This is a genomic window from Streptomyces sp. WMMB 322 (assembly GCF_900090145.1).
Taxonomy (GTDB): Bacteria; Actinomycetota; Actinomycetes; order Streptomycetales; family Streptomycetaceae; genus Streptomyces.
Genome location: NZ_FMHI01000002.1, coordinates 170916 through 228586, shown reverse-complemented (window position 1 = coordinate 228586; position 57671 = coordinate 170916). Strand labels below are relative to the sequence as shown.

The window sequence follows — 57671 nt, the reverse complement described above, 5'->3', positions numbered from 1 at the left end:
GTGGCCATCCCGCGGGACGCCCTGGAGCGGTTCCTCGACCGGGTCCCGGACGATGTCCTGGTGGTTCTGGACGAGGCCTACCGCGAGTTCGTGCGCGACGAGACCGTCGTCGACGGCCTGGATCTCTACCGTGACCGCCCCAACGTGTGCGTGCTGCGCACCTTCTCCAAGGCGTACGGCCTGGCCGGCCTCCGGGTCGGCTTCGCGGTCGCGCACGAGCCCGTCGCCGCCGCGCTGCGCAAGACCGCGGTGCCCTTCGGCGTCAGCCAGGTCGCCCAGGACGCGGCGGTCGCCTCGCTGCGCAGCGAGAACGAACTGCTCGAGAGGGTCGAAGGGCTCGTCGCCGAGCGCGCCCGCGTCTCGCGCGAACTGGTCGCACAGGGCTGGACGGTTCCGGCCTCGCAGGCCAACTTCGTGTGGCTGCGTCTCGGGGACCGTACGAGCGCCTTCGCCGGGCTGTGCGAGAAGGCGGGCGTGATGATCAGGCCGTTCCCGGGCGAGGGAGTGCGAGTCACGGTGGGGGAGAGCGAGGCGAACGACATCTTCCTGCAGACCGCCGCGGCCTTCCGCAAGAGCGAGTTCTGACCCCCGGCTTCCGTCCCCGCGGAACGGCCCCCGCACCTGAAGCCTGGTGCGGGGGGCGTTCCGCGTTCCGGGGACCCCCTCGCCGTGTCCGAAAAGCCCGGTCGTACGATGTCTTGTGAATGTGAACGCATTCACGAGTACCTTGTGCGGTCCGGTCACAGCCGTCCGAACGCGGATGAATCTCTCGCCGGCTACCGGCCGCAGCCGCGAGGCAAAGGAGAGAGCCCGTGGAGATGGCAGCACTGGCGCCGGAGACCCTGGCGCGCTGGCAGTTCGGCGTCACGACCGTCTACCACTTCCTGTTCGTCCCGCTGACGATCTCCCTCGCCGCGCTCGTCGCCGGCCTGGAGACGGCCTGGGTGCGCACGGGCAGGGAGATGTACCTCAGGTCCACCAAGTTCTGGGGCAAGCTCTTCCTGATCAATATCGCCCTCGGTGTGGTGACCGGCATCCTGCAGGAGTTCCAGTTCGGCATGAACTGGTCGGACTACTCCCGGTTCGTCGGCGACGTCTTCGGAGCGCCCCTCGCCTTCGAGGCGCTCGTCGCGTTCTTCTTCGAGTCCACCTTCATCGGCCTGTGGATCTTCGGCTGGGACAAGCTGCCCAAGCACATCCACGCGGGATGCATGTGGATGGTGGCTCTCGGCACCGTCCTGTCCGCGTACTTCATCCTCGCCGCCAACTCCTGGATGCAGCACCCCGTCGGCTACCGCATGAACGCCGAGAACGGACGTGCCGAACTCACCGACTTCATGCAGGTGCTCACGCAGAACACGGCGCTGGCGCAGTTCGGGCACACCCTCGTCGCCGCCTTCCTCACCGGCGGGGCGTTCATGGTCGGCATCGCCGCGTACCACCTGATGCGGGGGCGGCACGTGCCCGTGATGCGCTCCTCGATGCGGCTCGGACTGGTCGTGATGGTGGTGGCCGGAGTGCTCACGGCCGTCACCGGCGACCGGCTGGCGAAGATCATGTACGAGCAGCAGCCGATGAAGATGGCCTCCGCCGAAGCGCTCTGGGACACCCAGGCGCCCGCGCCGTTCTCGCTCTTCGCCTACGGCGACGTGGAGAAGGGCCACAACGAGGTCGCCCTGGAGGTCCCCGGACTGCTCTCGTTCCTCGCGCACGACAACTTCTCCGAGGCCGTGCCCGGCATCAACGACACCAACGAGGCGATGCGCGAGAAGTACGGCGACAAGCTCGGCATCGACGACTTCCGGCCCAACATCCCGCTCGCCTACTGGTCGTTCCGGTGGATGATCGGCTTCGGGATGACCTCCTTCGCGCTCGGTGCGGCAGGGCTGTATCTCACCCGGCGCAGGCTCTGGCTCTCACCACGCCTGCGCACCGCCGACGACGAGGTTCCGCGACTGGCCCTCACCCGCGACCGCGAACTCGGCCCCGCCCTCACCCGCTGGTACTGGCGCCTCGCGCTGTACACCCTGGCGTTCCCGCTGATCGCCAACTCGTGGGGCTGGATCTTCACCGAGACCGGCCGCCAGCCCTGGGTCGTCTTCGGTGTGCTGCCCACGGCCGCGGGGGTCTCCCCCAGCGTCAGCCAGGGCGAAGTGGTCACCTCCATGAGCGTCTTCATCGCCCTGTACGCGCTGCTCGCCGCCATCGAGGTCAAGCTGCTGGCGAAGTACGTCAAGGCCGGACCGCCGGAGCTGACCGAATCCGACCTCAACCCGCCCACCCGGATCGGCGGGCACGACAGCGACGACCCCGACCGGCCCATGGCCTTCTCGTACTGAGGAGCACGCGATGCAGCTTCACGACCTCTGGTTCGCGGTGATCGCCGTGCTGTGGACCGGCTACTTCTTCCTCGAAGGCTTCGACTTCGGCGTCGGGGTCCTCACCCGGCTCCTCGCCCGCGACCGCGGGGAGCGGCGGGTGCTGATCAACACCATCGGGCCCGTGTGGGACGGCAACGAGGTGTGGCTGATCACGGCCGCCAGCGCCACCTTCGCCGCGTTCCCCGACTGGTACGCGACGCTCTTCTCCGGCTTCTACCTGCCGCTGCTGGTCATCCTGGTCTGCCTTATCGTCCGCGGAGTCGCCTTCGAGTACCGCGCCAAGCGCCAGGAGACGAAGTGGCAGGACCGCTGGGAGCGGGCCCTGTTCGTCACCTCGCTGCTGCCGGCCTTCCTGTGGGGTCTGGTCTTCGCCAACCTCGTACGGGGCGTTCCCATCGACGCGGACAAGAACTACGCGGGCGGGCTCGCCGACCTCCTCGGCCCGTACGCGCTGCTCGGCGGGCTCGTGACGCTCACCCTCTTCACCTTCCACGGGGCGGTGTTCACCGCGCTCAAGACGACGGGCGGCATCCGTCCGCGCGCCCGGCGCCTGGCCACGGTGACGGGCCCGTTCTGCGGCGTGATCACCGCCGGATTCCTCACCTGGACGCAGCTGGACTCCGGCGACGGCAGGAGCCTCGTCGCGTCCGCGGTCGCCGTGGCCGCCCTCCTCGCCGCCGTCGTGGCGGGCGGCGCCGCCCGCGAGGGCTGGGCGTTCGGTCTGTCCGGGGTGACCGTTGCCGCGTGGACGGCGGCGCTGTTCTTCGCGCTCTTCCCGGACGTCATGCCCTCCTCGCTCGACCCGCGCTGGAGCCTGACGGCTGAGAACGCCGCCTCCAACCCGTACACCCTGAAGATCATGACGTGGTGCGCGGCGTTCGCCACCCCGGTCGTGATGCTCTACCAGGGCTGGACGTACTGGGTCTTCCGCAAGCGCATCGGAACCCGGCACATCGCCGGGAACCACTGAGGGAGCGCCGCCGATGAGGCCCGTCGACCCGCGGCTGCTGGCCCACGCCCGCACCACCCGCGTCTTCCTCGCCGCCTCGGTTGTGCTGGGGCTCGTCTCGGCGCTGCTCGTGATCGGGCAGGCCGTGCTGATCGCGGACCTCGTCGTCCGCGCGTTCGAGGACGGCGCGGGTGTGCACGACCAGCTCCTGCTGCTCCTCGCCGTCACCGCCGGCCGTGCCCTGGTCTCCTGGCTCACGGAACTCGCGGCGCACCGCTCCAGCGCGGCCGTGAAGTCCCAGCTGCGCACACGCCTCCTGGACCACGTGCTCGCCCTCGGCCCGTCCGGGCTCCCGGACCGGCGGACCGGCGAGCTGGCCAACCTCGCCACCCGCGGAATCGACGCCCTCGACGGCTACTTCTCCCGCTACCTTCCCCAGCTCGCCCTGGCCGTCGTCGTGCCCGTCGCCGTGCTGATCCGCGTCGTCGGCGCCGACTGGATCTCCGCCGCGGTCATCCTCGTCACACTCCCCCTCATCCCGCTGTTCATGGCCCTCGTCGGCTGGGCGACGCAGGCCCACACCGACCGCCGGTGGCGCCTGCTCTCCCGGCTGTCCGGCCACTTCCTGGACGTCGTGTCGGGACTGCCCACACTCAAGATCTTCGGCCGCGCGAAGGCCCAGGCCCGCAACATCCGCGCCATCACCGACGACTACCGCCGTGCCACCCTGCGCACCCTGCGCATCGCCTTCCTCTCGTCCCTCGTGCTGGAACTCCTCGCCACCATCTCGGTCGCGCTGGTGGCGGTCGGCATCGGGATGCGGCTGGTGCACGGCGAACTCGACCTGTACACCGGCCTGCTCGTCCTCGTGCTCGCCCCGGAGGCCTATCTGCCGCTGCGCCAGGTCGGCACCCACTACCACGCGGCCGCCGAAGGGCTGTCCCCCGCCGAGGAGGTCTTCGACGTCCTCGCCGAACCGCTCCCGCGCGGTTCCGGCGCACCCGCCCCCGACCTGCGGACGGCCACCCTCACCGTCGACGGGCTCCGCGTACGCCACGAAGGCCGCGCCCACGACTCGCTGCCCGCGACGGACCTGACCCTGCGCCCCGGCGAGACGGTCGCCCTGACGGGACCGTCCGGCGCGGGAAAGTCGACGCTGCTCCAGGCGGTGCTGGGCTTCGCACGGCCCGCCTCGGGCGCCGTCCGCGTCGACGGCACCGACGTGCGCGACCTCGACCCCGGCGGCTGGCACGCCCAGATCGCCTGGGTGCCTCAGCACCCGCACCTGTTCGCGGGCACCGTCGCCGACAACGTCCGCCTGGCACGGCCCACCGCGACCGACGAGCAGGTGACCGCCGCGCTGACCGCCGCGGGAGCCGGCCTCGACCCGGCGACGGCCGTCGGTGAAGCGGGTGCCGGGATCTCCGCGGGGCAGCGCCAACGCGTCGCCCTGGCAAGGGCGTTCCTCACCGACCGGCCGCTCCTCCTGCTCGACGAGCCGACCGCGGCCCTCGACGGCGAGACCGAGTCCTCGGTCGCCGCGACGCTGCGCCGCATCTCCGAGGACCGCACGGTCCTGCTCGTCACGCACCGCCCGGCCCTGCTGGCCACGGCGGACCGGGTGGTCGCACTCGCACCGCCGGTGCCCGCCGCGTCCACGGCCGTTCCGCTGCCGAATGCGACATCCGTGGGCACAACTCACGTGCGTACGGGGTCCGTCGATACGGAGAACGGACAGGGGGACGGACGGGCGGACGCGCCCCGCGAGACCCCCGGGCCGGGCACTGGCGACGATCCCGGCCCGCCCGTGTCCGCGGATGAGCGCGGGCCCGGGGCCCGTCTGACGCTCGCGGCCGTGCTCGGTTCGCTCGCCCTGCTCTGCGCCGTCGGCCTCATGGCCACCTCGGGCTGGCTGATCTCCCGCGCCTCACAGCACCCGCCCGTGCTGTACCTGATGGTCGCCGTCACAGCCACCAGGACCTTCGGTATCGGACGCGCCGTGTTCCGCTACGCCGAGCGCCTCGTCTCGCACGACGCGGTCCTCCGCGTCCTCGCCGACGTACGGGTCCGCATCTACCGCAGGCTCGAACCCCTCGCACCGGCCGGTCTCCGGTTCATGCACCGCGGGGACCTGCTCACCCGTCTCGTCAGCGACGTCGACGCCCTCCAGGACCGCTACCTGCGCTGGCTGCTGCCGGCCGTCGTCGCGGCGGTCACCGGAGCGGCGGCCGTCGCATTCACCGGCGCGCTTCTCCCGTCGGCCGGTGCGGCACTCGCCGCCGGACTGCTGGCGGCCGGCGTCGCCGTCCCGGCACTCACGGCCGCGGTCTCGCGTCGGGCGGAGCGCAGACTCGCCCCGGCACGGGCCGTGTTGACGACGCAGGTGGTCGATCTCCTCACCGGCACCGGGGAGTTGACGGTCGCGGGCGCGCTGCCCGCGCGCAAGGAGGCGGCCCGCGCCGCTGACCGGCGCCTCACCCGCATCGCCGCCCGCTCCTCCGCCGCGGCCGCGCTCGGCTCCGGTCTGACGGCCCTCGCCTGCGGCCTCACGGTCACCGCCGCCGCCTGGGCCGGAACCGCGGCGGTGCACGCGGGACGCCTCGACGGGGTGTGGCTCGCCGCCGTCGTACTCACGCCGCTCGCGGCGTTCGAGGCGGTGAACGGGATGCCCCTCGCCGTCAGTCACCGGCAGCGCGCCCTGCGCTCGGCCCGTCGTGTGCGGGACGTCGTGGACGCGCCGGAACCCGTGCGGGAGCCGGAACACCCGCTGCCCGCACCCGAATCGCCGTTCCCGCTCGTCCTCCGCTCCGTCACGGCGCGCTACCCGGACACGGAGCGCACCGAGCGCCCCGGCACGCTTCGTCCGGACGCTCCGCGCCAGGACGCCGCAAGGCGGCAACCGCCCCCGCCCCTCTCCGGTTTCGACCTGGAGCTCACCCCCGGTCACCGCGTCGCCGTCGTCGGCGCCTCGGGCTCCGGCAAGACCACGCTCGCCCGTACCTTGCTGCGCTTCCTCGACGCGGAGCGCGGCTCGTACACGCTCGGCGGCGCACCCGCCGACGGCGGAGTACCGGCCACCGCACTCAACTCGGACACGGTGCGCCGCTTCGTGGGACTGTGCGCCCAGGACGCCCACGTCTTCGACAGCTCGCTGCGCGAGAATCTGCTCCTCGCGCGCAAGGACGCCACGGACGGCGAACTGCGCAGCGCCCTGGCCGGGGCCCGCCTCGACTCCTGGACGGACCTGCTGCCCGACGGCCTGGACACGCTCGTCGGGGAGCACGGTGCACGCCTCTCCGGCGGGGAGCGTCAACGGCTCGCGCTCGCCCGTGCGTTGCTCGCGGACTTCCCCGTCCTCGTGCTGGACGAGCCCGCAGAACACCTAGACCTGCCCACGGCGGACGCGCTCACCGCCGACCTGCTGGCCGCCACCGAGGGCCGCACCACCGTCCTGATCACGCACCGGCTGAAGGGACTGGAGGCAGTGGACGAGGTGGTCGTGCTCGACGCGGGCCGAACCGTCGAACGCGGCACGTACGGTGAACTGGCCGCCGCCGGCGGGCCGTTCAGCCGGATGCTTGCCCGCGAAGCGGCGAGCGACGCCCCGGCGCGCCGTGACCGCCCACGCCGCCCCGCGCCCCCCGCGGACCGCCGTCCGGCAGCCGTTGCCCGTACCGGAGCAGCAGGTTCTCGATGACCTCGGCGACACCGTCGGCCTCGTTGGAGGACGTGTGGTCGGTGGTGGCGGCAAGCACCTCGGGATGCGCGTTGGCCATCGCGTACGACGTGCCGGCCCAGCTCAGCATCTCCAGGTCGTTCGGCATGTCCCCGAACGCCACGACCTCCTCGGGCCTGACGCCGCGCTGCGCACAGCACCGCGCAAGCGTGCTGGCCTTGCTCACACCCGTACCGCTGATCTCCAGCAGCGCGGACTTGCTGGAGCGGGTGAACTGGGCGTGCGTGCCGGCCACTTCGCGTCCCAGGGCGAGGAACTCGTCCGGCTCCAGCTCCGGGTGGTGGGCCAGCAGCTTCAGCACGGGCTCCTCGTCCTCCGGGCCCAGCAGCTTCTCCACGGGTGCGACGATCCGCACGGGGTCGGGGTGCAGCGCCGGGTACTGCGGGTCGAGGTGGAGGCCGCCGACGCGTTCGACGGCGAAGCTCACGCCGGGAGCCGCCTCGCGGAGCGCTCCGACCACCGCGAGCGCGTCGTACCGCTCCAGCGCCCGTACGTCGACGACCTGACGTCCGCGGTGCAGGTCGACGACCGCGGCGCCGTTCGCACAGATGGCGAGGCCGTGGCCGTGGACGTGGTCGCTGACGACGTCCATCCAGCGGGCGGGGCGCCCTGTGACGAAGAAGACGTCGAGGCCCGCGGCCTCCGCGGCGGCGAGGGTGGCGACGGTGCGTTCGGAGACGGTCTTGTCGTCACGCAGCAGCGTGCCGTCGAGGTCGGTCGCGATCAGGCGGGGCCGTACGGGGTGGGCCGGGGCGGACACGGACACGACCGCGGGAGCGGCGGCGCGGACCCGGGCGGCCCGGGGGGAACCGGCTGCCGGATCGGCGGGGGGAGCGCTGGGTGCGCGGAATGCGGGCGGCTCAGTCACAGCGACCATCTTCCCGCATATGCACGCACACCAGTGCGGAGGGCTCCCCTGATGAGCGGCGAACGGGGCATGTGCCCTCCGCGGCGGCGGGAGCGCCTCCCGGCCGGCGTCCCGCACTGCCCCCGCGTGGTTCTCGCACCTCGCGCGGCTCGCGCACTGCCCCCGCGGTTCTCGCGCTGTGGGTCTACTGCTGTGCCGCCGGGCTCCTGAGCTGCGACGGGCCCTCGGTGGCGATGCGCTCGAAGACCTTCTCGTCGGCGGCGAACTGCGAGTCGGGAATCGGCCAGTGCAGCACGATCTCGGTGATGCCCGCCTCCGCGTACTTCCCGGCGAAGTCGACGAAGGCGTCCACGGAGTCCAGGGGCGTACCCGGCACGAACCCGGTGAGCAGGACCTTCTCCAGCTCCGACGCCTCCCGTCCGGCCTGGTCGCAGGCCGTGCCGAGCCGCTCGATCTGGTCGCGTACGGCCTGGAGCCCCTCGGCGGGGGTGCCCGTCGCGGCGATGCGCGGATCGCCCGTCGTCACCCAGGCCCGGCCGTGGCGCGCGGCGAGCAGCATGCCGCGGGGGCCCGTCGCGGCCACTGCGAAGGGCAGGCGGGGGCGCTGCACACAACCGGGGATGCCGCGCACCTCGTCGGCCGAGTAGAAGGCGCCCCGGTGGGAGACGACCGGTTCGCGGAGCAGCCTGTCCAGCAGCGGCACGAACTCCCCGAAGCGCTCCGCGCGCTCCCGCGGCGTCCACGGCTCCTGGCCGAGCGCCGTCGCGTCGAAGCCGTTGCCGCCCGCGCCGATGCCCAGGGTGAGGCGGCCGCCGCTGATGTCGTCCAGGGACATCAGTTCCTTGGCCAGCGTCACGGGATGCCGGAAGTTGGGCGAGGTGACGAGGGTGCCCAGGCGCATGCGTGATGTGGCCGACGCGGCAGCGGTCAGGGTCGGCAGGGCGCCGAACCACGGTCCGTCGCGGAAGTTGGCCCGCCACGAGAGGTGGTCGTAGGTGTAGGCGGTGCCGAAGCCCAGTTCCTCGGCACGCTGCCACCGGTCGCGTCCGCCCTCGTGCCAGCGCAGTACGGGGAGGATCACGGTGCTCAGTACCGGGGCGGACCCGGCCTGTGACCCGGCCCGCGAGGGACGCGCTCCGGGCGGGGGGAGAGGGGAATCGGCCATGGCGCCGAGCGTACGGCGGGCGGCCGCCGGCCGGTAGCGGCGGGTCAGGTTCCGGCTCCTTTCCGTCATTCGCCAGAACGAAGGTGAAGAGTGGACAATTGCCTCATAAGTGGCGTGCTGAACGCGGCTCGAGCCTGCCGCGGGCGCCCGGCCCGAGGCGGGAAGAGCGGTACGGCACAGCCAGGAAGCGCGGGGATCCGGCGCCCGCCGGGCGTCGTCCGGACCGGCACCCGCCGGTGGCACCGTTGCCCCGCTTCCGCAGAAGTGAGGGAGGAGCGTCCGTCATGGCAGCAGCTCGTGGGCGGTATGTCGCCGACCGTGGACTGACCAGCCGCATGGTGATCACGATGTTCCTCATCGGGCTGCTGTACGTGCTGCTGGTGGGCGTGCTGATCGCACTGCTGGGCAACGCGTGGCCGCTGATCGTGATCGTGGTGGGCGGCCTGTTCGTCGCCCAGTTCTGGTTCAGCGACCGCATCGCGGCCTTCAGCATGGGGGCCCGTGAGGTGACTCCGGAACAGGCACCCGAACTGCACGGTGCCGTCGACCGGCTCTGTGCGCTCGCCGACGTCCCGAAGCCCAAGGTGGCCATGGCCGAGAGCGACGTCCCCAACGCCTTCGCCACGGGGCGCAGTCAGCGCAATTCGATGGTCTGCGCGACGACGGGCCTGATGCGGCGCCTCGAACCGGAGGAGGTCGAGGGCGTCCTCTCGCACGAGCTGTCGCACGTCGCACACCGCGACGTCGCCGTGATGACCATCGCCTCGTTCCTGGGCGTACTGGCCGGCGTGCTGACCAGGGTCGCCCTGTGGAGCGGCCTCAGCGGAGCCGGACGCAACGACCAGAGCGGCCTCGGGATCATCCTGCTGGTGGTCCCGCTGGTGAGCATCGTCGTCTACATCCTCAGCTTCATGCTGACCCGGCTGCTCTCGCGCTACCGCGAACTGTCCGCGGACCGCGCGGGCGCGCTGCTCACGGGCCGGCCGTCCGCGCTGGCCTCCGCACTGACCAAGGTCACGGGCCAGATGTCCCGCATCCCCACCCGCGATCTGCGGAAGGCCGAGCCCTTCAACGCCTTCTTCTTCGCGCCCGCCTTCTCCGGCGAGACCGTCGCCACGCTGTTCTCCTCGCACCCGCCGCTGGAGCGGCGCCTGGAGCAGCTGAGCCGCATCTCGGCGCAGCTCGGGCAGCAGTGATCAGAAACCGCCGCGCACCAGTACGAGGGACGTGAACTCCGTGGGCCTTCTCGACGCACTTCTCGGCCGCAGCAAACCCGTGCGCCCCGACCTCGACCAGCTCTTCGCTCTGCCGTCGGCCGCCATCACCCTTCAGGCCGGTGCGGACCTCGTACCGACGGGGCTGGGGTCGGTGTGCTTCGCGAGCGTGGAGGGCGGCGCCTTCAAGCAGTTGCAGCGCGACGTGCGGCAGCTGCTCGACACCGACCGTGCCGGGAACTCCTCCCGGGCCGGAGGCACAGGGGGAGGGACCGGGGCCGGCGGTGCGGGGGATGCGGGGGGAGGTGTCCCCGTGGAGTTCAGCCGGGACGAGTACGGCTACACCTGGCTCGTGGCCAGGCACGAGCCCGAGGAGACGGTCGAGCTCGTCAACGATCTGCACGCCGTGAACACCCTGCTCGAAGAGAACGGGTTCGGGCCCCAGCTGCTGTGTTCGCTCGTGGGCTTCCGGGGGGCGGAGGAGACGGAGAGCGAAGGGGCCGCGGCGCGCTCGCTCGCCCTCGTCTACCTCTACAAGCGCGGCACCTTCTATCCGTTCGCCCCTCGGGCCGGGCGGAAGGAGAAGCGGGACAGCGCACTGGAGCTGCAGATACGCGGGCTGCTGACCGACGACCTGCCCGTCGAGGAGGACCTCGGCCGCTGGTTCCCCGTCTGGGGAGCGCCCGGCCTCTGAGCCCGCTCCGCTCGGCGGGGATTACGGGGCCGCTCGGCCGGGATTACGGGGCCGCTCGGCGGGGCGGGGCCCTGAGGGGGCTCTACGGTCCTGAGGCGGCTCGGCCCCGGGCTCCGGACGGCCGGAGAGGGGCCACCGGAGAGCGGCCACCGGAGCTGGTCTCCGGGACAGGAGCTCCGGGACAGGGTCTCCGGAGCGGGTCTCCCGGACAGGGTCTCCGGAGCGGGTCAGGGGCGCCGCCGTGCGCGTTCCTGCGCCACCACCTCGTCCAGGTCGGCGATGCGGTGGAGGTTGCGCAGCTGCGGAGCGATGCGCCAATTGCCCGCCAGCCGGGCTTCGTTGCGGGAGAGGAACCACCAGTACCCGGCGGTGTACGGACACGCCTCGTCACCGGTGCGCGCCGTCGGGCGGTAGACGCAGTCGTGGCAGAAGTCGCTCATCCGGTTGATGTAGGCCCCGCCCGCCGCGTACGGCTTGGTGGTGATCCGGCCGCCGTCCGCGTACTGGGACATGCCGATGACGTTGGCGGCCATGACCCATTCGTAGCCGTCGACGAAGCAGCGGTGGAACCAGTCGCAGAGCTCGGCGGGGTTCCAGCCGCGCTGCAGGCCGTAGTTGCCGAGGATCATCAGGCGCGGGATGTGGTGCGTCCAGCCCCGGTCGCGCACGTCCCGCAGCACGGTGGACAGACAGCGAGCCCGCACGTCCTCGGCGTCGAGCCCCGCGAACCAGTCCGGCAGGCGCCGTCGTGCCCGCAGCGCGTTGCGCTTCGCGTATCCGCGTCCGAAGTGCCAGTAGGTGTGCCACATGTAGTCACGCCACCCGATGACCTGACGGATGTAACCCTCGGCGCTGCGCAGCGGCACCCTGCCCTCGCGCCACGCCTTCTCGGCGGCCCGCACGCACTCCATGGGATCCAGCAGGCCGAGGTTCAGGGCCGCGGAGAGCCTGCTGTGGCTCATGTCGGGATCGCCGGCCAGCATGGCGTCCTCATAGGGGCCGAAGGTGGGCAGCCGCTTCTCGACGAAGGACCTCAGGGCTCGACGGGCCTCGGCCCGGGTCGCGGGGAACTGCCGCGGTCCGTCGCGGCCGACGAAGGCGACCTCGCCCCTGCGTTCGGCCTCGTCGAGGTCCGCGCGCACCTCGGCGTCGATGTCGTCCTCCTTCGGGACGTACGGCGGGGGAAGGGACAGCCGGCCGGCTTCGGGCGGCGGCTCCCTGTTCTCCTTGTCGAGGTTCCACTGCCCGCCGGCGGGTTCGTCGCCGTCCATCAGGAGGCCGGTCGCTCTGCGGGCGCCGCGGTAGAAGTCCTCCATACGCAGCTGGCTGTCGCCGCGCCGGGCCGCCCACTCCTCGAAGTGGTCGCGGCCGGTGGCGAATCCGCGTGACGGGAGGACTCTCACTCCGTCGAGACTCCGCACGAAGTCGGCGGCGGCACGGGACGTGGGCCCGCAGACCGTCAGCGGTCCGCGCACGCGAGCGAGCGCGTCCCGGTAGGTGTCGGCCCGGACGAAGAGTGCCTGCTCGCCCAGCTCCGCGGCCCTGTGCCGCAGCGCCGAGAGCACCAGATGGGCCTTCTGCCGGTGGAAGCGGCGGCGGCGCAGCACCGCGCGCGACTCGATCAGCAGTACCGGCTGGTCCTTGCCGTCCAGGAAGTGCGGGCCCAGCTGGTCCGCGAAACACCAGCGGCGCTCTGGATCTGCCATCCACCCACACTGCGGCAGCACGGCGTGCTCCGCACACGCGGACGGTCCACCGGAGGGTGGCGTGCGCGGCCCAGGTGGGGCGGCCCGCGGCGAGTGGGGCGGCCTCCGCTGGGGCGGCCCGCGGCGGGGAAGCTCCGGCAGGGGGCGGGAGACCTACGGCAGGGGCGGGGGACGCCGAGGGTGAGGCGCAGGTTCCGGTGGGGTGGAGTGGGACGACGGGCGAGGGTGCGGTGTGGGGGAGTGTGTGCGGCGTGGTGGGGGTGGTGGCGGTGCGGTGTGGTCGGGTGCGGTGCGGAGGGTAAGGGTGCGGGTGCGGGTGCGGGTGCGGGTGCGGTCGGGCGCGTGCGGGTGGTCGAGGCTGCCGGTTGGCGCTAGCGGGAACCCGGCGTTCGTCCGGCCGGGGTCTCGCCGATGCCTGCGAGGCGGTCCATGGCGCGGGCCCGGACCTCGCGCTCGGCCGCCGCCGCTATGAAGGCGGCGGCCTGCTCGGCCCCGACCAGTTTCCTCACGGCGGCCAGAGTCGCGGCGGGGAGCCGCACCGGCTCCCCGGCCGGCGCTTCCGTGCCTGGTGTTCTCGTCTCCGCCGTTTCCGTGCCCGGTGTTTCCGTGCCCGGTGTTTCCGTGCCCGGTGTTTTCGTGCCCGGTGTTTTCGTGTCTGCCGGTTCCGGGAGCGTCGCTTCTGCGCCTCTCATCACTGGGGCGGTCGCATGCGGGGCGGACGCATGCGTTGCCGGCGCTTCCGTGCCCGCCGGTTCCGGGAGCGTCGCCTGCGTGCCCGGCGCTTCTCCGGCCGACGTGCCCGGCGCTTCTCCGGCCGAGGTGCCCGGCCCGGCGCCGTCGGGCCGCACGTCCTCCCGCCCGTACCCGTCCCACTCCACCCCACCCGACCCCGCGTCCTCCACCCCGTCCGCGGCCCGCCGCAGATGTTCGCGAAGGCTGCGGGAGGCGAACGTCCGCATGGCGCGGGCCAGTTCGGCGTCGACGGTCTGCTTCGCCAGTGGGCGCAGCCGCCGTACGAGGCCTGCCGTCTCCGAGGCGTCCTCGTCCGAGGGGTTTGGATGCAGGCAGCGCCGGAAGATGTGCTCGTCGGTGAGTTCCATGAAGCGGGCCGCTATGCCCTCCACCTGGGTGCGCAGTTCGCGCAGGTGCTCGGTGAGCGCGAGCAACGGCACGCCTGCCCGGTGCAGTTCGGCGGCCACGGCAAGTTCCTGCGGGCTGGGGAGGAGATACTCGCCCGGCCTTTCCGGCAGCGGCACCAGCACCCCCAGCTCGACCGCCTCGGCCACGGCGCCGTCGGTGTCGCCGGAACCCCCGCCGAAGAGTTCGTCCAGCTCGGAACGGGTCATGCGCTCCGGCTCCTCGTCGGTCCACGGCCCCTCGACTTCCGAGACGAGCCCCAGGACACCGCTCAGCCCGCGGCCTTCGTCCCACGCCTCCAGCAGTTCCTTGATGGACGCGAGCGTGTACCCCCGCTCCAGCAGTGCGGATATCTGTCTGAGCCGTGTCAGGTGGGTGTCGTCGTAGACGTTGGCCCGTCCGCGTCTGCCGGGCCGGGGGAGCAGGCCCCGGTCCTGGTAGGCGCGGATCGTGCGGACGGTGGCCCCGCTGTGCCCGGCCAGGTCCTCGATGCGGTACCGACCTCCGGTGCTGCGTCCGGCGAGGCCGTCACGGCCCACCGTCACAGCGGTGGCTCGATCCGCGCGATGCCCCGCACTACGCGCGGAGCCACCCGGGAGAGCACCCGGACGACGCGGGCCTCCGGCGTCACCGGGGCCACCGCCTGGTTGCGCACGACCGCCCGCATGATGGCCTTCGCGGCCTTCTCCGGAGGATAGTTGCGCAGCTTGTACAGGCGGGCCACCCGCTCCCGGCGGCGTTGCTGCGCCGCCTCGTCGAGGCCGACGAAGCGTGCCGTCCTGGTGATGTCGGTGTCGACCGGACCGGGACAGACCGCGGTGACACCGATGCCCCGCCCTGCCAGTTCGGCGCGCAGGCACTCGCTGAGCATCAGGACCGCGGCCTTCGACGTGCCGTACGCGGGCAGCAGCCGCGTGGGCTGGTAGGCCGCCTCCGAGGCGACGTTGACGATGTGCCCGCCCTGGCCCCGCTCCGCCATCTGCCTGCCGAAGAGACGGCAGCCGTGGATGACGCCCCACAGATTGACGTCCAGTGTCCGCTTCCAGTCCTCGACAGTGGTGTCGAGGAAGGGACCGGAGACGCCTATGCCGGCGTTGTTGACGAGTACGTCGAGGACTCCGTGGTCCGCCGCGACCCTGGCGGCCAGCTTCTCCATCTGGTGCTGGTCGCCGACGTCGGCCGTCTCGGCCCAGGCCCGCGGGGCTCCGGCCCGCTCCGCCGACTCGGCGGTGCGCGCGGCCCGTTCGCCGTCGACGTCGACCGCCACGATCCGCGCACCGGCAGCGGCGAAAGCGAGGGCCGTGGCTCTGCCGATGCCGCTTCCCGCCCCGGTGACCAGCACGAGTGAACCGCCGAACCGCTCCGCGTACGGGCCGCCGCCCGGGTACACGCGCACGGGCTCGTCGGGGCCGGCGGCCCTGCCGGACTCCTGCGCGTCGACGAAGTCGCCGATCCAGACGGCGAGTTGATCGGGCCGGCTGCGCGGGATCCAGTGCTTGGCGTCCAGGGTCCGGCGGACGAGGCCGGGCGCCCACGACTCGACGTCGTCGTACAGCCGTTCACTCAGGAAGGCGTCGCGGGTCGGGATGATCATCTGGACGGGCACATGGGCGTGGCAGTCCTCGCGGGGGTGCCGCAGCCTGAAGCGGACGTTGTCGCGGTAGAGCCATGCGCCGTGCGCGGCGTCGCGCGCGAGCGAGGACGTGGGGTAGCCGTCGGCCGGAAGCTTCTCGGCCCTGCGCAGCAGCTTCGGCCAGGCCCGCGACAGCGGCCCGCGCCACGCCAGTTCGGGCAGCACCGGGGTGTGCAGCATGTAGACGTACCAGGAGCGGGCACCCTGGCCGGCGGCCTGCGCGAGCCGCCGCGGGGCGGGCCGCCTCACCCGCTTCCTGAGCCAGTGGCCGAAGTGGTCGAGGGACGGGCCCGACATCGAGGTGAACGAGGCGATACGGCCCCTGGTCTCCGCCGAGGTGGCGAACTCCCAGCCCTGCACGGAGCCCCAGTCGTGCCCGACCACGTGCACGGGCCGCCCGGGGGACACCGCGCCCGCGACGGCCAGGAAGTCCTGCGTCAGCTTCTCCAGCGTGAAACCGCCGCGCAGCGGCTTCGGGGCGGAGGAGCGGCCGCAACCGCGGACGTCGTAGAGCACCACGTGGAAGCGGTCGCTCAGCCGGGAGGCGACCCTCGACCAGACCTCCTTGCTGTCCGGGTAGCCGTGGATCAGCACCACTGCGGGGGCCTCCGGATCACCCAGCTCCGCCACGCACAGCTCGACGCCCTCCGGCGTGCGCACCCGTCGCTCGCGCGCGCCCTCCAGCCCCTCCTCCGCGTCCGCGCGCGGGCCCCGACCCGCACCCGTGTCCGGCCCCCCGGAGGGAGGCTCCCTGCGCCGGCCCGTGCCCTGCTCCCCGCCCGCTCCGCCGCCCCCGCCGCCGTTCCGCTCGCCCACAGTTCCCCCAGCCCTTCGAGGCGGGACAGGACCCACGCCCCACCCCGCCGCGTATCCGACACCGGTCAATGTGACAACGGACGATGGCGGAGTCAACAGGCCGCTCAAGCCTGTGGAAAACAGCGGTGATCCATTGGCGGGCCGCCTGGCCCACGGGGTTTTCGCCTGCCTTGTCCTACGACCCCCTTAAGGGAGCATCACCCTTCGGTACCAGTCGCATCCAGCCCCCCAGAGGGACGTGACACACGGCCCCGAGGCCATAGCGTCTGGAGGGTGACTGTGATTGCTATCGAAAGCCTGACCAAGCGGTACCCACGGGTGACCGCGCTGGACCGGCTGACCGTGGGCATCACACCGGGTGTTACCGGCCTGGTGGGCGCCAACGGGGCCGGAAAGTCGACCCTCATCAAGATCCTGCTCGGTCTCTCCCCCGCGACCCAGGGCGGCGCAACCGTCCTCGGACTGGACGTGGCACGGGAGGGCGAGGCGATCCGCGAGCGCGTCGGATACATGCCCGAGCACGACTGCCTGCCGCCCGACGTCTCCGCGACGGAGTTCGTCGTCCACATGGCGCGCATGTCCGGGCTCCCCTTCACCGCCGCACGTGAACGCACGGCCGACACCCTGCGCCACGTGGGTCTGTACGAGGAGCGCTACCGCCCGATGGGCGGCTATTCGACGGGAATGAAGCAGCGCGTGAAGCTCGCGCAGGCTCTCGTGCACGACCCGAAGCTGGTGCTGCTCGACGAGCCGACCAACGGCCTCGACCCCGTCGGCCGCGACGAGATGCTCGCGCTGATCCGCCGCGTCCACACGGACTTCGGCATCTCCGTGCTCGTCACGTCCCACCTGCTGGGCGAGCTGGAACGCACCTGCGACCACGTCGTCGTCATCGACGGCGGCAAGCTGCTGCGCGCCTCCAGCACGGCCGACTTCACCAAGAGCACCGCGTCCCTGGCGGTGGAGGTCACCGACACCGACGCCCACCCGGACGGGACGGAGGCGCTGCGCTCCGCGCTGGCCGCCGCCGGGCTGTCCGCGCAGCCCCCCGGCACGGCGGGCGCGCCCGGGGCAGGACATGTGCTCATGGTCGACGCCACCGACGAGTCGGCGTACGACACCGTCCGCGACACCGTCATAGAACTCGGCCTCGGCCTGGTGCGGATGGAACAGCGCCGCCACCACATCGCGGAGGTCTTCAACTCGGAGCCCGGCGCCGGGACTTCCGCCCACGCCGACCACTCCGCCGATGCCGCGGCCGGCTCCGGCGCTCCCGCGGCCGGCCGTGAACTCCAGCCGCAGAAGGGAGGCAGCGGCGATGTCGCCTGAGCCTCACGGCAGCACGCCCGTCGCGACCGCCGGCAAGCCGCCGGGGCAGCGCGGCGAGGACGTCATCCACAACATCGGCTACCGCAACTACGAGGGCCCGCGCCTGGGCCGCGGCTACGCCCGGAAGTCCCTCTTCGCGCAGTCGCTGCGCGGCGCCTACGGACTCGGCCGGTCGGCCAAGTCCAAGGTGCTGCCCATGATCCTCTTCGCGGTCATGTGCGTGCCCGCCGCGATCGTCGTCGCCGTCACGGTCTTCACCAAGGCCAAGGAGATGCCGATCGACTACAACGCGTACGTCATCCAGATGCAGCCCGTCATCGGCGTCTACATCGCCGCCATGGCACCGCAGGCCGTCTCCCTCGACCTGCGCTTCCGCGTCGTGCCGCTGTACTTCTCGCGTCCCATCCGGCGCGGGGACTACGTCGGTGCCAAGTACGCCGCGCTCGCCGCCGCGATCTTCGTCTTCACGGCGACGTCCGTCCTCATCCTCTACGTCGGGGCGATGCTGGCGAAGCTCGACTTCGGCGACGAGACGAAGGGCTTCGCGTACGGACTCGTCTGCTGCGCCGTCTTCTCGGTGCTGCACGCCGGCCTCGCACTCACGGTGGCCGCGGCGACACCGAGGCGCGGCTTCGGGGTCGCCGCCATCATCGCCGTGCTGACGATCCCCTACATGCTCGTCAGCGCCCTGCAGGGGATCACCGCCTCCCAGGACAACACCTCCGCCATCGGCTGGATCGGCCTGGCGTCGCCGGGTTCGCTCATCGACGGCCTGCAGAGCAAGTTCCTGGACGGCACCCACGCCTTCCCGGGCGGCCCGCCGGACCTGACGAACGCGCAGGCGGCGGCGTACGCCGTGCTGACCGCCGTACTCGTCGCCGGCACGTACGCCCTGCTGCTGCGCCGCTACCGGAAGGCCGGGCTGTGAGGCCCGGCCGGTTGCCCGCCGTCATCCTCGGAAGGAACGGGCCACGCCCATGACAACGCTGCATATCGACCACACCTCCCGCTGGTTCGGGAACGTCGTCGCCGTCAACGACATCACCATGGACATCGGCCCCGGCGTGACGGGCCTGCTGGGCCCGAACGGTGCGGGCAAGTCGACGCTGATCAACATGATGGGCGGGTTCCTGCCGCCGTCGACCGGGACCGTCACGCTGGACGGGGCGCCGATCTGGCGCAACCAGGCGGCCTACAAGGAGATCGGCCTCGTCCCCGAGCGTGAGGGGATGTACGACTTCCTCACCGGCTGGGACTTCGTACTGGCCAACGCCGAACTGCACAAGCTGTCCGACCCGGCGGCGGCCACCCGCAGGGCGCTGGCCACCGTCGAGATGGAGCAGGCGCAGGACCGCAAGATCTCCACGTACAGCAAGGGCATGCGCCAGCGCGTGAAGATGGCGTCCGCGCTGGTGCACGACCCCTCGGTGCTGCTGCTCGACGAGCCGTTCAACGGCATGGACCCGCGCCAGCGCATGCAGCTGATGCAGCTGCTGCGGCAGATGGGCGACGCGGGCCGCACGGTGCTCTTCTCCTCGCACATCCTGGAGGAGGTCGAGCAGCTCGCGTCCCACATCGAGGTCGTCGTCGCCGGCAGGCACGCGGCCAGCGGCGACTTCCGCAAGATCCGCCGCCTGATGACGGACCGCCCGCACCGCTACCTCGTGCGCTCCAGCGACGACCGGCGCCTCGCGGCGGCCCTCATCGCCGACGACTCCACGGCGGCCATCGAGCTGGACTGGAACGAGAAGGCTCTGCAGATCCAGGCCATCGACTTCGGCCGGTTCACTCAGGTCCTTCCCCGGCTCGCCCGCGAGCACGGCATCCGGCTCTACACGGTCTCGCCCTCGGACGAGTCCCTGGAGAGCGTCTTCTCGTACCTCGTCGCGGCCTGAAGGGAGCCCTCTCGATGTACAACACGACAGTCGCACGGCTCACCTGGAGGGCCCTGCTCGGGCGCCGCCGCGCACTTCTGCTCTGCGCCCTCCCGGCGCTGCTGCTCCTCGTCGCCGTGGCGGTGCGCCTGCTCGGCGACGTGGACGACGACGTCACCAAGCAGCTGCTGGGCGGCTTCGCGATGGCCACGATCGTGCCGCTCATCGGCGTCGTCGCCGGTACGGGCGCCATCGGACCGGAGATCGACGACGGCTCGGTCGTCTACCTGCTGGCCAAACCGGTCAGGCGATCCAGCATCGTCGTGACGAAGCTGCTCGTCGCGATCGGTGTGACGGTCGCCTTCTCGGCCGTCCCGATGTTCCTCGCCGGCTACATCCTCAACGGCAACGGGCAGCAGATCGCCGTGGCCTACGCGGTCGCCGCGGCCGCGGCATCCGTCGCCTACAGCGCGCTGTTCCTGCTGCTGGGCACCGTCTCACGGCACGCCGTGGTGTTCGGCCTGGTCTACGCCCTGATCTGGGAGGCCCTCTTCGGCAGCCTGGTGCCGGGGGCGCGTGAGCTGTCCGTGCAGCAGTGGGCCCTGACGCTGGCGCAGAAGGTCGGCGGCAGCGGCGCGGGCATCACCTCGGAGGTCGGCACGGCCACGGGTGTGACGCTGCTGGTCGTCGCCACCCTTGGGGGTGCCTGGTACGCGGCCCGCAGGCTGCGCGTCTTCACCCTCGCCGGGGAGGAGTGAGACCGCCTTCCCGCCGTCGGCATCCGGCGGGACGGCGAACGGGGCAACGGTCACGCGACCGTGGCCCCGTTCGTCTCGCGCTGTCGCCGCCGCCGAACGGCAGCCGTCGTGCAGAAGCCGCCGAGCGGCTGCCCTCGTGCGGCTGCTGTCGTGCGGCGCGGGCGCCTCGCGTCAACGAGCGCCCGGCGGGTCGCCCGGCTGGTGAGACGCCGGAAACGCTCCGTCGCCGGCGCGGCTAACGTGGGCTCATGTCATCAGCGAGCCGCTACACGTACCTCGGTCCCGAGGGGACCTTCACCGAGGCCGCCCTGCGCACCCTCCCGGAAGCCGCCACCCGCGAACTGATCCCGATGGTGTCCGTGCCCGTGGCCCTCGACGCCGTACGCAACGGCGAGGCCGCGGCGGCCTTCGTGCCGATCGAGAACTCGGTGGAGGGCGGCGTCACCGCGACGCTCGACGAGCTGGCGAGCGGCCGCCCGCTGATGATCTACCGCGAGGTCCTGCTGCCCATCGCCTTCGCGCTGCTGGCCCGCCCGGGCACCCCGCTGGAGAGCATCAAGACCGTGACGGGTCACCCGGTGGCGCAGCCGCAGGTGCGGCGCTGGATGGCGGAGCACATCCCCGATGCGCTGTGGGAGTCCGCGGCGTCCAACGCGGACGGTGCGCGGCTGGTGCAGGAGGGCCGCTACGACGCGGCGTTCGCCGGTGAGTTCGCGGCGGCCACGTACGGGCTGGAGCCGCTGGTGACGGACATCCACGACGCGGACAACGCGGCGACCCGCTTCGTCCTCGTGGGACGCCCGGCGCGGCCGGCGGCGGCGACCGGTTCGGACAAGACCTCGGTCGTCTTCTGGCTGCGCGACGACCATCCGGGTGCGCTGCTGGAGGTGCTTCAGGAGTTCGCGTCGCGCGGCGTGAACATGATGCGCATCGAGTCGCGGCCGACGGGCGAGGGGATCGGCCGCTACTGCTTCTCGGTGGACTGCGAGGGCCATCTGCAGGACCGCCGGGTGGGGGACGTGCTCATGGGCCTGAAGCGCGCTTGCGAACAGGTGCGCTATCTCGGCTCGTATCCGCGTGCCGACGGCGGTCACGCGCCGGAGCGTCCGGGGACGACGGACGCGGAGTTCGTGGAGGCTGCCGACTGGCTGACGCGGTGCCTGGACGGGCGGGGCTGAACGAGGCTGTGCGCGGCGCTGTGCAGGGACATCCGTGCGGCGCCCAAAGTTATCCACAGGCTCTCGGGTGGGTTGTGCACAACTAGCGGGAACGAAAAGGGCGTTACGGACAAAACTACATGGAGACCACAAACGCGTCCCCAACGCGTGGCGTGCGGTTTCGTCACTGCAATTCCCTCAGGTCCCTCTTCCGTGTGAGTCAACCCCCCTCGAATGAGTGCTTATTACAGGTTTGTTCCGGGATCTCCCGGGTGGCGGCGGATTCCCAGGAACGATCTCCTCCGCAATCCACAGCCCCTCGGCATCTCCTGTGGATAACAACGCGAGGGGTTGCATGCTCTGTGGATAAGTTCTCCGCCCCGCCGCTGTCCGACGCTTCCTCAACTCCCTTCGTGCAGCGGTGAGATGGCAGGTGAAGGCGCCCGCGGCCGTCGTCTGCGCCTGCCTTCGGCGATGTCCCCGACGGCCCCGCGCACCGCGCTCGACTCCGTTGCGGCGTGCCCGTTTCCGCGAATCCCGGGGGCGGGTACTCGGTCGAGCCGGCGCGGTCCCACCGGTACCCTGGCGGGGTGATTGACCTCCGACTCCTCCGCGACGACCCCGACCGCGTCCGCGAATCCCAGCGCTCCCGCGGAGAGGACGTCGGCATCGTCGACGCCCTCCTCGCCGCCGACGAACGGCGAAGGTCGTCCGGTGTCAGGTTCGACGAACTGCGCTCCGAGCAGAAGCAGCTCGGCAAGCTGATCCCCAGGGCGGACGGCGACGAGAAGGCCGAACTGCTCAAGAAGGCAGGCGAGTTGTCCGCCGCCGTGAAGGCCGCCGACGCCGAGCAGAACGAGGCTGCCGAGGAGACCCAGCGCCTGCTGCGCCGGCTCGGCAACGTCGTGTATCCCGACGTACCGGTCGGCGGCGAGGAGGACTTCACCGTCCGCGAGACGATCGGCTCGCCCCGCGACTTCGCCGCGGAGGGCTTCGAGCCGAAGGACCACCTCGAACTCGGGCAGCTGCTCGGCGCGATCGACGTCGAGCGGGGTGCGAAGGTCTCCGGCTCGCGCTTCTATTACCTCACCGGCGTCGGCGCCCTGCTGGAACTCGCCCTGGTCAACGCCGCGATCGCGCAGGCCACCGAGGCGGGCTTCACGCCCATGCTGACCCCGGCACTCGTCAAGCCGCAGGCCATGGACGGCACCGGCTTCCTCGGCCAGGCCGCGCAGGACGTCTACCACCTGGAGAAGGACGAGCTGTACCTGGTCGGCACGTCCGAAGTCCCCCTCGCCGGCTACCACATGGACGAGATCATCGAGGCCTCGCGGCTGCCGCTGCGCTACGTCGCCTTCTCGCCCTGCTTCCGGCGCGAGGCCGGTTCGTACGGCAAGGACACCCGCGGCATCTTCCGCGTCCATCAGTTCGACAAGGTCGAGATGTTCTCCTACGTCGCGCCCGAGGAGTCCGAGGCCGAGCATCTGCGCCTGCTGGAGTGGGAGAAGCAGTGGCTCACCGGGCTCGGGCTGCCCTTCCAGGTGATCGACGTGGCGACGGGCGACCTCGGCTCCTCCGCGGCCCGCAAGTACGACTGCGAGGCGTGGATCCCGACCCAGGGCAAGTACCGCGAGCTGACCTCGACCTCCGACTGCACCGAGTTCCAGTCCCGGCGGCTGTCCGTCCGGATGCGCGACGGCAAGCAGGTGCGCCCGCTGGCGACGCTCAACGGCACCCTGTGCGCCGTGCCCCGCACTATCGTCGCGCTGCTGGAGAACCACCAGCAGGCCGACGGTTCCGTCCGGGTGCCGGAACCGCTCCGTCCCTATCTGGGCGGGCGGGAGCTTCTGGAGCCGGTGAGCGAGTGACCGCGGAGACGGGCGTGCACAGCCGGTCCGGCGGCTCGGGAGCCGAGGGCCCGTTCCCGTACCGGCTGATCGCGACCGACCTCGACGGCACCCTGCTCCGGGACGACGCGACCGCCTCACCCCGTACGGTCGAGGCGCTCGCCGCCGCGGCGGCGCGGGGCGCGGCGCACATCGTGGTGACCGGCCGGTCCGTGCCCTGGACGAAGCACATCCTGGCCGACCTGGGTTACACGGGCCTGGCGGTGTGCGGACAGGGCGCGCAGGTCTACGACGCGGGCGCGGAGCGCGTACTGACGTCGGTGACGCTGGACCGGAGGCTGGCACAGCTGGCCATCGCCAAGATCGAGGCGGAGACCGGCCCGCTGGCGGTGGCCGCATCGCAGGACGGCATGGACGGCGAGGTGCTGATCGGCCCCGGCTACCGCGAACAGGGCAAGGGCCTGCCGGTCGTCATGTGCACCCACCGGGACGAGCTGTGGGCGCAGCCGCTGAACAAGCTGTATCTCCAGCACCCCGGCCTCGGCACCGACGAACTGGCGAAGGCCGCGAGCATGGTGGCGGGCGACCTCGTGAGCATCACGATGTCCGGCGAGGACCTGGTGGAGATGATTCCGCTGGGACTCAGCAAGGCGAAGGGCCTGTCGATCGCGGCGCGGCGGCTGGGCGTCCGGGCACGCGAGACGATCGCGTTCGGCGACATGCCGAACGATCTTCCCATGCTGGCGTGGGCCGCCCACGGTGTCGCGATGGCCAACGCGCACCCCGAACTCCTCGCTGTCGCCGACGAGATCACCGAATCCAACGAGGCGGACGGCATCGCCGTGCTGCTGGAGCGGCTGCTCGCCGCCTGAACGGGAGTCCGGCGGGGAGTCCGGCAGGCCCGGCGTGCCCTACCGGCAGCCCTGGTCGTCCCTTCCCGCCCCGCCGTACAGGGCGGTGAGGGACGCTGCCGCGCCGGCGAGTTCGGTGCGGGCCTCCGCCGGTCCGGTGACCTCGACGTCCGCGCCGAACTGCAGGAGCTGGCGGACGGCGGACAGCACCGGGTAGGCGACCTCGACGGGCACCCACTCGTCGTCGCCCGGTTCCGCCGCCTCCTCCCCGGCCGCTGCCCGGTCGTGCACGTCCAGCACGAACGGGCCGACGATCCGCCGGAACATCTCCAGGCGCCGACGGCGGACGCGCGCCTCGATCCGTACGTTCGCGGGCCGTTCCTCCACCTGGCGCCGCAACACCTCCCAGGCGTCGGCGAGTTCGACGCCCTTCCTCCGCTGCACCGGCGCATCCGTCACGGTCGCCTCCAGGACGCGGTCCGCGCGGAAGAGCTGGGCACGGCCGCGCCGGTCCGCCACGAGATACCAGGTGCCGGCCTTCGCCACCAGGCCGTACGGGTCGACCGTGTAGGTGTGCGCGGTGGTCTCGCCGCCGTGCCTGTAGCGGATGCGCAGCCGCCGGTCCGTGAAGACGGCGGTGTTGAGGGTGTCGAGGTCGACGGACGGCCGCGGCCGGGCCAGCCACCTGTCGGGGTCGACGAGGATGCGGCGGCTGGTGAGTTCCGCGGCGGGCCTGTGCGGGGCGGGCAGCGCGGCCATGACCTTGCGCAGGGCGGAACCGAGCGCGCCGTCCAGACCCAGTGCCGAGTGTGCGCCCTGTGCGGCGAGTACGAACAGCGCGCGAGCCTCGTTCGAGGTGAGGCCGGTGACGTCGGTGCGGAACCCCGCGAGCAGCGAGATGCCGCCGTGTCTGCCGCGTTCCGCGTAGACGGGGACGCCGGCGGCGGAGAGGGACTCGACATCGCGGTAGATGGTGCGGGCGGAGACCTCCAGGCGGCGTGCGAGCTCGTCGGCGGGCACGCGGCCACGGGTCTGGAGAAGCAGGAGAATCGAGAGCAGGCGGTCCGACTTCACATTCGCCAGCATGCCGGAAAACTTGACGGCCGGTGTCAGGAAAAGACGGGAAGGTCTCAGGGTCCGCAGGCCGGAGCGGCCGGTACGACCCGCACCGCAGGCCGAACCCAGGCCCGTGGCGTGCGGCTGCGCGTCACGGAACCCGAGGACGGCCGAGTCCGTGCCCCGGCTTCCGGCACATCTGATGCGTCCGGTCCGCCTGCCCGTGCCGCCCGACCTTCCGAGTCCGAACGGAGCCCATCCCATGAACGCCGATTCCGCCGCCCCCCGGGACCCCGCGACCGATCCCCGGCCCGTCCACGAACGGGCAGCCGAACAGATGGCCCGCCTCTTCGACGCGGTCGGGCCCGGAGACCTCACCGCCCCCACCCCCTGCGCCGGGTTCGACGTGGGCAGCCTGCTCAGCCATGTGGTCGGAGGCACGCTCCGCACCGCACAGGCCGGTGAGGGCGGCGGCCCCGGCGAGGTCGACCCGGACGCCCGGGTCGACTCGGGGCTCTCCGGCGTACCCGAGAAGGGCTGGCGGGAGCCGTACGCGCAGGCCCGCGAGCGGTTCGCGGCGGCCTGGGCCGACGATGCGAAGCTCGACGCACCCGTCACCGTCCCGTGGGGCACCATGCCGGGCCGGGTCGCGCTGGCGGGCTGCGTCATGGAAGTCGTCACGCACTCCTGGGACCTGGCACAGGCGCTCGGACGGCAGGACCTGCTGGACCCTGCACTGGGCACGTTCGCGCTGGGCGTGGCCCGTCAGGCGGTCCCGGAGGAGCGCGGTGAGGGCATGCCGTTCGGGCCCCCGGTGAGCGTTCCCGAGGACGCGGACGACTACGGCCGCCTGGCGGCGTGGCTCGGCCGCGAATGGGATGCGGGCGCGAGGACCGGCGGCGACGGCCCGGCCGGCCGCCCGGAGGAGAAGCAGGACGGCGCGCGTGGATGACGGTTCGCCGACGGCCGCATCGCGGGCGGAAGTTCCCGCCTTTCCCGCCGGACGCGTCCGCGGCCCGGTCCTGCTGCCCTCCGACGAGCGGTACCTCGCGGAGGTCTCCGGCTTCCAGTCGGGTTACCGGCACCACCCCGAAGTGGTCGTCTGCGCGACGGACGCCGCCGACGTCTCGGCCGCCGTGGAGTACGCGGCGGCGCACCGGCTGCCCCTGGCCGTGCAGGCGACCGGCCACGGTCTGTCCGTGCCGCTGCCGGGCGGTGTGCTGGTGAGCACCCGGCGCATGACGGACGTGCGCGTGAATGCCGGCGCCCGCACCGCGTGGATCGGAGCGGGGGTGCGCTGGGGCGAAGTCGTCGAGGAGGCCGGGCGGTTCGGGCTCGCCCCGCTGAGCGGCTCCGGTCCCGGGGTCGGCGCGGTCTCGTACACGCTGCACGGCGGCGTCGGGCTGCTGGCCCGCGAGTTCGGCTACGCCGCAGACCACGTGAGCGCCGCCGAGGTCGTCACGTCCGACGGGCGGGTGCGGCACGTCACCGCGGACAGCGATCCGGAACTCTTCCGGTCGCTGCGCGGCGGGGGAGGCAGCTTCGGCGTCGTGACGGGTCTGGAGATCGGGCTGGTACCCGTCGAGCGGTTCTACGGCGGCCAGTTGATCTTCGACGGCGAGTCGGCGGGGGACGTGCTGGAGGCGTGGCGGTGGTGGACGGCGACCGTTCCGGAACGCCTGACCTCGTCGGTGACCGTGATGACCTACCCTGACATCCCGGTGCTCCCCGGCGGTCTGCGCGGCAGACACGTGGCGCAGGTGCAGATCGCGTACGACGGCGACGAGGCGGACGGTGAGCGGCTGGTCGCCCCGCTGCGCGCGGCCGGCCCGCGCATCGCCGAGACGTTGCGGACGATGCCCTGGACCGAATCCTGGAGCGTCTACAACGAACCGGACCGGCCGCACCCCTACGAGGGCACCAACGCGCTGCTCGGGAAGGAGTTGCCGGACCGGGCGACACTGCGTTCCGTGCTGGAGGCGACCGGCCCGGACGCGCGGGGGATGGTTGTGCTCGCCCTCCGACACATGGGCGGCGCCCTCTCGCGGCAGCCCGCGGTGCCGAACGCCGTGGGGGGACGCGACGCGGGCTATCTGCTGGTGGTGCTGACGGTGCCGGCCGGTTCCTCGTCCGGAGAGGAGCTGCGCCGGGTCCAGGAGCGGGTGCTGGAAGCGGTGGCACCGTGGACGGTCGGCTCGAACCTCAACTTCCGCTACGGGCGTTCAGCGGGGGCCGTGCCCGGTGGAACGGCGGCTGCGTTCTCGCCGGACGACCACGCGCGTCTCACCGGGCTGAAGGCTTCGGCCGACCCGTCGAACCTCTTCCGCTTCCACCATGTGCCCCTGGCCCGCGATCAGCCGCAGGGCCGGCACGGTCCATAGCGCCGGGACGGCGACAACAGAGCAGCGCGCCGGGACGGCAACCCTGGACAGGCCGTCCCGGCGCGCTGCGGTCATCCCTCCAGCAGGCGCTCCCCGACGTACTCGCCCTTGGCGGGGCCGCCCGGGACGGCGAACAGTCCGCTGGCCTCGTGCCGGATGAACCGCGACAGCGCGTCGCCGCGGTCGAGTTTCCGCTGCACCGGTACGAAGCCCCGCTGAGGGTCCGCCTGCCAGGCGATGAAGAGCAGGCCGGCGTCCGGCGCACCGTCGTCGCGGAAGCCGTCGTGGTACGAGAAGGGGCGCCGCAGCATGGCCGCTCCCCCGTTCGTCTCGGGCGCGGCGACCCGCGCGTGGGCGTCGGCGGCGATGACGGGGGTGCCGTCGGCGCTCCGCGCGTCGAGATCGGGCTCGGTCTTCTCGGTGCCGCCGCTGAGCGGGGCACCGTCGGACTTGCGCCGGCCGATGACCTTCTCCTGCTCCTTGCGCGACTTCTTGTCCCAGTCGTCGAGGAGCATCCGGATGCGGCGCACGACGGCGTACGAGCCGTCCGCCATCCACGCAGGCGACCCTGAGGAGGGTACGAAGATGCGCCTGTCGAAGTCAGGTTCGGAGCGCTCGGGGTTGTTGGTGCCGTCGACCTGGCCCATCAGGTTGCGCATGGTCATCGGGCGGCGGGTGGCTCCGGGCGTGCGCGTGAAGCCGTTCATCTGCCAGCGCACCCGTGCCGTTCCCTCGGCCTGACGCTGGATCTCCCGCAGCGCGTCGAAGGCGACCAGCGCGTCGTTGCTGCCGATCTGCACCCACAGGTCGCCGTCGGAGCGGCTCTTGTCGAGGGCGTCGCCGGAGAAGTCGGGAAGCGGCGCCAGTTCGCGGGGCCGCTGCTTCTCCAGACCGGTGCGGGAGAAGAAGGAGCGGCCGAAGCCGAACGTGATGGTGAGCGAGGAGGGCCCGGCGTCGTAGGAGATGCCCGTCGGGTTCGCGGTCGGCTTGTCCGCCATGAGTTCGCGTGCCGTCCTCGACCAGCGCTTCAGCAGCGCGGCGGCCTGCTTGCGCCTGGCGCCGGCGACGAGGTCGAAGGCGAGCAGATGGCCGACGGACTGCAGCGGCGTGAGGATGCCGGCCTGGTGCTTTCCGTGGAAGGCCACGCGCGTCGAGCCGACGGACGTGAGCGGTTTCGGGGCCGCGCGGTCGTCCCGGGCCACGGCCTGCGCGACCGCGCCGCCCGTCGCGCCGACGGCCAGACCGGTGGCGCCCGCCGCTCCGACCGTGCTGACGAGCCGGCGGCGCGAGACGCCCTGAGGTTCGTGGTCGTGTTGTGTCATCACTGCTTCCTGGCGTCGTCCGGCGTGTGTGCGGGGGACGTGTGTACGGGTGGGGGGCGTGGGCCGCGCTCGTTCATGTGTGCACCTGCTTCTCTCCTCGTGCCGGACCAGGGCACCTGGACGTCGCGCACTGTGGATGTCGCGCACCTTGAACGTCGCGCTCGTGATGTTCAGCTATATCTCGGAACCAGCCGGAGTTCACATGGTTCGTCCGTCTGTGTCGGGGTCACGGTGTCCGGGGCGCCTCAGTCGAGCTGCACGGTCTTGCTCTCGGTGACCTGGTCGATGTCCGAGGTGCGGATGGTGACGGAGGCCTTCCACCGTCCGGCCACCGGTAGCTGGACGATCTCCGAACGCCAGCGGCCCTTCGCGTCGTTGATCCGCTCGAACTCGACCTGGAACGGGCCGAGGTCCTGTTCGGGGAGGGTGAGCGCGGCCTTCACCTCCTCGGTGCGCAGCTGCTTCCCGTCCGGGTCCTTCGTCATGATCCGCAGGGCGTTGCCCCCCGCCTGGCCGGGCGTGATCCAAAGCACGGCCGTGCCCTTGCCGTTCGGGCCGCCGGTGTCGAAGGGGATCTTCTGCTTGAGGTTGAGGCCTTCCCTCACCTGCCCGGTGGCGGCCCCCGGGGTGCCGCCGGACTTCGTGAGTTCCTCCGTGCGGCCGGGCTGGGTGTCGGTCAGGGCCGTCGTCACGACGAGCAGCACGACTGCAACGGCTGCCTCGGCGAGTACGGAGCGGCGCAGACCGGCACGCTCGGGGTCCGCCTCGCGCTCCTTCCTGCGGCGCTCGCGGGCCACGGCGGCGCGCTGGCGGGCGAGTTGGGCGGCACGATCGGTGGACGCCGTGGCCGCGGGGGTTGCGGCGGTTCCGGCGGGCTCAGCTGCCGCGTCGCCGGAGCCGGCGGCCTCCGCGGCACCGGCGGAACCCGCACCGGAACCGGGCTCGCCACCGTCTGCGCCCGCCTCTTCGTGGGCGCCGGTCCCGGGCGCCGTGCCGGGGGCGGTGCTGCGCGCAGCCGCGCCGACGGTCGCCGGCGCCTCCACCCGTACGGCGGCCTCCCCGGCGGCTTCGGCCCCGCTGGCTTCCGCCTCGGCGGATTCGGCGGCGGTGTCCTTGCCCGTCCCGGCGCGCACCTCTCCCAGCCGTGACGTCCACTGCCGCGAGACGTACGCGAGGCCGACGAGCAGCACGACGAGGCCCACCTTCGTCAGCAGGAGCCGCCCGAACGACGTACCGGTGAGCGCGGTGAACGTGCCCAGCTGCCGCCAGGACTGGTACAGCCCCGTGACCGCCAGCACCACCACGCTGCCGAACGCGACCTGCGAGAAGCGCCGCACGACGGCGCGCCCGGGGGACGGCCCACGGTGGAGCACCGTCAGAAGGGAGGCCAGCCCGCCCAGCCACGTGGCGACCGCCAGCAGATGGACCACGTCCACGGGCATCGCGACCTGAGCCTGCGGCCCCGTGGAGGCGTGCTCGGCGACGGCCCATGTCGTCGCGAGCCCGACGGCGACCACGCCGCCGCCGAGGGTGAGTCCCAGCGTGACGTCGCGCCCGCGGTCCTCCTTCTCCCGCGCCCCGCGTTCCTCTTCGCGCCGCTTCTCGGAGGGTGCCTCGCGCTCGCCCTCGCCCTCACCCTCGTGCTGTCCCTCGTGCTGCTCCTCGTGCTGCTCCTCGGGGTGTTCTTCGGACGCCCGCCCGTCGCTGCCGGACCCGTACGAGCCGAAGAGCACCGAGATGATCACTGCCGCCGTCCCCAGCAGCAGCAGCCTGGCGGCGAGGGAGGCTCCGGACTTCGAACCGAGCGCGTCCTTCAGACCGCCCAGGTCGAAGACCTCGCTCAACTGGCCCGTGCCCGTATAGGCGTTGCGCAGCAGAAGCATCAGCAGGGTGGCTCCGGTGAGCGTCAGCCACCCCGTGACGACGAGCCGTTGGAGCCGCCGCACCGCGGCCCTCTCGGGCCTGCACACCAGGACGAAGGCGGCCCCGCCGACGAGCAGGATGAAGCCCGTGTATGCGGCGTAGCGGCCCACCTGGTAGAGCGCTCCGGCCGGTCCGCCGCCCGTCCCCTGACTCTCGTCCGAGACGTTCGCCGACGTCTGCGAAGGGTGTCCGACGGAGAACGTGAACGCCCCGGAGACGGGGTGGCTGTCGTCCGAGACGGCCTTCCACGCGACGGTGTAGGTGCCCTTCGGCCCGTCGGGCTTCAGGTCGACGGCGCGTGTGTTCGCCTTGCCGGGCACCTCGCTGACCTTGTTCGTGTCGAGGCGCTTGCCGTCCGGTCCGAGCACACGTATCGAACCGTCCGACATCGAGACGCCCTCGGAGAAGGTCACGGTGACCTTCTCGGGGGCGCTGCTCACCACCCGGCCCTCCGCCGGCGTGCTGTCGGTCTGCACGGCGTGGGCCGCTGCCGGACCGGCGGTGACGACCACGGTGAGCAGCGCGCACAGCGCCGTGCCCAGCAGCGCGAGGAACAGCGCGGCGGGTGTGGCGCTGTGCGCGGCGGCGCGCCGGCGCGGGCGGGGACGCCAGGTGGTGAGCGGCACGGGTCAGTCCCTCATTTCTTCGGTACGAAGTTCGTCGCCTCGACCGGCATCGAGACGTCGATGTCGCCGGACTTGCTGAAGTGGAGCGTCACCCGCACCTTCTCGCCCTCGACCGGTTTCCGCTCCGGATTGAGGAACATGATGTGGTTTCCGCCCCGGCTCAGCCGCAGCGTTCCGTCCGCGGGCACCTTCAGCGACTTCACGCGGTGCATCTGCTGACCGGAGGTCTCGTGCAGTTGCGCCTCGCCGAAGGCGCCGCTCTTCACGGAGGTCAGCCTGTCGGCGGTGCCGCCGGTGTTCTTCAACGTGAGGAAGCCGCCCGCCATGTCCTTCGTGACCGGCTCCGGCATGTAGGCGCCGCTCACGGACAACTTCGGCACGGAGCCACCTGAGCCGGAGCCCCCTGAGCCGGAACCCGCTGACCCGGAGTCCGGGCCGGACGCCGGGCCCTGGCCGGAGCCGCACGCGCCGAGCGCGAGCAGTCCCGCCGCGACGGGCAGCACGGCGGCGAGGCGGCGGCAGCGGGAGCTGTGCGTCACGGGTTCTCCCCCTTGATGATCGCGGGGAGTTCCTTCTCCAGGATCTGCGGGGCGGTGTTGCCCTCGGTGTAGAGGACGTGCGCCTTGTCGTCCTTCGGCGAGAAGGCGAGAAGCTGCGCGCCGTGGCTGGAGACGACATCGCCGTTCTTCTTCTTGTAGGACGGCTCGATGCTGACGCCGACCGTGCGCGCCCCTGCCTGGATGGTGTCGAAGTCGCCCGTCAGGCCCGTGAAGGAGGGGTCCTGGCCGCGGAGCCAGCTGCCCAGCTCCTTCGGGGTGTCCCGCTTGGGATCGGAGGTGACGAAGACGACCCGCAGCTGCTTCTTCTGCTCCGCCGTCAGCTTGGACCTGGCCACGGCGATGTTGCTCATCGTCAGCGGGCAGACGTCCGGACAGTGGGTGTAGCCGAAGTACAGCAGCACCGGCTTGCCCTTCGTCTCCTCGATCAGGTCGTACTTCTCTCCCTTGGTGTCGGTGAGGGTGAGGTCGGGCTTCTCGAAGGGCCTGTCGAGCACGACTCCGCCCTTCTTCTGCGGTGCGCCGGAGGCGACGGCCTTGTCGCTGCCGCCTGACTTTCCGCCTTCCTCGGCGCTGCCGCCGCATCCAGCAAGGGCGAGGACGCCCGCCGCGGCGAGGGCCACGGCACCGATGGTTGTGGTGTTACGCATAGAGCACTGGCTTTCTGACTTGTCGCTGCTCGGCAGCACTGACGCCGCACGGACGCGGCTCCTGGGATTTCGCCGTACGGACCGGTCGACCGGTGAGGCGGGCGCCCGTACCGCATGGGCACGGGCACCCGCACCGGACGGGCTGGGCCCGCTCCGGCCGGTCTCCCCGGGCCCGCGAGGCCGCGGGCCCGGTTCCCGGAGACCGGCGCGGAGAAGCCCTATGAGCTGCGGCGCCGTCCGGCGAGCACGCCGAAGGCGACGCCGGCGACCCCGGCGACGATGCCGACGACGCCGAGCACGCGGGCTGTGGTGTCCGTCCCGCCGCCGGCCGCCGCTTCGTCGTCCGAACCGGCCTGCGCAGAGGCCTTTTCCGAGCTCCCGCCCTCGCCGCCCTTGGCGTCGCCGACCGCCGCCGACGTCAGCTTCAGCACCGGGGCCGGGCTCTCCGGTTCGGGTTCGCCCTCCTTGGGCTCCTCGATCCAGCGCACGACCTCGTCGTTGTCGTAGGTCTGGAGGGTCTTGAAGACGAGCTGGTCGGCGTCCTCGGGCAGTTCACCCATGGAGACGGGGAACTGCTGGAACTCGCCCGGCTTCACCTCGCCGCCGGTCCAAGTGATCTTGGTGACGGCCTCTTCGATCTTCTCGCCGTGCACCTCGACCGGCTTGTCCAGCTTGGACTTGGTGACCTTGGCCTCCCAGCCCGGCACCGGCTGCGGCATCGCGGACGTGAGCGGGTGGTCGGTGGGGAGGCTGACTTCGAGCTTCGTCGTCGAGGCGTCGTCGCGCTCGTTGGGGACCTTGAAGTTCACGACGCTGTAGCCGCCCGGCTCGGCGGTCTCCGGGTCGACGGACACGTGCGCGAAGGCGGGCCCCGCGCACAGCAGAACGGTCGTGGCTGCGAGGGTGCCTGCCGCGGTCAGACGGCGGCGCGTACTGGTCTGCATGGTGGTGCTCCTGATCGACAGGACGGAACGCGTGACGGACGTATCCGGGCGCACAGTGGGTGCGCGGCTGGGCCGCACGCCGTCGTTCCGTCCTTGGGCGCCGTGCGTCAGGCCGCGAGTGCGAGGTTCTCCTGCTGCGTCCCGCGCGGCGGACCACGCCTGTTGACCGAGTGCTGAAGCAGAACGGAACGAGCCGTTCCGTGCCGGTGCGCGTCCAGGAGCCCGGCCCCGGCCGGCATCTTCGGAACCGCTCCGCCACGCAGGGCCCGCACGTGCGCGAGCGCGGCACCGAGCGACGCCCGCACGTGCCGGACGGCCGTGCGGCACGTGCGGGCCGAGAGCCGCACGATCCGCCACAGCGCCGCCTCACCGCGGTGCAGGAACCAGCCGAGTGCGAGGGCGGCGAGGACGTGGCCCAGGAGCATCGGGCCGTCCGTCAGACCCATGACGGCATGCGCCGCGGTGCGCAGGCACTCCAGAGGGGTGTCGGCCCAGGCGGCGCCGCCGCCGGCCGCCTCGTGCCCGGCGTGCCCGTGCCCGCTGCTGCCCGGGTGGCCCGCCTGCGCCGCGCGGCTTCCGAGCCGCCCGGAGTCGAGCCCGGCCTCGGAGACGATCTGCCGCGCCCGTGAGACGCTCATGCGCCCCGCGGACTGCTCGTCGCACAGCAGCCGAGCCGCGAGACTGCGCAACTCGGCCCCCTGACCGCCCGCGTGGGCCCCGTGCGCCGGCGGTGTCGCGGCGGCAGCAGCGCGGGCGGTCCCGGCGGCCGGGCGTTCGCAGGCGAACAGGGTGTGCAGGGCGACCTGGCCCGCCGCGAGCAGCGCGGCTATCCCCGGAAGGGAGCGCTCCCTGCCCGCCAGTGGCGCCGCGACCGCGAAGACGACGGCGAAGCCGAGGCCCAGGGACCACAACGGCATGCTGTGCCCGCCCGTCAGCGAGTGACCGGCCGCGGACAACGCCACGCAGACCGCGGTGAAGACCGCGGCCCGCAGGAGTCTGAGATCCGCCCCGGCAGTCATGGCGGCGTCATCATCTCACCGTGCCCGCACCCGCATCCGCCAGGGGTCGAAACGCCCGGAATCGTGCGCCTTCCGCCCGTGCGCGAGAGCGCGGCGGCTCAGCCGGACGGCCTCGCGTCCTCCGAACGGACGGCATGCGCAGACACGGGTGCGTACTGCCCGCACAACCGGCAATACGTATGCGCATGGCCGGGGTGGTCCCTTCGGGGGCCGAACCGTCGAGCCTCGGCCTGTGGAGGGTTGAGCATGAGCATGTGGTGGTGTCTCCGGTTGAGGCGCGAAGCTGCCAGCGTGCCGCTCGCCCGGCGGCTGCTCCTGGATTCCATGGACAGCGCCGGCGTGGACAGCGAGGTTTCGTTCGAGTTGTCGATCGCGCTCTCCGAGGCGTGTGCCAACGCCGTCGAGCACGGCCGGGGCGAACACTCGGACGCCTACTGCGTGACCGCCTACCTCGACGGCGACCGGTGCCGCATCGAGGTCGCCGACTCCGGTCCCGGGTTCCGCACCTCCGCCCTGTCGCCCAGCGTGCCCCTGGACTCCGAGAACGGCCGGGGGCTGTTCCTGATCGAGTCCCTCGCCGACCACGTACGCGTACGGAACCGCCCCGGCCGCGGGGGAGCCGTCGTCACGTTCGACAAGACCCTCAAGTGGCAGCACGCGGAGGGAGGTCCGGGCAGCGGTGCCCGTGCGGCCGGGAGCGAAGGAAGCCCGCTGCTCGCGGCGGGGTGAGACCGACGGCCGGGGCGGACCGGCGCGCGCCTCGGGAACGCCCGGGACCGCGACCGTGCCCGGGTGACGTCACCGGCCCCGGTAGCGCAGCAGCAGCATCGCGGCGTCGTCGTGCGGCGGGCCGCCGACGTGATCGGCCAGGTCGAGTCGCACGGCCGTCAACGCCGCGTCCGGATCGGGGTCCTTGAGCAGGTCGCCGCGCTCCTCCAGCGGGTAGAAGCGGTTGGCGCGGTCGCGGGCCTCGCTCACTCCGTCCGTGTAGAAGAGAAGCTGGTCGCCGGGGACGAACGGCACGTCGTGCGGTGTCGGCGCCGGGCCGTCCTCGAGGTCCAGACCGAGTGGCAGGGCACGTTCCGGGGGTTCGGCGTAGTCGACGGAGCCGTCGGGACGGATGATCAACGGCGCGGGGTGGCCGAAGTTGAGGAGCGTGGCGCCGTCCCTCTCCTGCACCTCGGCCAGCACCGCCGTCACGAACTTCTCGCCGAGCAGATGCCTGGCGAGCGCCCGCTCCAGACGCTTGCCGACCGCCATGAGATCCGGTTCGTCGTACGCGGCCTCGCGGAAGGCGCCCACCACGACGGCCGCCGTCTCCACCGCCTCCAGGCCCTTGCCCTGTACGTCGCCCACGATGATCCGCACGCCCGTCGGCGACGTCACCATCTCGTACAGGTCACCGCCGATACGGGCGTCGGCCATCGCCGATGTGTAGGAGACCGCGGCGCGCAGCTGACCGGCGTTGCGCGGCACGGGGCGCAGCAGTACGCGCTGCGCGGCCTCCGCGATCGAGCGCACGCTCGCCAGTTCGGCCTCGCGCCGCTTGCGCATCGACGTCGCGGCGACACCGGCGACGGCGACCCCCGCGACGGCGATGAGGGTCGTGTAGCCGCGGCGGTTGTCCACCTGGGCGTTGTAGATGCTCAGCATCAGCGTCAGGGTCAGCGCTACCGCGCCGATCACCACACTGCGGCGCACGTTCCCGATGAGCCCGGCGAACGCCGGCCCCAGCGCCATCATCGGCAGGAAGCCGACCGCGGGGCCGGAGATGAAGTCGATGACGGCCACGATCCCCATGGCGACGTAGGGGAGCGCGGCCAGGATCCGGGGCCGGAACTGAAGCGTGACCACCCTGAGCTCTCCTCCCCCGTCGAAACGGATGCCCGACACGTGCAACATTAGGCATCTGACCCCCGATTCCGGACCTCTATGTGACGAACCGGGTACGGAAACGGTTGTGCCGACCGCCCCGCCGCGCCTCCGGCGCCGGTGCGCGGCGGTCGGCGGCCCCGGCCCGGCGAGGGTCAGCTCCTGAGACGCGACATCCAGGACTCCACGTCCGAGCTGCTGCGCGGCAGTCCGTCCGAAAGGTTCCGGTTGCCCTCCGCGGTGACGAGGATGTCGTCCTCGATGCGTACACCGATTCCGCGGTATTCCTCCGGAACTGTCAAGTCGTCGGGCTGGAAGTACAGGCCGGGCTCCACAGTCAGGCACATGCCCGGCTCCAGCGTGCCCTCGGCGTAGGTCTCGCGGCGGGCGGTGGCGCAGTCGTGCACGTCCATGCCGAGCATGTGGCCCGTGCCGTGCAGCGTCCAGCGGCGCTGGAGCCCCAACTCCAGAACACGCTCCACCGGACCCTCCAGCAGGCCCCATTCCACGAGCTTCGTGGCGAGGACGCGCTGCGCGGCCAGGTGGAAGTCGAGGTACTTCGCGCCGGGCTTGACGGCCGCGATGCCCGCCTCCTGGGCCTCGTGGACCGCGTCGTAGATCTTCCGCTGGAGCGGGGTGAAGCTCCCGCCGATCGGCAGGGTCCGCGTGACGTCGGCCGTGTAGAGGGTGTCCGTCTCGACACCCGCGTCCAGCAGCAGCAGTTCGCCGGAGCGGACGGCGCCGTCGTTGCGCACCCAGTGCAGCGTGGTGGCGTGCGGTCCGGCGGCGCAGATCGAGCCGTAGCCGACGTCGTTGCCCTCGACGCGGGCGCGGAGGAAGAACGTGCCCTCGATGTAGCGCTCGGACGTGGCCTCCGCCTTGTCCAGCACCTTCACGACGTCCTCGAAGCCACGCACGGTCGACGCGCAGGCCTTCTCCATCTCCCCGATCTCGAACTCGTCCTTCACCAGGCGCATTTCGGAGAGGAAGACCTGGAACTCGTTGTCGCGCTCGGCGGTGACCTTGTCGGTGAGCGCCTGCTCAACCGCCGCGTCGTAGCTGCGCACCACCCGCACGGGGCCCGTGGCCGTGCGCAGCTCGGCCGTCAGCTCGCGCACGTCCGCGCACTGGATCCCGTACAACTGCTGGGCCTCGCTGAGGCTGTGCCGCCGGCCCACCCACAGCTCGCCCTGGCCGTCGAGCCAGAACTCGCCGTTCTCGCGGTCCGAACGCGGAAGCAGGTAGAGCGTCGACTGGTGTCCGCTCCCCGCGGGGTCGGGCTCCATGACGAGTACGCCGTCCTCCGTCTGGTCCCCGGTGAGGTATGCGTACTCGACGGACGCACGGAAGCGGTACTCGGTGTCGTTGGAGCGGGTCTTGAGGTTGCCCGCGGGGATCACCAGTCGTTCACCGGGGAAGCGGGCGGAGAGGCGGGCACGCCGGTCCGCCGTGTGTCCGGCCTGCGGGACGGGTTCGAGACCGCGCAGCTCGGTGTCGGCCCAGCCGCTCTTCATGTTCTCGGCGAGCTCGTCGGAAACGGCCGGGTAGAGGCCGTTCTTCCGCTGCTTGATCGGCTGCTCGTCGGCGGATTCCGCCACGTCTGCCTCCTGATTCCGGTGTTTCGACCGCTTTCCATCGTATGGGGGCCCGGGGGTGCGCGGAAGCTGGTCAGCGGGGCCCGAGGGCGTGGCCGGGGGAGGCGCCCGGCGCCCTGCGCGGGCCGGTGGCGGGCCCGTGTGGGCCTTGTCTCAGAAGCGTGCGGCGAGCAGGACGACGTCCTCGGCCCTGCTGCCGGGCCCGCCCGGCCGTCCGGTGCCGCCGGAGTCCGGGTTCTCGCCGGACGGCAGGGCCGTGCGCAGGACGTGGTCGACGAGTGCCTCGGGGTCGGAGCGTGCGGCGGGAGGCGCGCACGCTGCGGCGGAGTGCAGCCGCGCGAACGCCCGGTCCATCTCCTCGCCGGTGCGGTGCAGCAGCCCGTCGCTGTACAGCAGCAGCGTTTCTCCTTCGTACAGCGACAGCGCGACGCTCGGCGCCTCCCAGCAGGCCAGCATGCCCAGCGGCGCGGAGAGCGTCGTCTCGACGTACTCGGTGCGGTGCTGCCCGACGATCAGCGGCGGGCAGTGGCCGGCGCCGGCGAGCAGGATCCGGCGCACCGACGGCTCGGCGTAGGCGAAGAGCGCCGTGGCGGACCGGGCGGGTTCCGTCAGGCGCAGCAGCAGCTCCAGGTCGGAGAGGACGGCGACCGGGTCCTCGCCCTCCATCACCGCGTACGCGCGGAGCGAGGCGCGCAGCCGCCCCATCGCCGCGACCGTGCCGGGGCCGCTGCCCGTGACGCCGCCGACCGAGAGCCCGAGGGCCCCTTCGGGAAGCGGCAGCGCGTCGTACCAGTCGCCTCCGCCGCCCGGCCCGGTCAGGTGCCGGACGGCCAGCGCGACGCCGGGAACCCGCGGGAGCCTGGAGGGCAGCAGCCCTTCGCGCAGGGCGGTCAGTTCGGCGCGGGTACGGGCGAGTTCGAGGTGCCGGGCGATCTGCTCGCTGGCGCAGCGGAGGTAGAGGCCGAGCAGATGGCGCTGGCGCGCGGTCGGTTCGGCGGGCTCGTCGTACAGCCAGACGGCGGCGCCGATGCGCGGGGCGTCGGAGGTGGCGATGCGGGTCGCGTAGCTGGCGGCGTAGCCGAGGCGGGCGGCGACCTCGCGGTGACGGGGGTCGAGGGTGTCGTCGGTGGCGATGTCGGGGTGGGTGATCTCGGGGTAGCCCCGGTTCCCCTCGCGGCCGGGGACGAGGTCGCCGTCGTCGTCGGTGGGGGTGCCCGCGTCGCGGGCGCGGACGCCGTCGGCCGGTTCCGGGAGGGACGGGAGGCCGTCGAGGATCCGCGCGTAGGAGGAGGAGCTGCGCGGCACGGTCTCCAGCTCGCCGATGTCGGCGCGGCCGAGCCCGAGGCCGATGGTGCGTTCGGGGCTTTCGCTGTCGACGGAATCGAGCGCGACGAGCCCGCGGCGGGCCCCGACGAGGGTTGCTCCGGCGCGGAGGGTCTCGCGCAGCGCGTCGTCGAGTGTGGGGGTGCCGGACAGCCGTTCCGCGAGTTCCTGAAGGGTCGTCAGGTCGGTGACCCAGCTGGCCAACCGGTCGTGGACGGCGGCGAGCTGCTCCGACGACGCGTCCGAAGCGGGGGGCGCAGTTTGCTGTGGCGGGGAGATCACGGGTTTGAATCCGGCCACTTTCGACCGCTGCGAGGCGCTCATGGGTGCGTTCTCCCGCAGTGGTTCCTCTCTCTGCATTGCATCGCAAACCCCCATGTCACGCTGCTCCGCTGGCAATGCACAAGATGTACACGTAGCGATAACAGGATGTCCAGCATCGTCCTTGCACTACGAATGGTGTCCGCTTGCCGTTGTTGACTTAAGGGGGGCGGGCCGCGGTTGCACGAGGTTGGCGTAAAATCGCCTGTGAGAGACGGCATTTGCTGTCGACTGGAGCAGCCCCGCACATCTGCTCGCTTCCACGACCCCGAGGAAGCGCAGGCCGGAGCATCGGCACAGCTGTCGCGGGTACGGAACCCGGTGAGGGAGCAGCACGTCTTACGAGGCAGTTGGCCTCCCCCTTTCCGGTCGGCGACACGCACAGCCAGCACGGCCGGCACAGGCGCAATACCAAGCGTTATCCAGGGCACCAGCACAGGTGGCGGCAGGGCGACCGAGCTCGGACGTCGCATCGCCCACCGCTGTGTTCCACGCTCGACTACGGCATGACCGCGGTTTTCCTACGCGCAGTGAGCAGTGAGTGACGTGTTGTGATGGGCTGAACGATCTCTGTCGGGACGATCTGTTGGCGTTCACGGAAAGGAACGAGCGCACATGCGCGAGATCCTCGGAAGGCGACGCATGAACCGGTCTTCGCTGCGCAACGCGGCGCTGCACTGTGCCACCCACTGGCAGTGGCCCGTACTGCCCGGAGCTGCCCTTACCCCTCCCTCCTCCGCTTCGTCCTCCTCGTCCGCCAGTGCGCACCACTCCAAACGTCCGCTCACCACGGTCTGCTCGTGCCCCGACGCCGACTGTGTCGTACCCGGTGCGCACCCCTTCGACCCCGTGCTCCTCGCCGCGACCACGGACCCGCGGATGATCCACTGGTGGTGGACCAACAGGCCCGCCGCACCGCTGATTCTGGCCACCGGCGGCCGCGCGCCCTCCGCGCTGAGCCTGCCGGCGATCGCGGGCGCCCGGGCGCTCGCCGAACTCGACCGGCGCGGGCAGCGGCTCGGACCGGTCGTGGCGACGCCCACGCGCTTCACGCTTCTCGTCGCGCCGTACGGCCTGGAGGAGCTGGGCGAGCGGCTCTACGCCCATGACTGGGTGCCGAGTTCGCTCCGGTTCCACGGCGAGGGCGGCTACATCGCGCTGCCGCCGTCCCACACGGGCGCGGGCCGCGTGCGGTGGGAGCGGGAGCCCGCGGCGGCGGACGGCAAGGACGGCCCGGACGGCCGGGACGGCGCAGTCCGCAAGGCAGCCCGGCGGGGCACCTTCCGCGGCTCGCGGGCCGCGCGGCGCGGCGGCCTCACCACCGCCGTTCCGTTTCTGCCCCGCATGGAGAGTGTGCTCGACGTCCTCGTCGAGGCGAGCGCCACGGCACCCGATTCCGGGACGAGCCTCACGTATTGAGGCCGGTGCCGGCCGCCCGCTCCCCGGAGCGCAGCGCGGCCGGCTGGTCCGCTTCACTCGTACGGGTACGAACTGGCAGACGCCGTACGGGGAATGGACGGTCACGCGGGGGAGCGGGTCGCTACCGCCCGATATGTTCGCCTCACCGCCTCCGGTGCGCCCCGCCCACCCCGGGCCGGCACCGGCACCTCCTCCCCCGCCAGTGAGCCTTCCTCCATGCTTCAGCAGCAGCCGCGGCCCCGTACGTCCGCGTCGCATCTCTCCCTGACCGCACTCGCCTGCACGGTCGTGCTCGCCGGCGTACTGCCCATCGCGGTGGCAACCGCCGGGCCCGCCGCCGGTCCGGACGAAGCGTCGGGACCGGCTGCAGCAGCGCACGCTCCGGCGGCGTCCCCGCCGGACGGGCCTGTGCTCGGGGGCCGTACGGGGCACCACGTCCGCACTGTCGGACCAGGTCGCGCCGAGGCCGCGGCCGGGAAGTCCATGAGCCGGGCGCCGGCGTCGTGCGGTCCCGAACTCACCACTCCGGAAAGGCTGTCGGCGCAGACCTGCGTCCTGTCGGAGGGCGGCCGCACGTGGGCGCGGACGTACTACCGCAACTCCACCGGCTCACCGCTGAGTGCCGCGCTCACGCTCACGCGCCCCGACGGGAGCGCGCTGAGTGCCCGCTGTGCCGTGCCGTCCGGAGGGAGGCCCGGAGTGTGCGAGACGCCCCGGGAACTCAGCCGCGCGGGCGGCCGTCCGTACGCCGCGACGGCAGAGGCGGGAACCGCCGACGGGGACCGGCTGCTGCTGCGTTCGGCGAGCAACCCCGTTGCAGGCTGAGCGAGTTGGGGAGGCCGCAAGCACCGGCACCGGAAGCGCACATGCAAGAACCCGGTCGCTGGCGACGGGGGATGCACCAGCGACCGGGCTCCTAGAAAGGTAACAAGAGATCCGGCGTTAGCAAATTCGATCGCGCAGATCCGGACGTCGATTTACCTGCCGGTATGCGCATTCATAAGTCAGTTGTGACGCGTGTCACGTCACACTTTCTCCCTGACCTCATTGCGGAACGGTCGCCTCCGTCAACTCAGAGTGATCTGCCGGTTCATGAGACCACTGCGGGCGCGCCGCTCGTCCGCGGTCAGCGCCGCGTCCGAGGAGAGCGCCTCCGCCAGCCGCTCGTTGAACCCGGCCGCCGGCTTCTCGCAGTCCTCCGAGGTCATGCTGCGCGGCAGGTCCCACACAGGCACCATCAGTCCGTGCGCGCGGAAGGAGCCGACGAGACGCGTGTCCTCACCCAGCGAGGAGGCACCCGCCGCGTGCAGACGCGCCAGCGCGTCGAGCAGCTTCTCCTCCGGGTGCGTCATCACCCAGCGCAGGTGATTCTTCTCCGGCGTCTCGCACCAGTACGCGCCCTGCCCCACCGACAGCCTGGCCGTCGGGATCGCGGCCGAATTGGCACGCTCCAGGGAAGCGGCGACCTCGCCCGTCGCGCTGTCCGAACCGTCCCCCAGCCAGAACTCGAAGCCGCTGTGCACCTCCGGTGCGAAGGGGGCCTCGGGATCGAGCAGATCCTGAAGCCGCGGCCCGTCCGGGGCGGCACGTCCCGCGTCCACGGGGGAGCCCGGCTCGGCGTCGAAGGCCCGGGTGAGAGTGTCCGCCAGGTCGCGGCTGATGTCGCCGGAAGAGGTGTCGTTCTGCAGACCCAGCAGCACCTCGCCGTTGTCCCGGCGGAGCGCGGGCCACGCCATCGGCAGCACCGTCGCCAGCGTCACCGCCGGAACCCCCTCCGGCAGGCCGCCCTTGAGCGTGAGCTGTGCCGTGGCCGCGGGCACGAGCTCGCGCAGCGCGACCCAGTCGGCCTCTCCGGCCAGCCCTTCGAAGGGGCGCTGCACCAGCTCCGTGGCGGCGTGCGAGGCGGCGCGCCCGTGGCACGCCTTGTAGCGGCGCCCTGAACCGCAGGGGCAGGGCTCGCGCGCACCGACGACGGGCACCTCCCCGTCGACTGGTTGCGGTGCTGTCGCCTTGGACTGGGGGCGGCGCTTCTTGGCCATGGCGTGCGGTTCTCCAGGTCTGCGGTGGTCGGGAGGGCGGCCTCGGGCCCGTTGGGGACGTTCGGCGCCGGTGTCCTTGCTGCTCGGTCTGCGGGTCGTTCTGCGGGTCGTTCTGCGGGTCGGTTCGTCTGCTCGGTCCGTGCTCTCGGCGCTCTCGCTCCGCGCGGCCGCTCGCTGCGGCTCGCGCCGGGGCCGCCCCCGGTCGGTGTCCGGGGCCGCGGCTCCGTGGCGGGCGACCGGTGCCCGCCCGCGCGGGAGACGTGCGCCAACTGTCGCCGCGAGCCTAGCCGGTGGGCTCCGGTGCGTAAGGCGTTCCGCGTGTCGGTGCCGTGTGCGCCTTGTGCGCCGTCGTCCGGCACGCGGCCGCGCCGGGACCGACGGGACCGACGGACGGCCGGGATCGACGGTTATGTGGACCGACCGTACGGCCGGGACCGACCGGACCATCCGACCGGACGGCCCGGATCGCTGCGCAGGTTCCGCACGTCGCACGTCGCACGTCGCACGTCGCACGTCGCACGTCGCACGTCGCACGTCGCGCGCCCGTGCGCCTCGTCGCGGTTCAGCGCACCTCGTCGGCGGCCGCCATGTCGAACGCCAGGCTCTCCTCCAGCAGGCCCCGGCCGACGCCGGAACCCGCCGACAGCACCACCCAGACGGTGACACCGCTCGACGGCTCGGTCTCCGACTGCCTTACTCCGCCCGGGAATTCGTGCCGCTCCTCCCGCACACCCCAATCACGTGCGAGAGCACCGATGATGGCGAGCCCGCGGCCGCCCCGGGCACTGACCGAAGGAGTGGCGGGAAGAGGCCGGGTGGGACCACCGCCGTCGGTGACGGAAATCGTCAACTCGCCGTCGCCGCCGTGGTTCCAGCTCGCCCGTACGGAATCGTCGTGACTCAACGGCCGCGCGTGCCGGCACGAGTTGCTGAGCAGTTCGGAGAGGACCAGGACCGCATCGTCGACGACCGATTCCGCCGCCCCGCTCGCAAGCAGGTCGGCGCGCATCCTGCGCCGAGCGGCCCCCACTCCGGCGGGACCGTGAGGCACGGTCATCGTCGACGAAGCAGGCACGTTCTGTGCCATAACGAACGCCACCCCCGAGACCTCCTTTGCCCCACGCCAATTCGATGAATGCCCACCGAACGTCTGGCGGAAACCGGCCACGCAAGGCTGCTTGACGCATTTCGCCGGATCGAATACAGGGCGAATGCACCCGTGCGCCGCAGGTAAGAGGCATGGAACGAGGGCGAATTGAGTCCGCCCGGCACCCGCCGCAGAGCGCGGCGTGTGTCGCACATAACACGAAGACGACAATTCGGTGCCTCAGCGCAGCTGGGAGAGCACCTCCTGTGGCCGGTTCGTGATCACCGCGTCCACCCCGAGGCGCACGCACAGCTCGACGTCCTCGGGCTCGTTCACCGTCCACACGTGCACCTCGTTGCCCTGCCGGTGGGCACGCTCCACGTACTCGGGGCGCGCCCGCAGGATGCGCAGGCTCGGCCCGGCGATCCCCACGCCGGGCGGCAGCCGTCCGTCACGGTGCCGCGGCAGCAGCAACTGCATGAGATAGACGGTCGGGATGTGCGGTGCGGCGGCCCTTATGCGGTGCAGTGAGCGCGCCGAGAAGCTCATGACGCGCACGGAGGGGACGACGTCCCGGTACTTCTCCAGCAGCTCCAGCAGGCGGGCCTCCACCTGTCCGGCCCAACGCGAGGGATGTTTGGTCTCGACCGCGAGACCGACGGGCTGCGGCGCCTCCGCCACGAGCTGGAGCAGACGCTCGAGAGTCAGTACCGAGGTACGGTCACTGGTCTCCTGGTCGGGGGACTCGTACGGGTCCTCGTCCGGACCTTCCTTCTTCCACGAGCCGAAGTCGAGGGCGGCCAGATCGGCGAGCTCGAGAGCGGAGACCGCGCCCTTCCCGTTGGAGGTGCGGTTGATCCTGCGGTCGTGGACGCACACGAGATGACCGTCGGCCGTGAGCCGCACATCGCACTCCAGGGCGTCCGCGCCGGCCTCGATCGCCTTGCGGTAGGCGGCAAGCGTGTGCTCGGGAGCCGCCTCGGACGCACCACGGTGCGCGATGACGGCGACCGGGCGAGAAGGGGAGAGCCGAGACCCGGGGCTGCTGTCAGTGCTCACCGGGTTATCGTGCCACCCGGGCAGAGGCGGCCGCGGGGGCTCTGGCTGAGGGAGTGCCCGTAATGTCCGCATGTAAGGGACGGCTTCCCCGGTCCGGGCGGCGTCTTACGCCCGTCTGACGCACCATGGGAAAGGCTGTGGACACGGAAGCCGGGATGCGGATCGGCCCGGCTTGCGACGGCGTGTAGCTGATGAGGAGATACCTGTGAGCACCGAGAACGAGGGCGCTGCCGCCACGCCGGCGGCGGGGCCTGAACCCACGCCCCCCACGGTGCAGGACAGAGACGCGCACCGAGCTGCTGCCGGCGCCACCGAGCCCGAAGCCGCCGACCGTCAGGGGCAGAGCATGAGCAAACCCGAGTCCACTCCGCCTGCACCGCCCGCCCCCGCCGGGCCCCCGACGCCGCCCCCCGCGCCCTCCGGGCAGCCGACACAGCCACTGGCCGGCTTCGGCGACGCGGGCACACCGGGCGGCGGCCACGGCCAGGGCGCCCAGCCCCCCGGCGGCCCCTGGGGCAGCGGCGTTTCCGGCCAGTCCCCGTACGGCGGTACCGGGGCGGGCGACTCCGGCCCGGGCGGACCGGGCGCCGGGGGACCGCAGTACCCGTGGGGCGCCCCGCCGGCGCCGCCGGGTCCGCCTCCGGGCGGCAAGCGCGTCTCGACCGGGCTCGTCACGGCGATCCTCGTGGGTGCGCTCGTCGCAGGAGGCATCGGAGGCGGCATCGGCCAGTGGGTCGCGAACGAGCAGGACGGCTCGTCCACCACGATCAGCTCCGGCTCCGACTCCAGTGCACTCAACCGCTCCCCCAAGTCCGTCGCAGGTATAGCCGGCAAGACCCTCCCCAGCGTCGTGACGATCGAGACCCAGGGCGGCGGCGAGGAAGGCACCGGCACCGGCTTCGTCTTCGACAAGCAGGGCCACATCCTCACCAACAACCACGTCGTGGCCTCCGGCGCCGACGGAGGCGGCCTCTCGGCGACGTTCTCCGACGGCAAGAAGTACGAGGCCGAGGTCGTCGGCAAGGCACAGGGGTACGACGTCGCGGTCATCAAGCTGAAGAACGCCGACGACCGCAAGCTCTCGCCGCTGCCGCTCGGCAAGTCCAACGAGGTGAAGGTCGGCGACGCCACCATCGCCATCGGTGCGCCCTTCGGCCTCTCCGGCACCGTGACCACGGGCATCGTCAGCGCCAAGAACCGTCCGGTGGCATCCAGCGACGGCCAGGGCACCAACGCCTCCTACATGAACGCGCTGCAGACCGACGCATCCATCAACCCCGGCAACTCCGGCGGCCCCCTGCTGAACGCTCAGGGCGCGGTCATCGGCGTCAACTCCGCCATCCAGTCGGCCGGCGGCGGCGACGGCGGGCTCGGCCAGGGCCAGTCCGGCAGCATCGGCCTGGGCTTCGCCATCCCGGTCAACCAGGCCAAGCGGGTCGCCCAGCAGCTGATCAAGACCGGCACGCCCGTCTACCCGGTCATCGGCGCCACGGTCACCATGGACCAGAAGGGCGGCGGCGCGGTCATCTCCGACCGCGGCGAGAACGGCCGGAGCGCGGTCACCAAGGGCGGCCCCGCCGACAAGGCCGGCCTGAAGCCCGGCGACGTCATCACCAAGCTCGACGACACGACGATCGACAGCGGGCCCACCCTGATCGGCACGATCTGGACGCACACCCCGGGCGAGAAGGTCGAGATCACGTACAAGCGGGACGGAAAGGAGTCCACCACCGAGGTGACTCTCGGCTCCCGCAAGGGCGATCAGTGACGGCTCCGCCCATTCGCTAGGCTGACCCCCGCGTCGACCATGACGGGCGACGCGGGGAGGTGTGCCCGAGCGGCCGAAGGGAACGGTCTTGAAAACCGTCGTGAGGTAACCCCTCACCGTGGGTTCGAATCCCACCGCCTCCGCAGAGGTCAGAGAACTAGCAGGTCAGAGGGCGCGTCTCCGGGTTGGAGACGCGCCCTCTGCGTTGCGGTCTGTCTCACCCAGTTCCCCGTGTTTCTCGGCCTTGGCCAGCCTGTGTGGGCCATCTGTGGGCCAGGATCGCCGCCTTACGCACCGTCATCGGTCCCCTGCGCCAGCTGCTTTCGGCACCAAGCGTTGACATGGCTGTGCATGGTCATATTCCGTCTGTGTTCAGTGACTTGGTGTTGGTGTGGCCATTTGCGGTTGGTCGGGGCAGAGGATGTGCAGGTTTGGGGTTTATGTCGGACTCAGAGAAAGTCAGTAGTTGCGGGCTCTGCGCCATGTAAAGAGCCTGGTCAGTGAGTGTGCTCCCCGCGCCCGCGGGGATGGTCCCCCAGATCACCCACGCCGCAGACGCCTGGGTCTCGTGCTCCCCGCGTCCGCGGGGATGGTCCCGGGCCCGGACAAGCCGACCCGGAGGACTTGTAGTGCTCCCCGCGCCCGCGTGGATGGTCCCTGCAAGGGCGCCGCGGAGGTGAAGATCTAGGCGTGTGTCGGCGGGGGAGGCCGGAAGGGCTACCCATCCGGGACGGGTAGCCCTTCATTTGTTCACCTTGGGGCCCGGGGGATCGCCTCAAGCATCGCCATTGAGCCGCTCCTCGATGAGTTGATTTGCACGTGTCTGCTCGCCGCGGAGGATCTTCATCCAGTTCCTTCGCCGCGTCGAGGGCTACCCAGAGCAGCTCAGCAGGTCACGCACAACTTCTGTTGAGTTCAGGTGAGTTGCTGCGTACACCGCTATGGTGGGGGGTGATCGCGGCGCTGGCCCGATCAGGAACGAACAGTTCGGTGATGAAACCGGCTGTTTGCAGAGGTTTGGGGGGACCTTGCTACCTGTGCTGTCCGTGCCAAGTCTCAGACGGCTGACTCTCCCGGCCAACGCTCGTGTGCGAGCCCGCCGGTGACTGGGATGACGACCAATGGCCCACGCAGAGAAGTGCTGTCGCGGATCCTGGCCGGCGGAGCCCGGATCGACGGTCAAGAGGTCTCCTTACTCGGTGACTTGACCGGTCGCCTCAGCAACAATCTTCGTCAGGCCGGTGCAGGCTCGGGAAGCCTGGTCATCCAGGCCGGCTTACAGGGCCGTGAGCTCTTGATCGCCACATTGGCGACCTGGGCGGTGGATGCCGTGCCGCTTCCGTGCTCCAAGCCACCGCAGATGGATGTGACGCGGAGCGCCTATGTCATGGATCAGGCGGGCACCGTCCGGGCACCGGCCGTGGACGCGCCCGTGGAGGAAATGGACTCCACCCTTGCCCTGCACCTGAGTTCGGGCAGCACCGGCCGGCCCAAGGCAGTCCGCCGCGGAACAGCGAGTGTGTTGGGCGAGGCCCATGGATACCGCGTCAAGCTCGGGATGGGGCCCGCCTCCCAGGTCCTCGTACCGATTCCTCTGATGCACTCCTTCGGTTGGGGATTCGCGGTGAGTGCGCTGCTGAACGGCGCAGATGTGGACGCCGAACCGGTGGTGCGCATGTCCCGGCTGGCCGGAAAGATCGATGGAGGCTGGGGCGAGGTGCTCGGCTTGACCCCACCTGTCGCCCGGCTTCTCACGGACACCCGTCCAACTGGGACCGCGGGGCGCCTTCGTACCGCGATGGTCGGCGCGGGGCCCGTCAGTGAGGGGTTGGCCGTCCAGTTCCGGAAGCGTTTCGGTGTTCCTCTGTCCCGGGGATACGGCTCGAGCGAAACCGGCGCGATCTTCATCGGGAAGCAAGGCATCGGCAACCCCATCCCGGGCGTTGAGATCACCCACCCGGCACCCGGTGCGCGCGGTGAGCTGCGTCTGCGGATGGACGCACCCGTCCAGGGCTACCTGGGCGAGGAGCCGGACTCCGCCCACGAGTGGAACACCGGGGACATCGTGGATCACCACAGCGGCGGGGAGGTCCACTTCGTCGAACGCGCACGTCCGGCGCTGCGGCTCAACGGTCGGTTCGTCGACGTCAAGGAGGCGGACGAGGCGCTGAGGGCCCTTCCGGGTGTCGAGGACGTCTATCTCTTCGCGCTTCCCCGCAAGGAGACCCCTGAGCAGGAGGACTTCTGCGCGGTGGTCGCGGGACCGGATGCCGACCGGGCGGAAGCCGAGCGGGTTCTGCGCCGGCTCGTCGACGGCTTGGCGGCGCCACGTGTGGTGCTCTGCGAGAAGCTGCCTGTGGACATCGTCGGCAAACCGGACCGCGAAGAACTGAAAAGACTTGTGACCCGGGGGGATTAGCTTCATGCACATCGCATCTTCGGACGGGATCCGTCTGCTCGAACTGGAACGTCTGGTGGCACGCCTCGTGGCCCGGCGTCTGTCCGGAACCCCCGGAATCGGAGCCGAGGAGGCCGAGTCCTTCCTGGCGCAGATCGACGAACAGCGGAACACGGACCTTTCTCTTCTCGGCCTCAGTTCGCTCGACTGGATGGCACTCGCGACCGAGGTGGAAGAACTGAGCGGGACCGAGCTGGCCGACGAGGTGCTTCTCGACCCGGGGAAGCGCACCGTGGCCGGCTGGGCCGGCTGCCTCTGCTCCGCCGGTGCTGAGATCACTGAAATGCCTGGCTAGGAGTGGTGCAGCCCGGCGCAACCCGCGGCACCCGCAATCCGTCGACGCCTGGGAAAGGGAAGCCAGTGGCCCAAGCGGCCGAGCGACTTCTGTCGCTGATGACCGGTACGTGGATCTCGCAGTCGGTGTACGCCGGAGTGCGGACCGGCGTCCTCGACGTTCTCGGTGAAACTCCCCGCAGCGCCGCGGAAATAGCAAAGACGGCAGTGTGCGACGAGCAAGCCGTATCGCGGCTGCTCCGGCATCTGTCAGGGCTGGGCCTCGCGGAGCGGAACGCGGAGGACGCCTACACGGCCACCAGCCTGACCCGTCTGCTCCAACCGGGCGGCAACTTCCGGGACTTGGTGGTCTTCTACGGTGAAGACTGCTATTCGGCATGGGCCCATGTGGCCAACTCGGTCCGGACAGGAGGAACGGGGTGGCTGCAGGAATTCGGACAGGAGCAGTTCGAGTATTTCGGCGCCGATGCTCTCCGGGCGCGGCGCTTCGACCGCGCCATGGCCGCCTGCGCACAGATCGTCGCGCGCGAACTGTGCAATTCCTATGACTTCTCGGGGGTTTCGCATGTCGTGGACATCGGAGGCGGCAACGGGGAGCTCCTGAAGTCCGTTCTCGAGGCCGCACCACGAACGACCGGATGCGTTGTCGACCGGGACCACGTTGCCGAGGGACTGAACCGTGAGTTCGCCGATCACTCGCTGAAGTCCCGGCTCGGAGCAGTTCCCGGGGATTTCTTCGAAAGACTCCCGGAGGACGGCGACCTGTATCTTCTGTCGCGTGTTCTCCACGATTGGGACGACATCCGATGTGAGCGACTGCTCGATGTCTGCCGGGCTGCCATGTCACCTGGCGACAAACTCCTGATCATCGAAAGGCTTCTCCCGGAAGACGACTCCCTGTCCCTCGCCTCCTGGTGGGACATGCAGATGCTTGTCGTCACTGGTGGCCGCGAGCGATCCCGTTCCGAGTATGTCTCCCTGCTCGAGGGAGCCGGCATGCGGTGCACGTCGGTGCGTCCGCTGGCCTTGGGGACCTTCCTGCTGGAAGCGGTGCTTCCGTAAGGCACCCCGCGACGACTCGGTTCTCGCTGGAAAATCTTGATTCGCGCCGACAACTGGAATAGCCGACTCCGTTACCCGCCGGAGTTGCGCAGATGGAATGAGAACCTCCGTTCCGATGTCGAATCACTCTCCCTTCCCGGATATGCTCGGCTCCGTTTTCCTCACTTATTACGTGCCCGTCTGGTGGCCGAATACAGCCGTCGACTCCGGAGGTATTCGAGCCGACGCACCGCGGATTATTGGATTCCGCTCCCACCGCGGTTGCTTGCCTTCTGTGGTCTCCGGGTGAGGGGGGGGGAATCGCAAAGTGACACCAGCAGCTGACCACGCGCTCATGAGCAGCGATTTCATCGCGATACCGGCCGGTCGGGCCGGCACCGGAGGGACGCTCGATTTCCCCATCGGGCGCGGCGGAAATCGCGATTCCTGCAACACCGCACGGCCCCCTGGAGGCGGCTCCAACAGCTGCCAGGGAAGTGGATATCCGGCCATAATTACACGGTTGACGCCATGTGGAGCACTAAGTACTTTGACATTTCAAGGGAGAGCATCTTCAGCCCTACGAAGGAGATACGAAAATGGCTGTTACGGCCACAACTCAGTTCACCTCCGAGCAGGTAGCGGAGGCCGAGAAGGCGGCCCTGGCACTCGAGGCACTGGTGTCTCGCCTCGGTTCTGACAAGGCCTTCGCAGAAGCGCTGCAGGAGAACCCGCGTCAGGCTCTCAGCGACGCCGGTCTCGTCCTCGTCAAAGAGTCGATGGAGGCGCTGATGCTCGTCGACTCCGAGCGTTTCGACAAGGCCTGTGAGTCGCTGTTCGACTTGGTCGACTCCGACTTCCTCATCACCATGAGCACCCCGTCCTGCGGCTGACCGAGGCCGCTTGACCGCGGATCTGCGCAAAGCGGCTGAAGCATTCCGCAGATTCGAGTTCAACCGCTCAGCTGGGGCACAGGGTGTTCGCTGCTATTCGGCGGCCCTTGTGTCCCAGTCATGTCCGCAGGCGAAAGGTTCAACATGTCGCGCGTGGTGTTGGTCAACCTTGCGAGTCTCCCCATGGCCGGCAACGAGCCGATCTTTCCCATCGGTGTCCGGTGCGTACAGGACGCATTGGACCGTGCCGGACACGAGACGCTGCTGGTGGATTTCGTCCAGACGCCGGACCAGCTGACCAGTTTCGAGTGGCTCGACCGCGACTGGGACGTGATCGGGTTCACCATACGAAACATCGACCCGATCGAAATCGCCTGCGACACCCACGTGGACAACTACGTCTCATTCGTGCAGCGGGTGAGGGAAGAACTCTCCCGACGTGCTCAAGACCCTGTACTCATCGGTGGTGGGCCGGGTTTCAGTCTCTTTGCCGGCACACTGGTCGAAAGACTGGGACTCGACGCCGGCGTCATCGGGCCGGGCGAGCAGGTCATGCTCGACATAGCCCGGCACCCCGGCTCGTTCCGGGGGCGGAGCCTGGTCCTGCAGGGCAGACGGCACGCGGAATTCCTGACGGATGTCCTTCACCATCCCCCACTCCTCATGGGCGCCTACTCGGATTCGCACAAGGCGATGATCGGTGTCGAGACCCGCAGGAAGACCTGCTACCAGGGTTGCGCCTACTGCCCCTACGCCTACATCGACGGCGACAACAGCGGGGATCTCAAGCCGATGGACGTGCTGGCCGACGAGATCCGCGGCATCCACCGTGCCGGGTACCGGCGGGTGTTCTTCACCGACGGGATCTTCAACAGCGAACTGCGCTACGCGAAGGAAGTCGTCCGGCTGGTTCACGAGCTCCGGCTGGAAGGGCTGACGTGGTCGGCCTACTTCACGCCGAAGCCCTTCGACGACGAGTTCGCCGGGCTGCTGACCGACAGCGGGGTGGAGAACGTCGTCGTCTCGCCCGACAGCCTCGACGACGAGGTGATGGCCAACCTCGGAAAGTCCTTCCGCACCAGGCACGTCTCACGCTTCCTGGACAGAAGCCGGAGGCACTCGCTGCCTGTGAGGGTGAACGTCGTCTTCGGCGGCCCGGGCGAGACGAGGGAGACGGCACGTAACAGCGCCCGGTTCATCAACGACAATCTCGAGGACGACGAGCTCGTGATGCACGTTGGATACCGCATCCTTCCCGGTACCGGACTCTCGCGTCAGGTGCGGATGGCGGAGTCCAGTCTGCTCTACCCCACTTACTACCCGTTCGACCTCGGAGTCTTCCACTGGGTGATCCAGGATCTGGACTCCCGCTTCGTGACCCCCCAGCTGATGATGAACCTGCTGGCCGGCCGGACCGCCGCGCGGCGCATGCTCGAGGTGGAGGGCACGGCCGACACCGCGCCGCCGCCAGGAACCACCTTCATCGCGCTGACCAGTGCGTCCGAAGCGAGCAGAGGTGGCTGCGGCTAGCGTGAAGGATTTCACCGCGCGTCCTCTCGCGGCAGACGACGTCGACTCGGCATTGCGGCTGTGTGACATCGACGGCATCGACGGCAACGTGGTCCGCCGCGAACTCGCAGCGGAGCGGGACTACTGCTGGATGGGGCTGTTCACGGCGGACGGAACGCTGGCGAGCGTGCACCGCGGCATGCGGTGGCACGAGCGGCTGCTGCTGAAGGGCTTGTTCGTCGACGAGAGGTTCCAGGCGTCCGGTGCCGGTCTCCGGACGGTGCTCGCCGTCCGGGACTGGGCGAGTCGCAACGGCTTCCGGGGCGTGCTCGCCTGGGTGGAGCCCAGCAAGCCCGAAGCGCACCTGGCCCGGCGGCTGCGCATGCGTTGCGGCGGACCCCGCCTGCACCGCTACCTCATCCCGTTGCCGCACGCGCAAGAAGGGCTGCCGTCCGGCTCCGGTCCCGTGCGAACCGCCACCGGCACCCTCACGGTCCCCGTCCCGGACGGCAGCTCACCGGCAGTGGAGGAGCTGCTCGGGGTGGAGCAGTGCACCCCCGGCGCGATCCGCCTCGCATGGGTTCTGGACCGCTCGCGTCTCGTCCTGAGCGGCAATCCCTGTGATTCCGTCACCGACCTCGACACACTTGTGGAGGCGGCGAAGAGCCTGGCTCCGGCGACCGGGGCGACGTCGTTGGAGGTGCCCTTCGAAGCGGCAGACCTCCATTCCGCGCTGTGGCTCGCGGGTAACGCGGCCAAGAGACTCAGCCGTACTCCGGTCAGTCTCGGATTCGCGCCCTGCGGCGGAGAGCGACCGGCGGCGGTCGCGCCTGCGCGCAACGCGGCGTCGGCCGCCGAAGGGCGGGCGTAGATGAGGACGGCACGTGAGGCGCGACGGATATGCCTGACGGACACCCCACAGGCGGCGGCAGCGGCGTTCGAGAGGCGGGGTGTCGAACTGCCCGAGGTCCAGGCTCTCCTTTCCTCGGCGAGGGGCGAACCGGAGAGACACCGCTCGGAGACCATCGAGCTGTCGGACGCGTGGGGGCGCACCACCCGTACATCGCTGTACGTTCCGGAGACCAGGGGCCCCGCACGCAGGGGCGTCATCGTCGGTCTCCACGGCGTCGGCGGCTCGGGCGAGGAACTCGAGCCGAAATTCCGTGAGTTGGCGGACGCCTGCGGCGCCGTTCTGCTCTGTCCCACCGCGCAGCAGCCGGTTGACGAGGAGAGCAACTTCGACCTGGTGGGCCTCTTCGGCCGGCGGTTCTCCGAAGCGCGGTGGACGCCCGACCCGGGCGACTTCCCGATGCGTGCCCTCTCGTGGGCCCGGGAGAACCTCTCCGTGGACCCCGACCGCTGTGCTCTGGTGGGGGCGTCGATGGGGGGCATCGCGGCCTGGAATACGACGGCGAGGTGCTGGGACCGGACGAGCATGACGGGGTCTGTCAACGGGGCTCCCTCGGTCTGGGAGCTCTTCGGCCCGGACCGCACGATGCGCGAGCTGCTTCCCAACCTTCTCAACCTGCCGCTCGCGGTGATCCACGGTGGCCGCGACAAGCAGATCCCCAGCGCCTTGGACCGGGACGCCGTCGAGCATCTGAGGTCTTTGGGCCACCGGCGGATCTCGTTCGTGGAAGTGGCCGAGGGAGAGCACCAGTTGAGCACCATGCGGTTCGTGCCGGGCACCCCGCAGTTCGACAGCGTCGTGCGGTGCTTCAGGTCGTCGCGGCGCGAACCGTGGCCCCGCCGGATCGTGCATCGCGCACGAGAGTCCGGGGCCGGCCGGGCCCACTGGGTGGAGATCAGCCACATCACTCCTGGACGCGCGGCACATGTGGAGGCTCGCGCCACTGGACGCTCCGGCATCGACATACAAGTGACCGGTGCCTCCCGGGTCCGCGTTCTTCTGGGCGAGCAACTGGTGCGGCCGGGAAGGGTGTTCGTCCGGGTGAACGGCGAACCGCGCGAATACGAGTTCAGGCCCTCGTTGACCGACGTGATTTCCACCTATGCCGAGTCCGGGGCAGATCCCGGCCGCACGGCGCAGATGACCATCGACATCGAAGTTTCCGAGATCCGTGAGCGTGAGGGTTGATGATGCTGACTCGTGCAGAGATGCGCAGACTCCTGGTGGCCCGGGGCACCGAGCAGGAAGAGCTGTTCGCGGCAAGCCGCACGGCCCGGGACGCTCACTGGGGAAGGAAGGTCGTCACGCGAGGCGTGATCGAACTGACGAATGTGTGCAGGGTCAACTGCGACTACTGCCCCATGCGCCGTGACAACGTCCGCGAGAACGACACGTACTTCCTGACCGGTGATCAGATCGTCGACATCGCGGAGCTGATAAGGGACAGCGGGATCGACGTCATCCTTCTGCAGGGCGGGGAGACCCCCTCCGTGGTGCCCGCGCTCGAGGACGCGATACCGAGGATCCGGCAACTGTTCGGCGGGCACGTCGAGATCCTGCTCAACCTGGGAAATCTCAAGCGGGCCCAGTACGCGAGGCTCCGCGAACTGGGCGCCACGAGCTACATCCTGAAGCACGAGACGAGCGATCCCGAACTCCACTTCTCCATCCGTCACGAGTCGCTCGAGACAAGACTGAGATGCATGAACGACCTTCTGGAGCTGGGCTTCAAGGTCGGTACGGGGCTGATCTCCAGCCTGCCCGGCCAGAGTCTGGACAGCGTCATCGACGACATCCAGCTCGCCGGGGAACTCGGTGTGAGCATGTGCAGCGTGAGTCCGTTCATCCCCGCTCCGAACACGCCGATGAGCCTGTCGCCGATCGGCGACAACGAACTCGCCCTGAACGTGATCGCCTGCCTGCGGGTGTCGTATCCCCACCTCCTGATCCCGTCGGTCAGCGCTCTGGAACGAGCGGGGGACGGGGGGCAGTCGCGGGGCCTCGAAGCGGGCGCGAATGTGATGACGGTGAACTTCTCACGCGCTGTGGATCAGAAGCGGTACCTGATCTACGGAAAGGACCGCTTCGTCGTGACCTTGGACCACGTACGCGGCATCGCCGGAAAGTCGGGGCTCGAACTGCGTGGATCCGTGTTCCTGGAGGAGAACGTGACCACCGGAGGACACGTCAGGTGAGCTCTGCGGCGGACAGCGTGAACTCCGGGCGCTTCCTCAGATTCTGGATCGCTCAGTCCCTTTCACAGATGGGGCAGCGGTTCGGGCTTCTGGCGGTGCCCGTGGTGGCGATCGAGACCCTGGACGCCGGAAGTGACGAGGTTGGATACCTCACCGCGTCACTCACGGTCTGCTACCTGCTGGTCGGACTGCCGGCGGGTGCGTGGGTCGACCGATGGTCGAAGAAGTCGACGATGATGACGTCCGCGGTCGTCCGTGCCGTGGCGCTCGGGGCGGTCCCGTTGCTGTGGGCGGGCGGGCAGCTCGAACTGGAGTGGATGTACGCAGCCTGCGCCGTCGTCGGAGTCGCGTCGGTGTTCTTCGATGTCGCATACCAGTCGTACGTGCCCTTCATCGTCTCCGGCGAGGCGATTGAGCCCGCCAACGCGCGGCTGGAGGCGTCGGCACAGGTGTCCTCCGCCGGCGGACCGGCACTGGCCGGCGTGATTCTCAAGGTGGTGAGTGCGCCACTGGTACTCGCTGTCGACGCGCTCGCGTACGTGCTCTGCGCCGGCGTCCTGGCCACGGTCGAAGACGGCGAGCCGCGAAAGCGCGGAGGGGACACGGAGCGCTCCGGCCTCGGCAAGGAGATCCTGGGCGGGATCCGATTCGTCGTCCGCAACCCGGTGCTTCGGCGGCTGTGCGTCTCTGTCGGCGTCTCGAACTTCTTCGCGACGGTGGTGATGACGCTGACGCCTCTGCTCATTCTCAACGAGCTGGACCTGGGGGCGACGGTCATGGGTGTCGTGCTCGGTATCGGTGCACTCGGCGGACTCGCCGGTTCTCTCCTCCTGCCCCGGATCCGCCGTTCCCTGGCTGCCGGTGTGGTCATGGCGGCGGGCCTGCTGCTCGCGGCGGTGTCGATCGCGGCATTTCCGGCTGCAGGCGCGTTCCAGACCGGGGGATCCGTCGTGCCCACCGGTCTGGTCGTTCTGGGCCAGTTCGGAATGACCTTCGGGGCCGTCGTCTTCAACATCACCCAGGTCAGCGTGCGGCAGCGCGTGTGTCCCAAGGACCTGCTCGCGCGGATGAACGCCTCCATCCGGTTCGTGGTGTGGGGAAGCATGCCTCTGGCCGCGCTTCTCGCGGGATGGATGGGCTCTCGCATCGGAATCATGGCGTGCATGTGGATCGGCGTGGCGGGAGGAATGCTGACTGTCCTCCCCATTCTTGGCATGGGTCGTCTGATCCGCACGGAAGAGCAGAGCACGTTGGCCGGACTGCAGAACGCGTGAGCGGCAACGAATTCAGAGCAG

The 57671-nt window shown here is 70.9% G+C and carries 45 protein-coding genes, 1 tRNA gene and 1 pseudogene (1 of these 47 only partly in view); 29 read left to right on the top strand and 18 right to left on the bottom strand.

The features are described from left to right. From hisC to cydD, 4 genes are all read left to right on the top strand, one after another. Nucleotides 1-585: the 3' portion of a histidinol-phosphate transaminase gene (hisC, locus tag H180DRAFT_RS04515; RefSeq protein ID WP_055484661.1), read on the top strand. 495 nt of this gene lie to the left of the window's left edge; the window shows 585 of its 1080 coding nt (coding positions 496-1080); the start codon falls outside the window, past its left edge; it ends in the stop codon at nt 583-585. A 233-nt stretch (nt 586-818) separates the two neighbouring features. Next, nucleotides 819-2339, top strand: a complete 1521-nt coding sequence (locus H180DRAFT_RS04510; protein ID WP_055484910.1) for a cytochrome ubiquinol oxidase subunit I — start codon at nt 819-821, stop codon at nt 2337-2339. A 10-nt stretch (nt 2340-2349) separates the two neighbouring features. After that, nucleotides 2350-3351: a cytochrome d ubiquinol oxidase subunit II gene (cydB, locus tag H180DRAFT_RS04505; protein ID WP_055484660.1), complete on the top strand. Its 1002-nt coding sequence runs from the start codon at nt 2350-2352 to the stop codon at nt 3349-3351. 13 nt (nt 3352-3364) lie between these two features. Further along, nucleotides 3365-7027, top strand: a complete 3663-nt coding sequence (gene cydD, locus H180DRAFT_RS04500) for a thiol reductant ABC exporter subunit CydD (protein WP_074466628.1) — start codon at nt 3365-3367, stop codon at nt 7025-7027. Here cydD and H180DRAFT_RS04495 read toward each other — a convergent pair. Together H180DRAFT_RS04495 and H180DRAFT_RS04490 are read right to left on the bottom strand one after the other, a co-directional pair. After that, nucleotides 7011-7826: pseudogene (locus H180DRAFT_RS04495) on the bottom strand (HAD family hydrolase); the annotation flags it as partial. The gene cydD and the pseudogene H180DRAFT_RS04495 overlap by 17 nt on opposite strands. A 292-nt stretch (nt 7827-8118) precedes the next feature. Next, complete coding sequence (locus H180DRAFT_RS04490; RefSeq protein ID WP_079099877.1) at nt 8119-9099, bottom strand: LLM class flavin-dependent oxidoreductase; 981 nt, start codon at nt 9097-9099, stop codon at nt 8119-8121. A 284-nt stretch (nt 9100-9383) separates the two neighbouring features. Here H180DRAFT_RS04490 and htpX point away from each other — a divergent pair, with 284 nt between their 5' ends. Both htpX and H180DRAFT_RS04480 read left to right on the top strand, forming a co-directional pair. Then, nucleotides 9384-10295: a zinc metalloprotease HtpX gene (gene htpX / locus H180DRAFT_RS04485; RefSeq protein ID WP_055484658.1), complete on the top strand. Its 912-nt coding sequence runs from the start codon at nt 9384-9386 to the stop codon at nt 10293-10295. A gap of 40 nt (nt 10296-10335) precedes the next feature. Continuing rightward, nucleotides 10336-11007, top strand: a complete 672-nt coding sequence (locus H180DRAFT_RS04480) for a PspA-associated protein PspAB (protein ID WP_055484908.1) — start codon at nt 10336-10338, stop codon at nt 11005-11007. A gap of 227 nt (nt 11008-11234) precedes the next feature. Here H180DRAFT_RS04480 and H180DRAFT_RS04475 read toward each other — a convergent pair whose 3' ends face one another. The 3 genes from H180DRAFT_RS04475 to H180DRAFT_RS04465 form a co-directional block, all read right to left on the bottom strand. After that, entirely contained in the window at nt 11235-12713 is a 1479-nt protein-coding gene (locus H180DRAFT_RS04475) for a cryptochrome/photolyase family protein (protein WP_055484657.1), read from the bottom strand. Nucleotides 12714-13084: 371 nt separating this feature from the next. Then, entirely contained in the window at nt 13085-14395 is a 1311-nt protein-coding gene (locus H180DRAFT_RS04470; RefSeq protein ID WP_079099840.1) for a MerR family transcriptional regulator, read from the bottom strand. Next, nucleotides 14392-16167 (bottom strand): SDR family oxidoreductase, encoded by a 1776-nt coding sequence (locus tag H180DRAFT_RS04465; protein ID WP_055484906.1) that lies wholly within the window; start codon nt 16165-16167, stop codon nt 14392-14394. Before H180DRAFT_RS04465 ends, H180DRAFT_RS04470 begins: the two co-directional genes overlap by 4 nt. Nucleotides 16168-16578: 411 nt before the next feature. Between H180DRAFT_RS04465 and H180DRAFT_RS04460 the strand changes: the two genes are divergently transcribed. The 7 genes from H180DRAFT_RS04460 (at nt 16579) to H180DRAFT_RS04430 (ending at nt 24136) form a co-directional block, all read left to right on the top strand. Next, nucleotides 16579-17628, top strand: a complete 1050-nt coding sequence (locus H180DRAFT_RS04460) for an ABC transporter ATP-binding protein (RefSeq protein ID WP_055484656.1) — start codon at nt 16579-16581, stop codon at nt 17626-17628. After that, nucleotides 17618-18556: an ABC transporter permease subunit gene (locus H180DRAFT_RS04455; RefSeq protein WP_079099838.1), complete on the top strand. Its 939-nt coding sequence runs from the start codon at nt 17618-17620 to the stop codon at nt 18554-18556. The genes H180DRAFT_RS04460 and H180DRAFT_RS04455 overlap by 11 nt, the downstream gene beginning before the upstream one ends. A 49-nt stretch (nt 18557-18605) precedes the next feature. After that, entirely contained in the window at nt 18606-19523 is a 918-nt protein-coding gene (locus H180DRAFT_RS04450) for an ABC transporter ATP-binding protein (RefSeq protein WP_055484655.1), read from the top strand. Nucleotides 19524-19537: 14 nt separating this feature from the next. Continuing rightward, nucleotides 19538-20260: an ABC transporter permease subunit gene (locus tag H180DRAFT_RS04445; RefSeq protein WP_055484654.1), complete on the top strand. Its 723-nt coding sequence runs from the start codon at nt 19538-19540 to the stop codon at nt 20258-20260. 248 nt (nt 20261-20508) lie between these two features. Next, on the top strand, nt 20509-21438 hold the full coding sequence (gene pheA / locus H180DRAFT_RS04440; RefSeq protein WP_055484653.1) for a prephenate dehydratase: 930 nt from the start codon (nt 20509-20511) through the stop codon (nt 21436-21438). 569 nt (nt 21439-22007) lie between these two features. Then, entirely contained in the window at nt 22008-23285 is a 1278-nt protein-coding gene (gene serS / locus H180DRAFT_RS04435; protein ID WP_055484652.1) for a serine--tRNA ligase, read from the top strand. Next, nucleotides 23282-24136 (top strand): HAD family hydrolase, encoded by an 855-nt coding sequence (locus H180DRAFT_RS04430; protein WP_254665872.1) that lies wholly within the window; start codon nt 23282-23284, stop codon nt 24134-24136. The genes serS and H180DRAFT_RS04430 overlap by 4 nt, the downstream gene beginning before the upstream one ends. Before the next feature lie 39 nt (nt 24137-24175). On the opposite strand, the gene H180DRAFT_RS04425 is transcribed toward H180DRAFT_RS04430, so the two are convergent. Further along, entirely contained in the window at nt 24176-25189 is a 1014-nt protein-coding gene (locus tag H180DRAFT_RS04425; RefSeq protein ID WP_055484903.1) for a helix-turn-helix transcriptional regulator, read from the bottom strand. Between the two features lie 244 nt (nt 25190-25433). Here H180DRAFT_RS04425 and H180DRAFT_RS04420 point away from each other — a divergent pair, with 244 nt between their 5' ends. Further along, nucleotides 25434-26123 carry a TIGR03086 family metal-binding protein gene (locus tag H180DRAFT_RS04420; protein ID WP_074466627.1) on the top strand — a complete coding sequence of 230 codons (690 nt, stop codon included), beginning with the start codon at nt 25434-25436 and terminating at the stop codon, nt 26121-26123. Beyond that, complete coding sequence (locus tag H180DRAFT_RS04415) at nt 26116-27552, top strand: FAD-binding oxidoreductase (RefSeq protein ID WP_055484651.1); 1437 nt, start codon at nt 26116-26118, stop codon at nt 27550-27552. Before H180DRAFT_RS04420 ends, H180DRAFT_RS04415 begins: the two co-directional genes overlap by 8 nt. A gap of 71 nt (nt 27553-27623) precedes the next feature. Here the strand turns inward: H180DRAFT_RS04415 and efeB are convergent, their stop codons facing one another. The 6 genes from efeB to H180DRAFT_RS04385 all read right to left on the bottom strand — a co-directional run bounded on the left by efeB (nt 27624) and on the right by H180DRAFT_RS04385 (nt 34593). Further along, nucleotides 27624-28874 carry an iron uptake transporter deferrochelatase/peroxidase subunit gene (efeB, locus tag H180DRAFT_RS04410; protein WP_055484650.1) on the bottom strand — a complete coding sequence of 417 codons (1251 nt, stop codon included), beginning with the start codon at nt 28872-28874 and terminating at the stop codon, nt 27624-27626. Nucleotides 28875-29119: 245 nt separating this feature from the next. Then, nucleotides 29120-31423 carry a copper resistance CopC/CopD family protein gene (locus H180DRAFT_RS04405; RefSeq protein WP_079099836.1) on the bottom strand — a complete coding sequence of 768 codons (2304 nt, stop codon included), beginning with the start codon at nt 31421-31423 and terminating at the stop codon, nt 29120-29122. Between the two features lie 11 nt (nt 31424-31434). Then, on the bottom strand, nt 31435-31962 hold the full coding sequence (locus tag H180DRAFT_RS04400; RefSeq protein WP_055484649.1) for a copper chaperone PCu(A)C: 528 nt from the start codon (nt 31960-31962) through the stop codon (nt 31435-31437). Beyond that, complete coding sequence (locus tag H180DRAFT_RS04395) at nt 31959-32630, bottom strand: SCO family protein (RefSeq protein WP_055484648.1); 672 nt, start codon at nt 32628-32630, stop codon at nt 31959-31961. The genes H180DRAFT_RS04400 and H180DRAFT_RS04395 overlap by 4 nt, the downstream gene beginning before the upstream one ends. A 218-nt stretch (nt 32631-32848) precedes the next feature. Further along, nucleotides 32849-33574, bottom strand: a complete 726-nt coding sequence (locus H180DRAFT_RS04390; protein WP_055484647.1) for a YcnI family copper-binding membrane protein — start codon at nt 33572-33574, stop codon at nt 32849-32851. A gap of 107 nt (nt 33575-33681) precedes the next feature. Beyond that, nucleotides 33682-34593: a hypothetical protein gene (locus tag H180DRAFT_RS04385; protein WP_055484646.1), complete on the bottom strand. Its 912-nt coding sequence runs from the start codon at nt 34591-34593 to the stop codon at nt 33682-33684. Nucleotides 34594-34839: 246 nt separating this feature from the next. On the opposite strand from H180DRAFT_RS04385, the gene H180DRAFT_RS04380 reads away from it, so the two are divergent. Further along, on the top strand, nt 34840-35322 hold the full coding sequence (locus H180DRAFT_RS04380; RefSeq protein ID WP_079099835.1) for an ATP-binding protein: 483 nt from the start codon (nt 34840-34842) through the stop codon (nt 35320-35322). Between the two features lie 69 nt (nt 35323-35391). Here the strand turns inward: H180DRAFT_RS04380 and H180DRAFT_RS04375 are convergent, their stop codons facing one another. From H180DRAFT_RS04375 to H180DRAFT_RS04365, 3 genes are all read right to left on the bottom strand, one after another. Beyond that, nucleotides 35392-36393, bottom strand: a complete 1002-nt coding sequence (locus tag H180DRAFT_RS04375; RefSeq protein ID WP_055484901.1) for a PP2C family protein-serine/threonine phosphatase — start codon at nt 36391-36393, stop codon at nt 35392-35394. Nucleotides 36394-36620: 227 nt separating this feature from the next. Beyond that, nucleotides 36621-38063 (bottom strand): aminopeptidase P family protein, encoded by a 1443-nt coding sequence (locus H180DRAFT_RS04370; RefSeq protein ID WP_055484645.1) that lies wholly within the window; start codon nt 38061-38063, stop codon nt 36621-36623. 150 nt (nt 38064-38213) lie between these two features. After that, nucleotides 38214-39707: a PP2C family protein-serine/threonine phosphatase gene (locus H180DRAFT_RS04365; protein ID WP_074466625.1), complete on the bottom strand. Its 1494-nt coding sequence runs from the start codon at nt 39705-39707 to the stop codon at nt 38214-38216. Between the two features lie 612 nt (nt 39708-40319). Between H180DRAFT_RS04365 and H180DRAFT_RS04360 the strand changes: the two genes are divergently transcribed. Beyond that, complete coding sequence (locus tag H180DRAFT_RS04360; RefSeq protein ID WP_055484644.1) at nt 40320-41123, top strand: bifunctional DNA primase/polymerase; 804 nt, start codon at nt 40320-40322, stop codon at nt 41121-41123. Between the two features lie 216 nt (nt 41124-41339). Beyond that, a complete protein-coding gene (locus H180DRAFT_RS04355; protein ID WP_055484643.1) occupies nt 41340-41948 on the top strand; it encodes a hypothetical protein in 609 nt (202 codons plus the stop codon). Between the two features lie 242 nt (nt 41949-42190). Here H180DRAFT_RS04355 and H180DRAFT_RS04350 read toward each other — a convergent pair whose 3' ends face one another. The 3 genes from H180DRAFT_RS04350 to H180DRAFT_RS04340 all read right to left on the bottom strand — a co-directional run bounded on the left by H180DRAFT_RS04350 (nt 42191) and on the right by H180DRAFT_RS04340 (nt 45308). Continuing rightward, nucleotides 42191-43162, bottom strand: a complete 972-nt coding sequence (locus H180DRAFT_RS04350; RefSeq protein ID WP_055484642.1) for a DUF5926 family protein — start codon at nt 43160-43162, stop codon at nt 42191-42193. A gap of 562 nt (nt 43163-43724) precedes the next feature. Then, complete coding sequence (locus tag H180DRAFT_RS04345) at nt 43725-44249, bottom strand: ATP-binding protein (protein ID WP_254665871.1); 525 nt, start codon at nt 44247-44249, stop codon at nt 43725-43727. A gap of 240 nt (nt 44250-44489) precedes the next feature. After that, complete coding sequence (locus H180DRAFT_RS04340) at nt 44490-45308, bottom strand: glycerophosphodiester phosphodiesterase (protein ID WP_055484640.1); 819 nt, start codon at nt 45306-45308, stop codon at nt 44490-44492. Nucleotides 45309-45513: 205 nt separating this feature from the next. Between H180DRAFT_RS04340 and H180DRAFT_RS04335 the strand changes: the two genes are divergently transcribed. The 11 genes from H180DRAFT_RS04335 to H180DRAFT_RS04285 all read left to right on the top strand — a co-directional run bounded on the left by H180DRAFT_RS04335 (nt 45514) and on the right by H180DRAFT_RS04285 (nt 57650). Further along, the gene (locus H180DRAFT_RS04335) at nt 45514-47076 is read left to right on the top strand and encodes a S1C family serine protease (protein WP_055484639.1); all 1563 of its coding nucleotides are present in this window, start codon (nt 45514-45516) and stop codon (nt 47074-47076) included. A gap of 55 nt (nt 47077-47131) precedes the next feature. Beyond that, nucleotides 47132-47219: transfer RNA gene (locus H180DRAFT_RS04330), tRNA-Ser, on the top strand. A gap of 1217 nt (nt 47220-48436) precedes the next feature. Then, a complete protein-coding gene (locus tag H180DRAFT_RS04325; RefSeq protein WP_159033558.1) occupies nt 48437-49495 on the top strand; it encodes an AMP-binding protein in 1059 nt (352 codons plus the stop codon). Between the two features lie 4 nt (nt 49496-49499). After that, on the top strand, nt 49500-49829 hold the full coding sequence (locus tag H180DRAFT_RS04320; RefSeq protein WP_055484637.1) for a phosphopantetheine-binding protein: 330 nt from the start codon (nt 49500-49502) through the stop codon (nt 49827-49829). Nucleotides 49830-49894: 65 nt separating this feature from the next. After that, on the top strand, nt 49895-50890 hold the full coding sequence (locus tag H180DRAFT_RS04315) for a methyltransferase (protein WP_055484636.1): 996 nt from the start codon (nt 49895-49897) through the stop codon (nt 50888-50890). A 578-nt stretch (nt 50891-51468) separates the two neighbouring features. Beyond that, nucleotides 51469-51762 (top strand): Os1348 family NHLP clan protein, encoded by a 294-nt coding sequence (locus tag H180DRAFT_RS04310; protein ID WP_055484635.1) that lies wholly within the window; start codon nt 51469-51471, stop codon nt 51760-51762. A gap of 120 nt (nt 51763-51882) precedes the next feature. Next, nucleotides 51883-53292 carry a B12-binding domain-containing radical SAM protein gene (locus tag H180DRAFT_RS04305; RefSeq protein WP_079099831.1) on the top strand — a complete coding sequence of 470 codons (1410 nt, stop codon included), beginning with the start codon at nt 51883-51885 and terminating at the stop codon, nt 53290-53292. 1 nt (nt 53293) lies between these two features. Further along, a complete protein-coding gene (locus tag H180DRAFT_RS04300) occupies nt 53294-54142 on the top strand; it encodes a hypothetical protein (RefSeq protein ID WP_055484633.1) in 849 nt (282 codons plus the stop codon). After that, the gene (locus H180DRAFT_RS04295; protein WP_055484632.1) at nt 54143-55369 is read left to right on the top strand and encodes an alpha/beta hydrolase; all 1227 of its coding nucleotides are present in this window, start codon (nt 54143-54145) and stop codon (nt 55367-55369) included. Continuing rightward, a complete protein-coding gene (locus H180DRAFT_RS30040; RefSeq protein ID WP_055484631.1) occupies nt 55369-56376 on the top strand; it encodes a biotin synthase BioB in 1008 nt (335 codons plus the stop codon). The genes H180DRAFT_RS04295 and H180DRAFT_RS30040 overlap by 1 nt, the downstream gene beginning before the upstream one ends. Beyond that, nucleotides 56373-57650, top strand: coding sequence for an MFS transporter (locus H180DRAFT_RS04285; protein ID WP_055484630.1), 1278 nt, complete (start codon nt 56373-56375; stop codon nt 57648-57650). Before H180DRAFT_RS30040 ends, H180DRAFT_RS04285 begins: the two co-directional genes overlap by 4 nt. The last annotated feature ends 21 nt before the right edge of the window (nt 57651-57671 follow it).

Bases quoted from the DNA above. Each gene is read 5' to 3' on its own strand.
- H180DRAFT_RS04510 (WP_055484910.1), top strand. From the start codon at position 819: ATGGCAGCACTGGCGCCGGAGACCCTGGCGCGCTGGCAGTTCGGCGTC.
- cydB (WP_055484660.1), top strand. From the start codon at position 2,350: ATGCAGCTTCACGACCTCTGGTTCGCGGTGATCGCCGTGCTGTGGACC.
- cydD (WP_074466628.1), top strand. From the start codon at position 3,365: ATGAGGCCCGTCGACCCGCGGCTGCTGGCCCACGCCCGCACCACCCGC.
- H180DRAFT_RS04490 (WP_079099877.1), bottom strand. From the start codon at position 9,099: ATGGCCGATTCCCCTCTCCCCCCGCCCGGAGCGCGTCCCTCGCGGGCC.
- htpX (WP_055484658.1), top strand. From the start codon at position 9,384: ATGGCAGCAGCTCGTGGGCGGTATGTCGCCGACCGTGGACTGACCAGC.
- H180DRAFT_RS04475 (WP_055484657.1), bottom strand. From the start codon at position 12,713: ATGGCAGATCCAGAGCGCCGCTGGTGTTTCGCGGACCAGCTGGGCCCG.
- H180DRAFT_RS04455 (WP_079099838.1), top strand. From the start codon at position 17,618: ATGTCGCCTGAGCCTCACGGCAGCACGCCCGTCGCGACCGCCGGCAAG.
- H180DRAFT_RS04450 (WP_055484655.1), top strand. From the start codon at position 18,606: ATGACAACGCTGCATATCGACCACACCTCCCGCTGGTTCGGGAACGTC.
- H180DRAFT_RS04445 (WP_055484654.1), top strand. From the start codon at position 19,538: ATGTACAACACGACAGTCGCACGGCTCACCTGGAGGGCCCTGCTCGGG.
- pheA (WP_055484653.1), top strand. From the start codon at position 20,509: ATGTCATCAGCGAGCCGCTACACGTACCTCGGTCCCGAGGGGACCTTC.
- H180DRAFT_RS04420 (WP_074466627.1), top strand. From the start codon at position 25,434: ATGAACGCCGATTCCGCCGCCCCCCGGGACCCCGCGACCGATCCCCGG.
- efeB (WP_055484650.1), bottom strand. From the start codon at position 28,874: ATGACACAACACGACCACGAACCTCAGGGCGTCTCGCGCCGCCGGCTC.
- H180DRAFT_RS04395 (WP_055484648.1), bottom strand. From the start codon at position 32,630: ATGCGTAACACCACAACCATCGGTGCCGTGGCCCTCGCCGCGGCGGGC.
- H180DRAFT_RS04390 (WP_055484647.1), bottom strand. From the start codon at position 33,574: ATGCAGACCAGTACGCGCCGCCGTCTGACCGCGGCAGGCACCCTCGCA.
- H180DRAFT_RS04385 (WP_055484646.1), bottom strand. From the start codon at position 34,593: ATGACTGCCGGGGCGGATCTCAGACTCCTGCGGGCCGCGGTCTTCACC.
- H180DRAFT_RS04380 (WP_079099835.1), top strand. From the start codon at position 34,840: ATGAGCATGTGGTGGTGTCTCCGGTTGAGGCGCGAAGCTGCCAGCGTG.
- H180DRAFT_RS04375 (WP_055484901.1), bottom strand. From the start codon at position 36,393: ATGGGGATCGTGGCCGTCATCGACTTCATCTCCGGCCCCGCGGTCGGC.
- H180DRAFT_RS04365 (WP_074466625.1), bottom strand. From the start codon at position 39,707: ATGAGCGCCTCGCAGCGGTCGAAAGTGGCCGGATTCAAACCCGTGATC.
- H180DRAFT_RS04360 (WP_055484644.1), top strand. From the start codon at position 40,320: ATGCGCGAGATCCTCGGAAGGCGACGCATGAACCGGTCTTCGCTGCGC.
- H180DRAFT_RS04355 (WP_055484643.1), top strand. From the start codon at position 41,340: ATGCTTCAGCAGCAGCCGCGGCCCCGTACGTCCGCGTCGCATCTCTCC.
- H180DRAFT_RS04350 (WP_055484642.1), bottom strand. From the start codon at position 43,162: ATGGCCAAGAAGCGCCGCCCCCAGTCCAAGGCGACAGCACCGCAACCA.
- H180DRAFT_RS04345 (WP_254665871.1), bottom strand. From the start codon at position 44,249: ATGGCACAGAACGTGCCTGCTTCGTCGACGATGACCGTGCCTCACGGT.
- H180DRAFT_RS04325 (WP_159033558.1), top strand. From the start codon at position 48,437: ATGGATGTGACGCGGAGCGCCTATGTCATGGATCAGGCGGGCACCGTC.
- H180DRAFT_RS04320 (WP_055484637.1), top strand. From the start codon at position 49,500: ATGCACATCGCATCTTCGGACGGGATCCGTCTGCTCGAACTGGAACGT.
- H180DRAFT_RS04310 (WP_055484635.1), top strand. From the start codon at position 51,469: ATGGCTGTTACGGCCACAACTCAGTTCACCTCCGAGCAGGTAGCGGAG.
- H180DRAFT_RS04305 (WP_079099831.1), top strand. From the start codon at position 51,883: ATGTCCGCAGGCGAAAGGTTCAACATGTCGCGCGTGGTGTTGGTCAAC.
- H180DRAFT_RS04295 (WP_055484632.1), top strand. From the start codon at position 54,143: ATGAGGACGGCACGTGAGGCGCGACGGATATGCCTGACGGACACCCCA.
- H180DRAFT_RS30040 (WP_055484631.1), top strand. From the start codon at position 55,369: ATGATGCTGACTCGTGCAGAGATGCGCAGACTCCTGGTGGCCCGGGGC.